A 57671-nucleotide genomic window follows, 5' to 3' on the forward strand; every position below is an offset into this window, starting at 1 on the left:
ATACTGTTGCCACTTTTTTTCAATATCTTGGGCTACATACTTTTCGTTCATGTAGGGGCCTCCTCATATGGTCAACCTCATAGGTTGCCATTTTATAATTAATATTTTTATTTTACTACGTACTGTAAAAGCAGTCAAACACTAGCGTTTTACGACTTGAATAGTTTTTATTAAATCATTTTTAGGGCTTGTATTTTGATCAGAACTATGACTAGTATATAAATCATTTTGCTCTTTAACAGTTTGTTTATTGTGTTCTTTTCTAGCTTTAGCCTCTTCTTCTAAGCGTTTTTTCTCAGCTTTTACTTTTTCAACTTCTTCTTTTGCTTTGCGTTTAGCAGCTTCTTTCTCTTCTTTAGCTTTCCGTTTTGCTTCCGCTTTAGCTGCTTTTTCTTTTTCTTTTTCTTCTAAGCGTAATTTGTATTGTTCAAGCTTTGTTAATGGTTTAGCTTCTTGAACTACAGGTTCAGGAACAACTGCTGTAGGAGATTTAGGAATACCACGTCCTAAGTCTTTTTCTTGAATCATAGTAATCGTAGAAATATCTTCAAACCCTTTACGCCATGCTGCAAACCCACCAAGGTGTAATTCTTTTACCAGATCAAGTTTTAAGCCTAACGATGTATTATCTTCAAACCAAATACGATCTGAACCAGAAGCTGTTGGAATAGATAAATAGTATAACTTTAATCGATCGTCCCAAGTCATTTTATCTCTGTAATTAGCAAAGTAATTACTTGTATTCTTCATAGCCAATGTCTCGCTTTTTGCATAACCATTCGTTTCATGCCATAAGCGCATATAGAATGGTACGCCTAATATTAACTTTTGAGAAGGAACTTCAGATAGCATTCTTTCTGTATGGCTACGGACCCAAGGATAACTTGCAACAGGACCTGCAGTAGTACTCTTAGCCCAAGTTTCGTCATACGCCATAAGAACTACATAATCTACTGTATCTGCCAAAGCTTTACGGTTATACACTAATGACCATTCTGGACTATCAGAATAGCCAGTCACATCGATAGAAGTTTTAATATTATACTGATGTAAATGATTAGACAAATATGCTACAAATGTTGTTAAACGATCACGATCAGCATAATTAATGTTTTCAAAGTCAAAGTTATAACCATCAAACCCATATATATAGGCATATTGAACAAGGTTATGAGCAAATTTCTTCCATACCGATTGATCCGACAAAATACCACTTGTAAAATTAGAGTCAAACCGATTAGTAATTAACGGCCAAATATGATAGCCTTTATCCTTATACGCTTTCACATAATCAATATTTACATTTGAACTTGCTTCTAAACCTAAGCTATGCAATTTAAACCAACTTGGAGAAATAATATTATCACCACTCGTATTGAGTTTTGCCTGATACGGAATTCCCTCTGTTGTCCATGGATCAAAAGCCCAAGCCAATGGTGTTTGCAATGTATAAGGTGCTTTCACCGTAGATGCTTCTGGTGCAGGTCCTAAAATAAGTTGACCATTATTTTTTGTATAACTAACACCCAGCATAGCTGGCTCAGACTCAATATCTACATAGGATATACCATCTTTTTTGGTAATGGGCAATTTAACAGGTTCACCTACGGCTGCAGGATTTAAAATAACCGTATCACCTTGTAATTCACTTTGTGGAATATATACTGTATATGCTGTTTTATATTGATTTGCTTCGTAATGACGTGTAGTAGTGGCTAAAAATTGATCTAATGGTACCAATACCTCTGCTTGTACGATTGTACTAGATAATGCAGACATTACTAAAGCTGTTAATGATTTTATAATAGTAGATTTACGAATCATGTACTCTCCTAATTCTAGGTCCCATACTGGGATACAATACCAATCTCTATATTATACCATATTATATATAGTTCATCTCTTTTCTTGCATGAAGGATATATGTAATTTATAATTTAATTTATGTACTAATAAAAAATTATCACATAAGGAGTTTTGTATGCATCAATATTTATTTTTCATAGGGGACTTCCCTATTAGAGCCTATGGTACCATGTTAGCTTTGGCTATCATTTGTGGTGCCTCTGTTGCCTATGTACTTTTGAAAAAGGATGGCCGCGGTTGGCATGAACACATCATCGACTTTTCCATTACTGTAGCCGTAGCTGGTCTCATCGGTGCTCGTCTATGGGACGTATTCTTCTTTGATTGGGATTATTACGGTAATCATTTATTAGAAATTCCCTTTGTTTGGCAAGGAGGTATGGCCATTCAAGGTGGCGTGGTACTAGGCACAATTGCTGGCTATTGGTATCTTCGTAAAAACAAAATTGACTTTTGGGCTTTTGCCGATTTATTTGCCCCTGCATTGATTTTAGCTCAATCGGTAGGCCGTATGGCAAACCTTTTAAACGGTGATGCTTTCGGTCATCCTACGGGTGGTAATTATGGTATTATCTATCCTGAAAGTACCCTTGCCTATCGCACCTACGGTAATCAGCCGCTTTGGCCTGCCGAAGTATGGGAAGGTCAAATTGATATTCTCATCTTTGTAGCCCTTCTATTATTTGGATCTTTCAAACATGCTAAGGGCCAAGTGTTCGTACTATATGCCATTCTCTATTCTACGGCTCGCTTCTTCTTAGAGTTCTTACGTGGCGATTACGTAAACTTAACGCTAGGTTTAAAATCTGCTCAAATGACGAGTTTAATAGCCATCATTGTAGGTATCTGTGTATTCATTTATCTAGGCTATCTTGAAAAGAAAAATCAAGCTGTTATAGTAGCTACAGAATCAACAACAAAAACTAAAAAACGTAAATAATAAATACAAAAATACTTAACAAAAAAGTCCTACACTCATGGGTTTTACCTATGAATGTAGGACTTTTACTATTTTTTGAAATAAAACTATTTCTTAAAAGGCTATTTCTTATAAATTTTCTTTAGCTTTTAGAGCATCCAGTTCTTCTAAAGCACGATTTGCAATCAGTGCATTTTTTTCTTTTTTCTTGCGTACTTTTTGAGGCCATGGATCCATGATACCAAAGTTGACGTTCATTGGTTGGAAATTTGAACCTTCGTAGTTAGAAATATAGTGACTAAGGGAACCGATAGCCGTCGTCTTAGGAAATTCAATAAATGGTTGTTCCTCTAAGTAACGGTCTACTTGTAGGCCTACCATTAGCCCACTAGCAGCAGATTCTAAATAACCTTCAACTCCAGTCATTTGACCAGCAAAAAATAAACGCGGTTCCTTTTTAAGCTGGAATGCATGATTCAATAACTCAGGAGAATTGATATACGTATTGCGATGCATAACACCATAACGAATGAAATCGGCATTTTCAAGGCCTGGAATCATACCGAATACACGCTTTTGCTCGCCCCATTTTAAATGAGTTTGAAAGCCTACCAAATTAAACATGGTACCTTCTTTATTCTCCTTACGCAATTGCACAACTGCATAAGATTCCTCATTGGTGCGTTTATCCACTAAGCCCACAGGCTTTAAGGGACCATAACGCAATGTATCTTCCCCACGGCTCGCCATAATTTCTACGGGCATACAGCCTTCAAAGTAGATTTCCTTTTCAAAATCTTTTGGTTGTACGGCTTCAGCCGTTGTAAGCTCATGCCAGAACGCTTTATATTCCTCTTCTGTCATAGGACAGTTAAGATAATCCGCATCGCCCTTATCATAACGTGAGGCAGCAAAAACTTTATCATAGTTTAAGGATTCAGCCGTTACAATAGGTGCAGCAGCATCGTAGAAGTAAAAGCCTGTTTCACCAGTTAAGGCCTTAATCTTATCTCCTAATGCTTCAGATGTAAGCGGACCAGATGCAAAAATAACAGTTGCTTCTGTAGGAAGTTCAGTGACCTCTTCTAGATGAACTGTAATATTAGGATGACCTTTTACTTTTTTCGTCACCATTTCACTAAATAAATGACGATCAACGGCTAAAGCACCACCTGCAGGAACAGCAGTTGCATCAGCACATTCCATAATGATGGAACCGAGACGACGCATTTCTTCTTTCAAAAGACCTACCGCATTTTCAATATTACCAGCGCGCAACGAGTTACTACATACGAGCTCTGCAAATTGATCTGTTTGGTGCGCAGGAGAACTCTTAACAGGACGCATTTCATATAAGTCTACATGAATGCCTCGGTTAGCAAGCTGCCAAGCTGCTTCGGATCCTGCAAGGCCTGCACCAATAACGATAACATTTTTATGATTCAATTGTAGTTTCCTCTTTTTTAGCTTTGCTAGACTTTTTAGATTCTTTTACAGTTTCTTCACTAGCTTCGCTTTTTTTCTTTCTTGTTTTCTTTGGTGGCCTAGTAGGACAAGTTTCATTGGAACAGAACTTTTTAACTGTACCATTTTTATATGTCTTTTCAACCATTATAGAACCACATGTTTCACAGAAATCATGAGTTGGCTTATCCCATAATGTAAAGTCGCATTGTGGGTATCGATTACAGCCATAGAAAATACGCCCACGACGAGACTTGCGTTCTACGATTTCCCCTTCTTTACATTTAGGACATGTTACACCAGTTCCTACTGTAATAGGTTTAGTATTTTTACATTCCGGGAAGTTAGAACATGCTAAGAACTTACCGTAGCGACCAAATTTATATACCATTGGGCTATTGCAAAGTTCACAGATTTCATCACTTTCCATAGATGCAATTTCAATGCGGTCTACGTCACTTGCATCTTCTAGCTCTTGCGCAAAGACCTCGTAGAAATCAGATAATACTTTTACATACGTATCCTTGCCAGACGCAATAGCATCTAGTTCTTCTTCTAGATCACGGGTAAAGCCAGTATTGATGATTTTTTCAAAGTATGCAATCAAGAAATCTACCACCACAAAGCCTAGCTCTGTAGGCACGAATTGTTTATTCGTATTTTCCACATAGTTACGGCTTACGATAGTATCTAGAATTGGTGCGTATGTACTAGGGCGACCAATGCCGAGTTCTTCTAATGTCTTGATAAGACTCGCCTCAGAGTAACGTGGAGGTGGTTGTGTGAAATGTTGTTCAGGCAATACCTCTACCGTATGGGCAGCATCATTCTTTTTTAAAACAGGTAATTGAGGTACATCCTCTTTTTTTGCATCTTCATAAACGGTACTGAAACCTGGGAAGATAACACGAGAGCCAGTCGCTTTAAATGTATAGTCATCTTTTACATTCAACTCTATCGTTGTGGATTCATTTAGTTGCGGCGCCATTTGGCTAGCCATAAAACGATTCCAAATCAACGTATATAGCTTAAGTTCATCACGACTCAAGAATGGTTCCACCATTTTAGGTGTTAACTCGAGAGATGTAGGACGAATAGCCTCATGCGCATCTTGTGCAGAACCCTTAGAGCCGTACACATTTGGTTTAGACGGATAATAGTCTTCCCCATAATTGCGAAGAATAAAGTCCTTAGCCATAGCTTGCATCTCTTTAGAGATACGCGTAGAGTCTGTACGCATATATGTAATCAAACCTACGTGGCCATAGGAGCCAATTTCTAAACCTTCATATAAATGTTGAGCAATCATCATCGTACGCTTAGCACCAAAGTTCAATTTACGCACACCATCTTGTTGCAAGGTAGATGTTGTAAATGGAGGTGCCGCTTTACGAGAACGCTTGCGCTTTTCAATATTAGTCACTACTGCATCTTCATTGCCAATAGCATCAACTATGGCTTGTGCATCACTTTCAGTAGTAATATCGATTTTTTCACCTTTAATATGGGTTAATTCCGCTGTGAAAGCCTCTTTTTTAGGCGTTTCAAAATTGCCTTCAATAGTCCAATATTCTTGTGGCACGAAAGCTTGAATTTCTCGCTCTCTTTCACAGATAAGTCGAACTGCAACGGATTGCACACGACCTGCACTGAGGCCTTTACAAACCTTTTTCCATAATAAAGGACTCAATTTATAGCCTACGATACGGTCTAATACACGGCGTGCTTGTTGAGCATCTACCATGTTCATATCGATAGTACGTGGAGAACCTAATGCTTCTGCTACCGCATTTTTAGTAATCTCATTGAACGTAATACGGCATGTAGATGTAGGATCTACATTTAGAATGTACGCTAAATGCCAAGAAATAGCTTCCCCTTCACGGTCAGGGTCAGTTGCGAGCAATACGGCACTGCTTTCATCAGCATAAGAAACTAGTTCATCAATAACCTTTTTACGTGTTACCAAATTACTATAGCGCGGCGTGAAATCATGCTCTATATCGATGCCCATTTGAGATTTAGGCAAATCTCGTAAATGGCCCATACTCGCTTTTACAACGTAGTTGGGACCTAAGAATTTTTCAATTGTTTTAGATTTAGCAGGAGACTCTACGATTACTAATACTTTGCCATCAGGATTATATACGCGAGGTTCGCGTTGCTCCGGTGGCACTGAAGTTTGTAGTACAGATTTATCCCGTACAATCCCCATTGGAGTAAGGGCTTCCTTAGCTACCTTACGCTTTATCGTAGTACTTTCTTTCTTAGTATTTTTCTTTTTTGTGTCATTACTAGTACTAGCTGCTTTCGGCTCGCCAATAACGATAGATCGTTTAATGGACAAGTATATCACTCCTAGTCATATTAATATAGCCTCTCGGCGGATGATTCTCTATAGCCCCTTCCATTTCTAACTCTAGTAATAAGGGCTGTAGTTGTTGTAATGGAATACGAGTAGCTTTCAAAATATCACTAACCGTAATACATCGATCATGAGGTATTTCACTCAATATTACACTCCTATCCACATTAAAGCTTAACATAGAGCACCCTTTTCTATCAACACTTTGACTATGATTCCCTATTTGAACGCTATCTTTTACACCTTTATTTTCATTATTCCTTGTTGGTAAAAATTTTTGTTCACTAGAAAAATATTCCCGCAATGTTAAATGATATTGTTCAACTATATCCTCATACCCAGTAAGTACATATGCACCATTTCTCATTAGAAATTTATTTCCATCAGCCGTATGGTCTAATAGATTACATGGTACCACAAATACATCTCGACCTTCACTAACCGCCATATCTGCCGTAATCAAAGAACCACTACTGGACTTGACCTCCACTACGATAACACCTCTGCATAATCCACTAATAATACGATTCCGTGCTGGGAAATGTTTTGCGGACGGCGGTGTACCCGGCGGGTATTCGGATAGAAGTAACCCATTATTTTGTAACATACGATCAAATAATTTTGCATTTTCTCGAGGATAGGTAATATCTAAACCACATCCCATAACAACGATTCCGTACCCCTGACTAGTTAAAAGGCCTTCATGACCATGTGAGTCTATACCACGAGCCCCACCGCTGACAATAATGGTGCTATATTTACCCAATTCCTTGCCGAGCATTCTTGCCACATTCCGACCATATAAGGAGCAACTCCGTGCCCCAACTATACCAATACGATTTAATCGTTCATCTAAAAGTGCTCGATTACCTCTCATAAACAAAATAGCTGGCGGATTATATATATGATTTAAAATAGACGGAAAGTCTTTGTCTAAAAAGGTAGTAAAATCCATCTGGTATTCGTCTACTTTATGGATAATATACTCTAATTTTTCATCTTTAGCCGATGCTGAAATGGCACGTTTATCAGATGCAGAAATATATGTATAAGATTTTAAGTTTTCTACATTCTTAATAGCTTGCCACGCATCATAAGGGGATCCAAAATCCTCTATAAAACGCCTTACATATGTGGCTCCAACATTGTATAAGCTTTGTAATCCTGCAATATAAATATTGTCATCGTATCTAATCATATAAACACCTAGTAATTCTTTCTAAGTATATAATCATTAATTTTATATAGAATCAAACAACTACTTTTGGCAAATAAACAACTACTAAATTTATGAGATAATTACTTTATTTGCCAGTTCTAAATAACATTGCTTCAGAAATATGATGTGGTTCTACTTTTGGATTTTCTTCTAAATCAGCAATTGTACGAGCCACCTTTAATATGCGATCAAAAGCTCGCCCACTTAAATGAAAATGGTCAAATATATTGCCTAAAACACTCCAAGCCTTATCTGTAATATTGCATAGTTCACTAATTGCCTTATGGGGAACTGCTCCATTCGAATTAAAGTCAAAACCTTCATATCGTTTCTGTTGCATAGCAGTGCCCATGATAACTTGTTGTCTCATACTTTCACTCGTCATATTTGAAGATGATGTATCTAACAGCTGTTCAAGGGTCGGTCTCTCAACGGGAATATGCAAATCAATACGATCCATAATCGGCCCTGATAACCGTTGCTGATAGTTTTTAACCATCGTTTCTGTACAGACACATTCCTTATAAGGATCATGGTAATACCCACAAGGACAAGGATTGGCCGCAAGAATACAAATAAAATTAGCTGGATATATATAATTTCCTTGAGACCGATTTATAGTAATCGTTCTAGACTCTAAAGGCTGTCGTAATGCATCGATTACTTGGCGTTGAAACTCAGGCGCTTCATCCATAAATAATACGCCTCCATGAGCTAATGTTACCTCTCCAGGACGTCCCTGTATCCCTCCACCGACCATACTAGCCAAAGTTGCCGTATGATGAGGATGTCTAAAAGGTCTAGATTTCACTAGCCCATTATCACCTAGTAAACCTATTACATCTTGTATACGACTCACTTCAACAATTTCATTCCAAGTCATAGGAGGCAATATGGTCGGCAATCGTTCGGCCATCATCGTTTTACCCCCACCTGGAGGCCCTATCATAATACAATGATGATGACCTGCAGCACTGATGAGCATGGCTCGTTTGCCTAACTCTTGACCTTGTACATCGCCAAAATCAACTGTATATGGTTGATTAGTCTTTATAGTTATACTTTCATCCGTAACAGACGTATCAACACAATTATTACTAATCATAGTTACTTGTGGTTTACTGATTGTATCTAGATTTTCATTGCTTCCGGTTAATGGCATAGACTCTAAAGGCCCTAGAATTGATTTATTGGCATTGTGTTTATCTACTTTTCCTTTTTTGATACTTATTTGTTTATTTTTATCAACTACCTTTGGCTTAATTTGTTCCTCTAAAATAGTAATAATTCCTTGTAGTGATGATCCACCATATATAGTTAAATTAGGAATAGACTGTAGCACTTTACCATTTTCAATACTTGTATAAATTTTTGAATAATTAGCATCTAATCCTGCTAGCGACATAGCTAGAGTCCCAAAGGTCGGTAATAACGAACCATCTAACGCTAACTCTCCCATAAACAAACTCTTATCAAATAAAGCCGAAATTTTAGCTTTACGCCCATTTATCTGTCCTGATGCAAGCAGAACCCCTAAAGCGATTGCTAAATCGAGCCCAGCGCTACTTTTACGAATTGTAGCCGGGGCTAAATTGACTACGATGCGTCTCATTGGAAATTCGTATCCACTATTTTTAATGGCCGCTCGTACCCGTTCACGAGCCTCTTTAACAGATTGATTAGGTAGTCCAACGATATCAAAGACCGGCAAACCTTGTGATATATCAACCTCTACAGTAATGATACATCCATCAATGCCGTGTAAGGTGGCTCCATTTAATTTTGCGTACATAAACTGACCTCACTAAAAGCACTGTGGTAAATAATGAATAGAACTTTGAAAGTCCTCGTGCAAATACACCTCTATTACATCAAAGGATATTTCCTTCCAACGGCGCTTTTTTTGATTTAAATCATATAGAAACAACATAGCAGCTCGTTTAATATGCTTTTGTTTTTTCTTGGTAACTGCCTCACGTGCTAGTCCATGTTGCATACCTCGGCGAGCTTTAATCTCTATAAAATGATAGACTAAATCACGTTTAGCAATGATGTCTATTTCGCCTAAACGGGTTCGATAATTTGTATCTACTACCGTAAGTCCCATTTTTTCAATATAATTGGTAGCTACTCGTTCCCCCCATTTGCCCAGTTCTTTTGAATCGAGTTCATTAAATGCTTTACCAGTACTAATCGTTTTCATATATACCTCCTAATAAGGTGTATCTGCAACAACAACTCATAGAATTTAATATCTATACTATATTAATCTTTCAACAGGTAATACTTACTTGTAGCGTAAATTATGGAGGTAACAAAAGTAAATACAAAAGAGGTTCCTAATAGTCACATAGGTGACCAATAGGAACCTCTTTACGGATATAAACTATATGCAATTTATAATGATATAACGAATAAAACTAATACGACTATAGGACTTAACTTAATAGTCGAATCATAAAGTAAATCTATTACCCATATATAAATAACTAAGATTTACTCAGGTTTAACCCAACGTACAATAGATTTAATAGGCTCAAAGCTCTTACGATGAAGCGGTGTTACCCCTTGTTGCTCGATAGCTTTTTTATGTAATTCCGTATAGTAACCTTTATGAATACCAAAGCCATAACCAGGGAACTCAACATCAAGGCTCTTCATATATCGATCTCGCGTAACCTTTGCAATGATGGATGCAGCAGCAATATTAGCGCTTTTACTATCGCCCTTAATAATGGATTCAACAGGAATCGTTAAATCAGGCAATTTCATAGCATCAGCCACTACTGCTTCAGCTGGTACGCTGAGCGTACGAATAGCCTCATACATCGCTTGTCGCGTTGCTTCATAAATATTGAGTTCATCAATCTTTTCTGGGCCGTAGGAAATACAGCTAACAGCAACGGCTTCGTCCATGATGATATCATAGAGCGCTTCACGCTTTTCTTCGGTTAGTTTTTTAGAGTCATTAAGGCCTGGAATTAATGTCATAGGTGGCAAGATAACAGCAGCTACCGTGACAGGCCCCGCAATAGGACCACGCCCCACTTCATCAACACCAGCCACATGATAGATACCTTGATCATAGAACATGCCTTCATAGTCATACATACCTATGAGGCGTTGCTGTTCTTTTAACTCTTTTTCTTGACGCTTAATATAAGAAGCAGCCAATTTCTGTACAGAACTACGAGTATCCTCTTGAGCAAAAGACAAAATCTCTAAGGCTTGTTCAGTTTCAAAGAGAGCTTTAATATCTGCTACTTTTAACTTAGAAAATACATCCTTATCCATTATGACTCTCCTCACCATCTGCAGGGTAGTACGGTTCTTCATCAACTTGATCGAGAGTAATTGTACCTAACTTAGTATTGCGGTAGTCTTGCAAGATAATACGGCGAGCCTTGTCAAAATCTACAATGCCACCGCTTACAAGACAACCTCGACGACGTCCGATGCTTTCAAGAATCGTATCAACATCGGTCATCTCTTCTTCTTTTAATTTATAACGCTCTACCAAAATATTTGGCGTGTTCGTCAATAAGTAATTTAATAGCTGTTTTATAACATGCTCTAAATCATAAACATCATCGGAAATGGCACCTGTCATAGCGAGGCGAGCCGCGGCACGTTGGTCCTCTAATTTTGGCCATAATACACCTGGTGTATCAAGCAATTCAAGATTTTTACCGATTTTAACCCACTGTTGACCACGTGTATGACCTGCCTTATTAGCTGTACGCGTTGCAGCAGAACCAGCTAAAGAGTTAATCAATGTAGATTTACCAACGTTAGGAATCCCTAAGATGATAGTACGTACAGAACGGCTACGAATACCTTTTGCAACCCAACGGTCGATGATAGGTTTACTCAAACGCTCTACAGTGGATATTAACTTCTTATTACCCTTGCCAGACTTAGAATCGATAGCCAATACGATGATGCCTTGTTTTGTAAAGAACTCAGTCCATTCCTTTGTAGCTTTAGGATCTGCTAAATCTACTTTATTTAACAGTACGATATGAGGTTTCTGACCAACGAGTTCTGTGATGACTGGGTTCGCACTAGAACGAGGAATACGCGCATCTAGTAACTCAATAACTACGTCTACCTTTTTGATATACTCCGTAATCATACGTGTGGCTTTCGCCATATGACCAGGGAACCAATGTACGATAGGTGAATCTGCCATAGTATTTCCTTTCTACATACTCATATACATCTCTTAGAGATACTTAAACTCTTAGAAATACTTAGTATATTTTATATTTATATTTATATGTATGTTTTATATTTTTATCTATCTTTTATAGCTCTATATTTCTCTATTATAATAATTTAATTCAGATAATAATGAAATAGAACTATTCATATCTAATTTTAGCAAAAATAAAAGGCTGCCAACGGCAGCCTTTTATGAACATTAGCGTTTTTCGCGAATACGAGCAGCTTTACCAGTAAGGTTACGTAAGTAGTACAATTTAGCACGACGAACAACACCACGGCGCATAACTTCGATTTTAGCTAAGCGTGGGCTGTGAAGTGGGAATGTACGTTCTACACCTACACCGGATGCAATACGACGAACTGTAAAAGTTTCACGTACGCCACCGTTTTGACGTTTAATTACCAAACCTTCGAACACTTGGATACGTTCACGAGTACCTTCCACTACTTTTACGTGTACACGAACTGTGTCACCAGCGCGGAATGTAGGGATGTCTGTACGAAGTTGTTCTTGTTCAAGTACGTTAATAATGTTCATTGTTTCCTCCTGTTTGCAGACATTCAATACCTACACCTTATAGGCAGCGGACTGTCTCAAATTAACAGCAATATAGTATCATAAATCACGTACTGTTAGCAAGTATTTTCTATATTATTTTAAAATCCAAATATTTACGTATTATTTACGTATAATTGGTCGTTTTAACTTATCTAATAAGCGGTATAAATTCTCCTGTTCTTCATCTGATAAATCAGAGAACATTACACTAAGAAATTCGTTATATGTATGTAAAAGAGTTTTGCCTAACCGTTTCCCCTCATCTGTTAAAGTAACTACAGATATACGTTTGTCCATATAATCAATATGTTTTGTAACATATCCCAATTCAATGAGAATATCTGTCTGCTCCGACACAGTAGCGGGACGCATATTTAGAGAATCTACTAACTGCTTCTGTGATGCTCCTTGAGAACGCATATATAATTCAATAATAATTCTATCACGAGACTTTTCTTTGCCGCTTGGCACCTTACATAAGGCTTTATATAATTCATCATGATTCATAATCATCTATCTCCTCATACAACTTTGTATATTATAAAGTATTCGCCATAGTCTCTAAAAATCCTGCATAAAGTTTGCATATTCTTCATAAAAGCAAAAAAGAGGTACGCACGGTACCTCTTCTCCTGTATATCATTGTAAAAAATTTAACTTTTACTAAAATATGTTATTTTAACGCACTAATATCGCCAATAATAGCCATTACACTGTATGCTAAACGAACGAGTTGTAAACGGTTAGCTTTAATAGCTTCATCTTTATCCATAACCATTACATCTTCAAAGAATTTGTTGATGGTTGGAACTAAAGTAGCTGGAACTGCCACGACTGCATCATAATCGCCAGCTTCCCAAGCAGCACTACTTATTTCAGATGCTTTAGAAGCAGCTTCAAACAATGCTTTTTCAGCATCTTCTTTCAACAAATCGTTATTAACACCAGTATATTCCACATCTTTTACAAGATTGTACATACGAGTATAAGCTTGAACAAGTTCAACGTTTTCATCGATGCGGTTAACTAACAATGCATTTACAAGACCTTCAGCATCAGCAACGGACAATTCATTGTTGGACAACAACAAGTCGATGACATGATGAGGAACTTCGCGATCAAGGAAGATATTTTTCAAACGTAGTGTGAAAAACTCTTCAACTTTGTTAAGCAATTCCTCTTGTTTATCAGCAGCTACATTCAATAACTCCATAGATGCTTTGAAGATTGGACGCAAGCTGATATTCCATTCGCTACCAAGCAAGATGTTCAAGATACCAATTGTTTGACGACGCAATGCATATGGATCTTGAGAACCTGTAGGGATTAAACCACGGCTGAAAGTAGCAACGATGTTATCTACTTTATCGATGAGAGACAATACTTTACCTGCTTCAGTTTGAGGCAATACATCGCCTGCAAAACGTGGTAAATATTGTTCGAAAATAGCTTCTGCTACCTCTTCGGACTCACCATCAAGTAAAGCGTATTCTTTACCCATTACACCTTGTAATTCAGTGAACTCTGTAACCATACCTGTTGTAAGATCAGTTTTAGCAAGCTCTGTAGCGCGTTCTAACACAACAGCTGCATCTTCATGCAAGCCACATTCTTCACCAAATACACGGCCCAATTTAAGCAAACGTTCAGTTTTATCTGCTAAGTTACCAAGACCTTCTTGGAATACGATTTTAGTCAAACCATCTTGACGGTCGATAAGAGGTTTCTTACGGTCTTCGTTGAAGAAGAATTTAGCATCATCAAGACGTGCGCGCAATACACGTTCATTACCAGCTTGAACTACTTCGATGGAATGGTCGGATCCGTTACGAACTGTTAAGAACATTGGCAACAATTTGCCCTCTTGGTCAACCAATGGGAAGTAACGTTGATGGTCTTTCATAGGTGTGATGATAGCTGCATCTGGAAGTGCCAAATAGGACTCTTCAAAACCACCACACAATGCTGAAGGCCATTCAACAAGATAGTTAATTTCTTCTAACAAATCATCATCCCAAACGATGGATGCATTTTTAGAAGCTGCAATATCATGTAATTGTTTAGAGATCAATTTACGACGTGCGTCTTGATCAACCATAACAAAGTTTTCTTTTAATGTGTCCACATAAGATGCTGCATTTTTGATATTGATTTCATCAGCACCTAAGAATCGATGACCACGTGTTACATTACCAGATTGAACAGTAGCAAATTCTACAGGAATTACGTCTTCATCAAGTAATGCTACAAGCCAACGTACTGGACGTACAAACTTAGCATCTAAATTCCCCCAATGCATAGATTTAGGGAAGTTAAGGCCTGTAATCAATTGAGGCAACATTTCTGTAACGATATCTTTTGCCGGAACCCCTGCAGTTTTAGTTTCTGCGTAAATATAACCATCTTCTACAACGAGATCTGCTACATCAAGACCTTTACCACGAGCAAAGCCGATAGCCGCTTTAGTAGCATTACCGTCAGCATCATAAGCGATGGACGCAGATGGACCTTTATGACGTTCACTGATTTCGGCAGATGTATCAGCAAGACCTTTAACGATAAGAGCCAAACGACGTGGTGTGCCGTATGTTGCGATGCTTTCAAAAGGAAGATGGGCATCATTTAATTTTGTTTCAGCCAATTGTTTCAATTGACCTAAGATATTTGGCATAAAGCCGGCAGGAATTTCTTCTGCACCGATTTCAAATAATAAATCCTTTGCCATCTTATTTATCTCCTTTCAAAAGTGGGAAACCTAATTCTTCACGTTTAGCAAGGTATTGTTGTGCACAAATACGAGCTAATGCACGTACGCGACCGATGAAAGCTGTACGTTCGCTGATAGAAATAGCGCCACGGGAATCAAGCAAGTTGAATGTGTGGGAGCATTTCAATACATAGTCGTAAGCTGGTAATACATAACCTGCACCGCAAACGCGTTTTGCTTCTGCTTCGTACATATCAAACAATTTGAAAAGCATATCTGTATCAGCTAATTCAAAGTTATATACGGATTGTTCAACTTCGTTAGCATGCCAAACGTCACCATATGTAACATTTTCATTCCATTTAAGGTCATATACATTTTCTACGCCTTGAATGTACATAGCCAAACGTTCTAGACCGTATGTAATTTCTACGGAAACTGGTTTACAGTCGATGGAGCCAACTTGTTGGAAATATGTAAACTGAGTTACCTCCATACCGTCGAGCCATACTTCCCAGCCAAGGCCCCAAGCGCCCAATGTTGGAGATTCCCAGTTATCCTCAACAAAGCGGATATCGTGGTCTTCTGCGTGAATGCCTAATGCAGCCAAAGATTGTAAGTACAATTCTTGGATATTATCTGGAGATGGTTTCACGATAACTTGGAATTGATGATGTTGGAACAAACGGTTAGGATTATCACCATAACGACCGTCTGCTGGACGACGAGAAGGCTCTACATAACATACAGACCATGGTTCAGGACCAATAGCGTGCAAAAATGTAGCAGGGTTCATTGTACCTGCACCCTTTTCGATGTCATATGGATTTTGAACGATACAACCTTGATCGCTCCAGAATTTTTGTAGATTTAAAATAATCTCTTGAAATGTCATTGCTGCCTCCACTTTACACAACCGACATAAAATCAACCATTTCGTTACAAACAAAAAAGTCCCTGTAACGAAAAACGTTACAGGGACGAGTATACCCGCGGTTCCACCCTATTTGGCTTGCGCCCTCTTTTTTCTATGTTGGCCTTTACTAACAGATTTCTGCGTTCCTGCCAATGCTCTACAGCGCCTTCAACCAAATGTGAGCTTACACCATCCTCACTCGCTAGAGAGGTTTACTACTCTGCTTCATCGCATATATTATACACAATATTGTAGCAATACAGAGGGATTAATGTCAAATCCATTAAACAAAATAATTATTATAAAATTTCTAATTTATTTTCATTGAGCATTTTTATTTAAATAGATTTATAAAGCCAATCATTTTTATCAAATCTCTTAGGTTGTTTATTTGTTATTTCATCTATAATTAATTGTTCATCTTCTGTAAAATCATCAATAGAGGAATAAATATATAGTCTATCACCATATACTTTTTGGAGGCTATATATACTGCTATCATCAATACTATAAGCACCATCTATATGGGTAAAACCTTTATAATTCGGTAAAATCTTAATACTACCGTTAGGTAGAGTATTAATAATTAAAATTCCATAATCTCCATATGTATAAACATAAGGGTATTCAGCGGCAAAACCTTTAATATCTCGATTTAATCCTATTTTATATTTTTGATCAACAATAGAGTTTATAAACCACTGATATCTAAAAGAATAACCTAAGATATATAAGATTAATATTACTATTATAGAAATAAATATATAATATAAATATTTTTTTTTCATTTTATAATCTTTCTCTAACAGCTCTTCCACTAACTGAAAACGGAATGTCATGAACCTCATTATTATACGGTTTACGCAAATTAGTCACCTGAATAACATAAGCATTATGAATAGGATTATTATATTCACCAAAACTTATTATGCCTAATTTAGCCAATTTACCACCATTATCCCATCTATCTGCAACTATCATTGTTCCATAATATACATCATTATATTCATCATAAAAAACACGTGGACTAATAAGATATGTTCCAACAGTTAAATACTGATTAACACTTTGTACTCCAAGATGACTATTAATAGTGCTTTGACCAGTATTATCTATATTTATACCTTTTTCTTTTAAGATAGTCATAAATGCAACGATAGCATCTAATTTCATGCGTTCTGAGGGAACCATTGTTTGTCCTAATACACTATCTTTATCTATGACAACAGTTTGAATATCATTAGTAGAACCCTTGACATCAACTATACCATACTTACCAATTAAATCGCTCTTATCCCCGGCATATAAAAATATTTCTGTAGCTTCCGCAGCTCCATTATATTGCTTTCTAATTTTAGGAATTTGATTATACAACGATTCAAGAGCTTTTTCTCCATCTTGAACAGTATAACTTTCATTATTACTCTCAATCTTACTATTTTCATTAATTTTATGTAATCTTTGAGTTACTAATAATTGTTGCTTTTCTTTAGAAAGTTGTATTTTCACCTCATTACTAGGATTAGGGTTATACCAAGGTCTTCCATTCTCATCCAAAGTATAATAAGTTTGTCCATCGTCACCTAAAACTGTAGGATATCCCTCAAGCTCAAGTTGCTTACCTCTAAAACGTCCATTTAGTACAGTACCACCATTTATAAGTTTATTATAATATTGTCCATCATCTTCTTGCCATCCAGCATCATAAGTGCGAACATTATAGCCCTTATCTTGAATATATTTTTCTTCACTAACAAATTTATTATAATAATACTCTTTTAAATGCGTATAATAATTGATATTATTAGGGTCACTACCTACTACATACGCAAATAAATTATTAAGTAATGCTGAGTAAGATTCATCTGTATAATAAGGTTCTCCTATATGGCCTCCGTCCGTTGTATGTACTAAATTATCAGAATCATAATAATCATGATAGTCACGTTCATATTCCATTAAAGCATAATAATAAGCAACCTTCTCTCTTAATTTACTCCACCGTGTATCTTCATCATAGCCATAAGCATTAGTAAATAACAGTTGGGAAATATCATAATTTAAATCTTGACGATTCTGATGCTCTAACCAATTATAAGTAGTCGCCTTTTCTGCTAAAGCACCGCCAGTATCTCCACTGACAACTTTACCAATGACTAAACTTATAATTTTTCTAAATTCCGGATTAGTGGATTTATTAATAAAACTTTGTAAACTTTCATTCACGGCAGAAGCTTTAACACCAGAAATAATATTACTTCCTGAATAATTAGATAAAAAACCTCCTAAGCTAGCATGTAAGCTTATTTTATATATACCATTATCCCCCCATTTTTTCGACTCTTGATAATACTTATCCGCTTTAGCATTTTCGCCTTTCATTTTTGCCTTCACTGCTTTATCAAGTAATCTCGTTTGTTGATGTACACTTACGTCTCCAATTAACTTATATCCATGTTCAGAAAGCTTATTTAATAGAATTTGTTTTTCTTCTACTGTTTTCTTATCAAAAATTGGTGCTAATTTATTAAGTGCTTGTTCTGTATCATGATTAATCTTTTCTAAAGATTCTTTCTCAGCAACTTCGATGATACCTTTACTGATAGCAGAATGAGTAGTTGATTTAGAATTACCTTTTACAGGAATCCCCATTTTAGGGCTACCAGTAATACCTATTGGATTATTTTTAGAGCGTTTAGTAGTTGATAAACTATACCCAGATGTCTTCGCTGAATAGGATGCTTCATTATGAATATCATTCATTGATAAAGAGTTAGAGGATAATTTATTCTTAGATATATCAGTACTACCTTTAATTATACCACCTGTAAGTGTAGTTGCATTATTTACCTGTACATTATATCCACCATCACCTGCATATATGCCAGCCTGGTTTGTAACACTTGCATAGTGACTGTCTGTCGTGCCTCTCGAATTATCAAATCCAACTCTCGCAGGACCACTCATTCCATAGGATACAGATATACCTTTATTTTTACTTACTTTATGGTAGTCATTCGTATCTTGTAAACTTTCAATTTTTAAATCATGTCCAACTTTTGTAGACACACTGTCACCGATGATCTTAGAACCAATAATATCTGTATCATTTCCAGAGATAGTATTGACTTGGTTACCACGAATAACAGTTCCAGTATGTGTCTTGGTTGTCTCTAATGCATTTTCTTTACCTTTATACACATTAGCTTCTAAACCAATAACACCATTACCATGAGGACTAACTGTAGCACCAACAGACCACCCAGAACTTGTATATGTATCATGTTGTACCGAAGAGTTTGTTCCTGCATCTAAACTTAGGTTATTTGTTGCATTTAAATTAACCTCTGGAGCCTCTATAACACTACCTGTAATCTGAATATTGCCTTTATCGCTATTGTCACTATTCGCAGTAATACTTACTTTATTTTTGCTACCTATAGAACTACCTATATAATTCTCTTGCTTAAGTTCACTAAGCTGTTTGAATTTGCTCGAACCAATACCAACTTGTACATTGAGTAAACGATCTTTTTTAGCTCTATTATTTATATTATTGATCGCAGTTTTAACATCTGGATGCATAGCATTTTTCTCTTCAGGATGTTCTGCCTGATATGCTTTATTAAGTTCATCAGCCTTAGCAAGTATATCTTTTTCTTTTTCTAAAAGCTTTTCTATTTTAGCATTTTTATAAGAAGTCCCATCATTATAAGCATGTTTTAAAGTATTTGCAGCCTCAAGATACTCTAATGTTGATAAGTTGCTATTTTTTCTAGAGTTAGCACGCTTGCCAAGTTGCTGAACATTATTTAATTCATTAACAATCTGACCACCAACACTTACAGTAAGACCAGAACGCTTCTCCTCGTGACTTTGAACTATATGTACAGTATTATGCTTCCCATCAACAGTTACATTTTGAGCAGAAAGGTCTGCAGGTTGATTACTAAAATAGTTTGTCGTAGTACTATGAATTGCATTACCAGCCTTAACATTAATCTCTCCATCTGAGGAGGCAATGTTACTTGCAACTTGATTTATATACCTTCCATCTGTTGTATCAGTCACTTTTTTACTACCTATAGTAAATCCTATACCAGCACCCATTAATCCAGATTTTTTACTATATTGATATACATCATCACGTTGTGTTTCTTCACCTGAATCTGTACGCACATCATTCCCCGCAGATACTAATACATCGTTTGTTCCTAAAATATTAGAACCTGTTACCGAAACATTACGATTAGCTTTCACATTAATCGTATCGCCACCAATAGTTGAAGATAGCACACCTGTGTGTTCGTGATCTGTACGTATGATATTAGTTGTACGAGATAGTAAACTTTTTTCTTTATACTTTAGACCATATTCATCACGGCTATAGCTTTTCCCATTAGTGATAGTAACATCATTTCCCGCTTCAACTGATGTTAAGCCATGTTCACTATTAACAATACCATTACGGATATTTACATCATTTCCCGCTCGTAAAGTAACATTGCTATCACTTAAAATAGCTGTACCTAATTCTGTACGGCGGTCAGTACGATTATAATTATCACTATTAACCGTCATATCCTTTTTAGCAGATAATGCCTCTGTTGTTACATTAATATTCTGACCAGCATCAATACTTACTTTGGAATTATCTCCAGTATGAACAATAGCTCCTTTAAGGTTAATATCTCGTTTAGCAGATAAAACTAAATCACCTTTTTCTCCTACACCTATAGTACCTTGACGACCAACAACATCTTGATGTTGTAATCTATCTACCTGAGTACCTACATTAATATCACGGCCAGCATTAATATAAACTTGTTTATTACCATGAATATTACCAGTATTTATTACATCTTGAGATGCTTTAATAGTAACTGTACGTCCATCTATACGCCCTGTATTTTCTACATCAAGAGCCCCTAATACAATTGTATCTGCAGTCATAATGCCTTGATTTAGAATATCTGTATTAGCATTGCTAACGATAGCTTTGCCACTTATAATTCCCCCCATTGTATCCATAGATTTAGCAGACTGTTTGGCTAAATACACTTTAGGATACAAAACTTGTTGCGCTTTTCCATCTACTATAACGGTTTTAGTTTCCAACCAAACCATATCTGTTGTTATAGCGTCCATTTGTTCTTTAGATAAAGCAATTCCAGGTGTTAATTTAAAAGCTTTACCAAAAGCTACACCAGCCTCTAATAAAGCTTTATATTCAGCTTCATTATCTGTATAACCTTCTAAATATTGTTTACCTGTAGCTGATACAATTTGCTCATTAATAAGTTGCTGTTCATAGAATCCATCACCTAAGCGTTTGGATCTTCTTTCAGGATTATTTGCCAAGGCATCAATCATAAATTGAGATGATAAAAAATTCTTTCGATTAGTAAAAGCAGGATCAGTCTCTATCAAAGCATTAGCCGTAATATCAGGATGAATTTGATATAGTGCCTCTGTTGGTAGCGATAAACCATCTATGGTTTGACTTGCTTTACCTTTGCCACCACCCAGACCATAGGGATCTAAACTATCATTAACCTTTTTAATAGTTGCGTTAGATACTCTATCTTCAGCATGCTCTTTAATAGTACCAATTGGTTTTACATTTTCTTCAGTAATCGATGGTGTCATAAAGACTTCAGGGCCCCAAACACGTATACGTTTACTTCTATAACCGTGACGTTTCCTTTTCTTTTCTGTTCTACTTTCTTGAGTAGTGCCAGTAATAAAAGTCTTATCACTAATCATATCTGATATGTTTTGTATCGAGCCATTTGTCTTAAAAGTTCCTCCTGAAATCACTCTGCTATTATCATTATAAAGTATACCACTAGTTATTAAATCACCACCACTACTAATGATACCTGGATCATCATTAGTAACCTTTTTGTGAGTTTGTTCGGCTTCACTTCTAATGATTGTAAACTGATTTATTCGGTTCTCATTCTTATTCATTTCCTTATTATAGGCTTCATCTTCAGGCGTTTTAACTGGTTTGATATGTGCTACACCATAACCACTTGAATCATCAGCATATGGGAACTCAGACTTATCAAATACCTGTCCTTCTAATTTATGATGTGGATGAGTAACTTTAATTTTATCTGGATTTTTAGTAATGCCATCTGAAACACGCTTTACACCTAATGCAACATTTTTATTATTTACTACGGGTGTATCTAATTCAATAGATTTAACGGATTTAATAGTCGCTCCCGTATTATTTATACCTTGTTTAGCTTTAAGGTCCATAGTTCCACCACTATAAATGAGACCTTTACCAGTATTATCTATTGTATCTGAAGTTATATTAACGTGATTACGACCCGCAATTACACCAGACTTATGAGAATCTAGTTCTACCTTAATAGCAGTAACCTTCTCTTGTACATCATCATACGCTTTTGTTAAATCTTTAATCCGTTGACGATGTTCCTCTAGCTCAGGCTTGGTCTTATATTTAGATATATCAGCATTCCATTCGGCATCAAGTTCATTCTTTGCCTTTTCTAGCTCTTTACCAGCTTTATGATAGCGTTGTTCTATTTCACTATTAGTATGATTTGTAACTATATTAGCTTTAATAGCTACTGTATCACCATAAATACGTCCACCTTCATGATTATCTATAGATTTAGCATTTATAGTTGTAGTATTTCCAGAGTTTACAAGACCACTATTGTTTACCTTTTCTTGACTATATACAGTTGTAGAAGAATCTCCTTGTACTACAGCATTTGAATGAATTGCTATACTTTGGCCATCTAAAATAGTATTGCCATTACTTGTAACACCACCATCAACTACAATTTGACCATCACTAGTAATACTAGAGGCCTGTGAAGAACTCACTACACCTTTAACATTTACCCCAAGACCAGTATTGGTTCCTTTCAGAGTAATAGAGTTTGCATACATTCCCCCAATTGCAGATACATCTAAGCCAATATTGTTAGAATTACCAAGTTTTTGCGTGTCTAATGTATTAGCATCTATTTTGTTCTTACCCGTGCGAGCTTCAATCGAATTTGCCCAAACTCCAGCATTTACACTTGCTGCTTCTGTTAAAACTTGTAGCGAGTTAGCATCTTTGGCATTTAGACCGTTTCTATTAATAGCAACAGTTCCTCGCTCTACACGATATGAGTTTAGATTTCCTGCTGAATCATATTCAGGTTTACCTGTAGTTAATACTGCTCGATCTGTATTGATAAATCCACCACCATCTACAGTAATACCATTAGGATTTGCTATAACTACGGAAGCTTTGTGACCTGCTACCTCAATAAACCCGTTCATATTAGTTGCATTGTGTGAAGTAACCTCGTTAACAATGACATTGGCAGAGCCACGCATCATATTAGCATTACCAGGTACATAACCACCAAGCTTAGTATTAGACATTTGGTAAGAGTTATTAAGAATTACACCATTTTGTGGTACGTTAAAGTTAGTATAATCATTTCTAGATACTCCACCAGCACTAGGGCCAACGACATTTACTAATGTGACACCGTTAGCAGCTTGTCCGATCATGGCTTGTCTTTCATGTGGCGCATTTCGATCTACCTCTATAGGATTTTCTGCATATACAAACGGTACGACTAAAGGATCAACGATCATTAAACCCATAGTAAGCCATACTGCTATTTTATATTGTAATCGTTTTTGTTTCATATTTACTCTCTCAATTAATACGTATACTATATTAGAACCGCACACCTGCTTGGAAACCTGCTGTTACAGAATCAGTTTTGTAACCACTTGGTTTATATAAAGGAGCCCCAACAAATACATCATAGAATAATCCAGATTTAAATTGTCCTCTCATCCCAAGACTAGTGCCAGCAATAAATTTTCCTGTTAATACCTCCGTACTTGGACCATATACGGCGCCAAAGTCAATATTAGCATAAACACTTGATTTCCATTTAGGGATGTAACTAGCAACCTCATTACGCATATACCAGCCACTTTCAGCCATTAGTGTATTTTCACCATCAAACCCTTGTACTGTATATCGATTACCAAGGCTAATCATATCTCTAGAGAATAAACGTTTATCCCCTAATGTCCATTGTCCATGGAAAGATGACGTAATACTTGCTGGTCTATGTCCCCATATACGTGGAATTTGATAATCCACATCTACTAAAAGTTGTGTAAATCGAGTGCTAGGTGCTCCATTACCATATTCAGGTTGTGAACCAAACCAACCAACCCCTTGTTTAATAGCCACTCTAGAATATAACGTGTTTTGCTTAATATATCTTCGTTCTGATATACCTACTTCTAAAGAAGCTGTATTAGCACGTTGTACAGCAACTTCTACATCATTAATATAATTTTTAGCATTACGCTTACTGATAATAATATCCCAACTACGTTTAGTCGTTCGATCTCGATGAAATACATGATTCCACGAACCTCTTACAGTCTTGGCATGACTAGAACTAATAAATGGAGTAGCCATAGAATTAATCGTTTGATGATATTTCATATCACTATAGGAAATACTAAAGGTATCCTTTCCTCTAGGTATTGAATAAGAAATAGTATGGTTTCGACTACCTTTTCGTTCACCATCTTGAGCAGCATCTCGATTAATACTTAAATTTAATGAATCATTAGCATTAAATACCCTATCAACTCCAATTGCAGCCGTCCACTGTAGTTTACCAGTATCTTTTAGTCCAGAATCATCTATGGATATCATTCCATGAATTGCTGGTTTTTTAGTAGTTTCAAGTACAATATTCGTAGCTAACGGTTTTGTTCCTGGCTCAAGCTCAACAGACACATTTTGAGAGCCAATTCGCTTCATTTGCTCTATACCCTGTTCTATATTTCGAATATTAAGGATATCCCCTTCACGAATAGGAAATGCATTTTGCCATGGCAATGGTTGTGCATACGTTTTATATAAGACAGACTCTACGCGACCGAGTTGTAAATTGAATTGTAGATTACCTGAAGCTAATGATTGGGATGGAATACCAATCCGAGACGTGACGTATCCATGTTCTATAAGTGCAGTATTTAAGTTAGTAGATAATCTATTTACATCTTCAACTGTAAGTTTACGATTTACAAATGGTTTAATTGTTTTACGTAGAAACGTAAACTCGTTAGGCACATTTAATTGTATCTTCTTTTTTTGTGCTTCATAATATAATGGACCTTTAATTAATCGTACACTTGCTGCAGAACTATTATCCACAAATGTTGTCTGATCCATAGTAGTATTTATCATATTACTATATGTTAATTCTGCAGACTGACTAATAGGTTCTTAAACAACACGGATATGAGATACCAAAAAAGATGGCTCTACATGTGCTGGCTGTTGTGCCGGTACTGTATAACCATCTTGTGATGTTAAAGAACCAGATGAAAAATCTATTCCACCTGTTTGTACTGTAATTCGTCCCTCTCCAAGCCGCGCCTCTCTCGCTAGTTGTTGTTCTCTCGCTCTATCTAGTTGTTCTTGAGTATCAATAGGTTTAGCACCCAAAATATGTATTGGTACCATACACACTAAACTTAGACAGAATAATAATTCTCTCTTTTTCATATTTCTCCTTTTGTAATAAAATGTAAACCTGCTTTATATTTTATTATGTTTTTATTTTGATAGTCAATAGAGAGTTTAAACTGTAAAACCACCTACCAAAGATAATCAATTCATCTTTGATAGGTGGTTTATTTTATTCACCCTTAGCAATACGATCTAAGAGTTCAATATAGCTTTGTTTGTTTAATGCTGGTGTAAAGTTATCTAATACGTCTTTAGCACCTACAGCATCATCGTACAGTAAGTCTACGATTGTCATAGCCAATGCTTGTGCTGTTTTGATGTATGCTACATCAGGTACAGAGATTTCATATTCCGCACTGTGTAGTACACCACTTATACAACCAACCCATGGATGGATGACCGGCATCAAGTGAGATACGTCCCCCATGTCTGTACTAGCTGTAATATGTGGGCCTTGGTAAACATTGGCTTCACCAAAGATAGGATTTGAATTTTCTCGCAATAGAGCATTCATACGTTCATCATTACGCATCGGCAAATAACCAGGTAAGTCCTTGATAACACATGTGGCCCCTACTGCATCGCCACCGGCTTTTAATGCTCTGTTCACACGATGGTTACCATCTACAATAGCTTCAATATTAGAGGCACGTACGTAACTTTCAACTTGGACATAATCAGGCACACAATTTACCAATGTGCCACCTTGATTAATGATTGGGTGGAATCTGAAATAATCGCTTTCTTTGAAAGTTTCACGAATGGAGTTAACCCCCATAACCCCCATCAAAGCAGCATTAAGAGCATTGATGCCTTCATGGGGTGCTTGAGCCGCATGAGCTACCTTACCGTGATATTCAATCAGTTTAGATACAAAACCATTAGAGGTACTACCAAGCCCCATTTCACCAGCTGGTGTTTTGGCTGTCTCCACATGCATTTGCATAGCCATATCAATATCGTCGAAAGCTCCTTCATAGATGAGCTGTTGCTTACCACCCATATACTTAAGCTTACCTTGCTCACGCAATTTATTGCGGTAATCAATTTCAATCATTTCCTCTGCTGGGACAGCAAATAATACGACATCCCCAGCGAGTTGATCCATCACAGCTTGTAGGCCCATAGCGACAGCAAACATATTTGTAATTTGTACATTATGACCACAGCAATGAGCGGCGCCTGTTAAATCATCGGCACGAGGATGGCGAGGACAGAGAATGGCATCTAATTCCCCCACCATTGCAACCGTATATTTGCTATCACGGCCTTTCATTCTACCTTTTACACCTGTCAGTGCATGACCAGTAGTATAAGAAATGCCAAGTTCATCAAACATATCTTGAACCTTTTTAGAGGTTTTTACCTCTTTAAAACCCAACTCAGGTTCAGCCATAATAGATTCAGCCAATTCTCGTAAACATGGTTGTGCATTAACAATAGCTTCACATACGCGTTGTTTTACTTCTTCCTTTGTCATACGGCTCATAATATCTCCTTTATAAAATCGACCGTATAAAATACGGTCGATCATGATATATAGATATCTTCTAAAATATAAATCTATATGTATATCTTAACATAGTTTAGACATCTAACATTATGATTTAGTATTAAATTAAACCTTCTAAATGAAGTACTAATTGGGCTAATGCTGTTGCACAGATGAAAGTACCTGCTGTTACAGCTAATGCAACAGGAATAATGCGCCAAGACAATCGACGGAAAGCGCCTAGGTCTTTACCCAAGGATAAACCTGCATACGCAAGTACTGGTGTTGTTGTAGCAAGGAATGTAACTTGGCTAGTTTTAGCTATAATCCATTCTTGGCCAGGCATACCTGGTAATGATGCAATAACACCAACTAAAGATACCCAGAATACCATAGGTAATTTATTAGTATATGGCAAGTTAGAGATTAAAGCACCAATTGTAGCAAGAACTGCCAAGATAGCTACGCCAACTAAACTATCGCTAAATAGATGTTTACCATCCATTACGTTACCTACTGCAGTGATGATAGCAGCGATACAAATAACGATGACAAATTGTGTTAATTTTTCACTTTTACTCATGATTTGCTGCCTCCTCTGCTAAGTCTTGTTCACGGGTACGGCCTGTAAAGAAGTTGTATGTTTTCTCCATAACTGGTAACGAAACAAATAGGCCAAAGTATACGCCTAGAACGGTAGTCAACAAGTTTGCAGCCCCAGCAAGAGCCATAATTTGTTGTTCATAATCTGGATATACTGCAATGATTGGAGCTGTAGCTGCCGCCATCATACTAGCACTACCTACGCCAGCGCCCATAGCTAATGCCAATGGATGAAACCAACCAGATTGTGCCAACATGCCAGCCAATACGGAGGACCACATAGCACCGATAAGAACGCCACAGATGTACATGCCCATAACGCCACGACCCTCAGGAGAGCTAAAGCCAAATTTGTCGATAATAATTGCTACGTTCGGCTCACGGTCTACAGAGTAACAAGCACCTACTGCTTCTCGACGCATACCTACTAACAAAGCTATAGGTAAACCGAATACAATCGTACCAAAGAAATGACCAAACTCTTGTAATAACAATGCCCAGCCAGCACTTGTAAGAATACCAAGATTTGGACCAATACCAAGTCCTACTTTTACCATTAAGATCATAACGGCAATACCGATATAATCGGCAGATTTTTCCATCTGTTTAATCGTAAGAATTTTAAACTTAGGAATAGAAATTAATAAACCTAGAATCAATGTGTACAATAATGGCAACAATACAACAGGACCTAGTTTTTTTATGCCTATAAATTCAGCGACTACAGTTAGTACGAGCGCTAGAAAATGTATTTTGAGATTTCCCAAAAGCTGCATAATGACCTCCTATAAAAACATATAATATAACATTGTTATATTATAAATAATTGTTATTAAAAGTGTCAACTACAGATGTACATATGTCTATTAGTATTATATTTTTTCATATGTAACCATAAATATAGAAAAAGCACCAATACTATGATTGATGCTTTTCACATTAAATTATAGAGTTTAAAAACTTAACGCTTTGTAATGGCTTACCTATTTCTTGCTCACAATAAGAGAATAAAAGCTTCTCAAATTCCTTCCATATTGTTTTCGGAAGTTCTAAAGGCGTATCTTCACCCCACTGGTAAGCGAGAATCTGAGGTAATGCGGCTTTCACAGAACGAGAAATACTAAGATTCGTCGTTTCTCGTACCTGCAACCAAAATGGATCGATTCCATCTTGCTGTGTAAAAGCATTAGCACTTGGCACAATTCCTGCGAGGGATAATAATTGCCATCCAAGCATAATCGTTCCCAATTGTACATTGCGACGACGAATTTGCTTTGAGTAATTTACTACCGTATCAAAGACCTTACGGTCTACGTCATACATGGCAAATAACTCTTGAATGAGCTCACTCGCTACCGCTGCATAAGCAATATTATCGAGGTTTACATCTAAGGATTCCACCACATAGGATCCATCAATTTGCGTCACATTTACATACTCCCCATCAGGCACGACTGTAATATACATAGCACTGAATGGACGTAAATAGGAACTGTTACGCATGGTCATCATACGCTTATGTGGAATCGATGCTTTAATAAGTCCCAAGCTAGGCGTAATAAATGTAAATACGGAATACAACTTATACTTTTTTCGACTAATAACGATGGCTGGCGTATTAAAACCACCATTAAGCTTCTTCATTTTCTTCTTCCGTTGGTTCCTCTACTGGTATAGGTGTTACTTTAATGCGAGAGATACGATATCCTTGCATTTGCGTAACTTCAAAGGTATAACCATGAGCATCCACCGTATCACCTACGATTGGTGTACGTTCTAATAAACCAAAGACATAGCCACCAATTGTATCAGAATCAGAATTATCAATTTCAATATTCATAATCTCTTCTACTTCGTCTACAAGGACCTTGCCATCAAACTCGAAGGAACCATCTGCATAGGACATCGTAGCTGGTAAATGCGGCTCATGCTCGTCTTGGATATCTCCAACCAACTCTTCTATAATATCTTCTAAGCCTACAAGACCTACCATGCCACCATATTCATCTACTACTACAGCTAGATAAATACGGCGCGTTCTCATATATTGCAACAAGGTAGATAATTTCATTACCTCTGGAACAGTAAGAATATCTCGTTTAATATTGCGCAAATCCTTACGGGCTTGATTAGGGCGTTCCATTAAATCTTTAATATGAACGAGGCCAATAATGTGATCCTTATCCTCTACACAGAGTGGATAACGTGTATGTACTTTAGAGCGGATAACCTTCATAGCTTCATCGTAACCATCTTCTACGAATACGCAGTCTACGTCTTGACGAGGCACCATAACCTCTTTTGCCATGCGATCTACAAAGTTAAAGACATTATCGATTAACTCAGACTCTACTTGGTCCAATTGCCCTTCCTCGTGGCTTCGAGAAATCATCATGCGAATTTCTTCCTCTGAGTACACAAGGTCAAGCTCTGTTAAATATTTTGTTTTGTAAAAGCCTAAAATAACATTGGAGATTTTACTAGCAATCCAAATAAATGGATACACCAATTTACCTGCAGCCACTACGATACGGCTATAGGTATTTACATATTTTGTAGGGAAGGATAAGCCCAATGCTTTAGGTACAATTTCACCGAAAATTAGGACAATTAAGCTAATTAATAGTAATAGAATAATATCTAACACTAAATGCATCCAAGTACTATGAATGTTAAGAACCGCCACTATACGATCAACAATATTATCGAATACAAAAGTACCTGTGCCTGCAAGGGCCAAAATAAAGAATAGAATCAAAAACTGTGTAGTATTTAAAAAATACTCAGGATTTTGATAAAGCTTTAATAAAAATTCTCTATCCTTCTCCAAGAGGATGTCCATATCCTCTACATGTTCTTTACGAAGGCGTGCAAAAGAGAACTTTGCAACCACAAAAAAGTTAATTAAAAAAATACATAACAGACCAAACCCTATGGGTAACAGGCCATCTACACTATCCATCTTTATTCCTTTCATATGAATATGGAAACACTTATTTCTTTTTATTATATCAAATTATTTTCTATAACCAAGTTCAGATAACATACCAGATTTATTTCGCCAATCTTTTTTTACTTTAACCCAAAGGTCCAAGTACACCTTTGTAGCTAATAGCTTTTGAATGTCTGCGCGCGCTTCAGCGCCAAGTTGTTTTAACAAAGCACCTTTTTTACCGATGATAATACCCTTTTGCGAGTCTCTTTCACAGTAGATTGTAGCGCGGATATAGGTAGTACCATCATCACGTGTTTTCATTTCATCTACGTCTACAGCGATAGCATGAGGAATCTCATCTCGTGTAGCTAACAAGATTTTTTCACGAACGATATCGGAAATAATAAGGCGTTCCGGTTGATCCGTAATCATATCTTCTGGGAAATATTGCGGACCTTCCGGCAATGTTTCTTCTAGAACCTTAAGAATTTCAGATAAGTTTTCTTTATCTTTTGCAGAAATAGGAATTACACCTGCAAAAGGATATGCATCTTGATAAGAAACGATTGCTTCTAAAAGTTCTTCTTTTTTGAGTGTATCAATTTTGTTGACTACCAAAAATACAGGAACCTTTACACGTTTCAATTGTTCAATAATAAAATTATCCCCAGGACCACGTTTTTCATTGCCTGCTACGACAAATAAAACGGCTTCCGTTTCTTTTAAGGACTCAATAGCAGCATCTACCATGAATTCGCCTAACTTGTGCTTAGGTTTATGCACACCAGGTGTATCCATAAATACGATTTGTTTGGATTCATCCGTATATACACAAATGATACGGTTACGCGTTGTTTGAGCCTTATCGGATACGATAGCAATCTTATCGCCAATAAGAGCGTTGATTAAGGTAGATTTACCCACATTAGGGCGGCCTACAACGGCAACAAAGCCTGATTTAAAATGTTCGTTCTTATTCATTATATGGTGCATCCTCCCGCACATAACCCAAATTACCTAGGATAAATTCTTCCTCTGTGCGCATCTCTTTTTTATCTTCGTCGTTCATATGGTCATAACCTAAAATATGTAAGCAACTGTGAGTCGTTAAATATGCTAATTCCCGTTCAAAACTATGTCCATATTCAATAGCTTGTTCACGAGTACGCTCTAAGGAAATAATCATATCACCAAGTAAGTGATGTTCCTCTTCACTACCTTCGTAATCATCCCCTTCATTGAGGGCAAAGGACAATACATCCGTTGGTCTATCGATGCCTCGATATTCCTTATTAAGCTCATGAATTTTAGCATTATTGCAGAGTAAAATACTCATTTCATCTTCATCGAGGCCATATACGCGACTCACTTCATCGCAGACCTTGCGTATAACAGCCTCAATATTGGAATCCTCTTGAATTCCTTCATCATAGCTAATGTGTATATACATGCTTATCCTTTCGCTACATTCTCTTTGGATACTGCGTTAGATTCTGTAGTCTCACCAGCTAACTTACGTTCGTGATATGCATCGTAAGCTTTTACAATGCGACCTACTAAATCGTGACGAACAACGTCTTGATCGCTAAAGTAAACCATATTAATACCATGCACATGACGCAATACCTTTTCAGCCTCGCCGAGGCCAGACACAACACGTGGAGGTAAGTCAATTTGTGTCTTATCACCGTTGACTACCATTTTAGAGTTGTTACCTAGACGAGTTAGGAACATTTTCATCTGCTCTGCCGTCGTATTTTGAGCCTCATCGAGAATGACGAAGGCATTTTCCAATGTGCGGCCACGCATATACGCTAGTGGTGCTACCTCGATAGTACCACGTTCCATAAAGCGTTGTACTTGCTCGATACCAAACATTTCATGTAATGCATCATAAAGAGGTCTTAAATAAGGATCAACCTTGTCTTGTAATTCACCAGGTAGGAAGCCTAACCGTTCACCTGCCTCTACAGCAGGGCGTGTCAAAATAATTTTATCTACATTTCGGTTTTTTAAATAGAATGCAGCTAAAGCTACTGCTAGGAATGTTTTACCTGTACCAGCAGGACCAATACCAAAAGTAATGGTATTTTTTCGAATACTATCTACATAGTATTTTTGACCTTCCGTTTTAGGCGTAATATTTTTACCGCGCATATTAACGGATAAAGTATCCTCAAACATAGTATGTACGGCATCAGCTTTACCATTAGCCACGAGTTTAGCCGCAATACGCACTTGAGACTCAGTTATGGTACTACCTTCACGGTAAAGGAATACTAATTCTTCAAGGGTACGATAGAGAGCTTCTACTTGGTCCTCATCACCCTTAATAACTACCGTATCACCACGTGCCACTACATCTGCAGAAATGACCTCAAGCATCATATGCAGATATCGATTATGTTGACCTAGTATGGATTGTGCTAGGTCATATGTAGGAAATGTAAATACTTGTTCGCTCATACAACCTCCTAATCTATAAATTTACGAACTGCTTTACCATTTAGGTAATCACAGAGATCACCTTGATGAGCATCTAGTTCGTCTATTTTATCATCAATTAAATCTTGTACGCGCCACCAACCCATGGACCAGTTTGTAAAAAGCGTATTATCTTCAGGCGCTCTACCTACAAGACGCTGTAAAACAATGTCAGGGTGTAAATGACGTACAAAATTAACAACCCGATCAGCATATTCTTCCGCACTAATTAGGGTAAACTGCCCCTCTTGATACCACTTGGCCATCAATGTATTTTTAACAATATATAACGCATGTAATTTAACTTGATCTACACCAAGGGCTGACAAAATGCGAGCCCCTTCAATAGTATCCTTCATGGTATCCCATGGTAAATTAACTATCATATGAGTAGTTATGTTAAATCCATATCGCTTAATCCGTAATACGGCATCAATAAACTGGGCTAAATCATGACCACGATTAATTTTCTCTAATGTATCATAGTTAACCGTTTGAAGACCTAGCTCAATATAGATATCCTTATGAAAGCGATCCCCAATATCAGCTAATATTTCAAGATATTCATCAGCAATACAATCGGGTCTTGTTGCAATAGCAATGCCCACGGCTTCATCGATACAACCTTGTTCAATATAGCTTTTAAAATCATCAAGATTCAAGTAGGTATTACTAAAGTTTTGGTAATAAGGGATGAACTTCTTTGCTTTATATTTAGGGCCTATGTGAGCAATATTTTCCTCTAATTGCATGCGTACCGTCATCCACGCTGGACGATTTTCATAGCCTGCACCAATTTCACCGCAGAATGTACATCCCCCTACGCCTGCCGAACCATCACGGTTAGGACAGGTCAAGGGTAGTGCTACAGGTAATTTATAAACCTTTTCCCCATATGTTTCTTTATAATATTTAGATACCATGCGGTATCGTTTTGGTCTCGTTGTATCGGTCATAACACTCCTATTAAACTAACCAATCATCGCTTATTATGTAATATTTCAACTATCATAAATTCTCTAATCTTTTGATTATATAAAATTAGATAAACTATTTTTATATTACTAACAAGCCTCTATTTCAGGACGTATAAAAGGTTTTACCTCTTTATTTACGTCGATTACAACTGTAAAAGGTACATTTGGTACATTCTCTATACCTAACACTTTAGCCGTGTCCTTAGACATAGGCATTTCTACATATTGTTGGCGAATTTTGCGCCACTCTTTAAATGTATAGTTTGGAATATATTGAGATGCAATTTCTTCATTGCGCCAGAATGCTTCCCCTTCTTGTAAAAGTTCCTTTGTCTGCTTCGGTAAACCAACAGCTTCACTGCGAACCTTACCGCGATAGCTAACGAGTGTATCATATTGTAATAATTCGGCAGCCACTGTATCGCCTTTAGCTAAGAAGAAATTATACAAGAACTCAATTTGGTCAATATCTTTTAAATTAATCTTATGATTACCCGCATCGAGCCAAGCCTGTGTCATATCACAGAAATAGGAAAAGGCATCTTTTTTTATCTCCACTTTAGATGGATCGTACTTTTTCATAGGTGGTACATGATTAGTTTCTGTATTTTCCCCAGTTATAGATGTATCAGTATGTTCTTTTATAAGCTTACTACCAATATAGCCAAACACAGTTCTAAATCGTTCACTATTATAAAAGCGTTCAAAGACATCTTCAAAGTGTTTTAAGAAGCGTATATCTCTATAAGGAAGCACGTGAGTACTTAATACCTCATATGGCGCTAAGGGATCACTAATGTATTGATACTCTTCCATACGGCGTACACCAGAACCCTTTAACAGTTTTAAAAAACCAATTTGTAACGCATGTGGCTGTAAACTAAAAAGATCATTAAAGGATAATCCAAATCGTTGTTTATTCTCGTAAGGCAGGCCTACAATTAAATCCATGTGCACATGAGTTCGGCCTGCTTCAATAATAGGACGAATAGCCTTTTGAATATACGGCCAATCATTATATCGATTAATAGCATCCAAGGTTTTCTTATGTGTACTTTGAACCCCTACCTCAATTTGAATACGGCCTGGTGGTGTTTCACAGAGAATATTTGTCTCCCATTTCGTCATTAGCTCTGGTTCCATTTCTAGATGGAAATTCGTCTCCGTATCAGCATCACGCATGAATTCCATCATAGGTCGATGATGATGTGGCGCACAGTTAAAAGTTCTATCAACAAATTTAACTTGTTTTACCTTATGATCGATAAACCACTGTAGTTCTTTAAAAGTTCTTTCCTGCGGGAAAAAGCGAACTGTATTTTTATTGCCAGATAAACAGTACTGACAAGAGAATGGGCACCCTCGAGAGGATTCATAGTAGATGATTTTATGTTCTAAATCTATCATATCCTCTTCTACGTAAGGGAATGGTATGGTACTAAGATCTTTTACCTCCACCGTATCAGTAGAGCCCAGGAGTCGGCCAGAAATGTGGCGACCACGTACGCCAGGAATCTGCTCTTCTAAGCCATCCTTGCCAGCGATTAGTGCACTAATAAGTTGATAAAAAGCTTCTTCCCCCTCACCTTGTACGACATAGTCCACCGCAGCACAACGATTTAAGATTTCATCGGCTGTGAAAGACACCTCCGGCCCACCTAAAATAATTTTAATATCTGGTCGCACAGCTTTCACCATGTCTACTACATGTAAAGTCATCTCGATATTCCAGATATAGCAAGCAAAGCCCAATACATCAATATTGCGCTCTGTAATATCACTAAGAATATGTAAAACAGGCATATTAATAGTATATTCTACTATATCGTATGCCTGTCCGTGAGCCTGCCCATAAGCTTTGAGATAACGCAAAGCCAGAGAAGAATGTATAAATTTTGAATTTAATGTGGATAAAACTACGTTCATAGGTCCCCTTTAAATCATCGAATGGCTCAGCCACCGTCTAGTCATAATATATGTATTATACCATTAAAAGAGACTAAAGATAATAGAAATAATAGCACCCACTAAAATAACAACAGTTACTACCGTAAGAATGACACTACCAAAGAATACGACAGCTGCCAAAATAATCGCTAAAACAATAAACAAGACAATTCGACTAAGCCAGCTTGTACTAGTAAAGCTATACACCTTAACTTTCGGTTCATATTGATTGTTTTCATCGTAATATTGTTGCTCGTCATTGATATTGGTTGGCGTTGAATCTACATGGACGGAATCGCCTACCTCTTCAATAGTTACACCATCAAATTCTCGTCTCTCATCATCGGATAATACGCGTGTATTAGGTTCACCAGAATAAGTACTGCGACTATAAGTATCATCTGATTGACCATTTCTATATGTATATTGATTATTGTTTATATTGTGTTGATCATTCATATGTATTTCCTTTATATGAACAAATAATAATAAATTTTATACAATTTATTATACCATATTTTACCATCATAATGGCAAATAGAAATCCCTTCAGATATAAACTCATATATCTGAAGGGATTGTATTTTTTAATATTGATTAATGCTAATATATATTAACACTCATATCAGTCATTTAAGAATTTTTTAAGTAATTCATTTACCATTCCAGGATTAGCTCGGCCTTTGGATTCCTTCATAACTTGACCAACTAAGAAGCCTATAGCCTTACCATTACCACTCTTGAAGTCTGCTACTGGTTGTGGATTATTAGCAATAACTTGCTTAACAATTTCTTCAATAGCACCAGTATCTGTGATTTGAACTAGACCTTCCTCTTTTACAATAGTATCAGCATCCTTGCCGGATTCCCACATGGATACGATAACTTTTTTCGCAATTTTACCCGAAATTGTACCTTTGTCGATTAGGGCAATCATACCAGCCAAGTTTTCAGGACTTACCTTGGATTCAGCAAATGTTAAACCGCTTTCATTAATCATCTTGGACAAGTCACCAAGCATCCAGTTAGCAACAGTCTTAGGATCTGCACCTGCTTTTACAGTAGCATCTAAGAAGTCCGCTGTTTTACGGGATACAGTAAGAATAGTTGCATCTTCACGAGACAAGCCATATTCAGATACAAAACGTTCAATCTTAGCATCTTGTAATTCTGGCAGTGCACGACGTACTTCTTCGATTTTTTCATCTGTAATTACGATTGGTACCAAATCTGGTTCTGGGAAGTAACGGTAATCGTTTTCTTCGTCTTTTTTACGCATACCAAGAGTGATACCTTGTGCATCATCCCAAGTACGTGTTTCTTGATCTACAGTACCGCCAGCTTCGATTAACTTAGCTTGGCGCAATGCTTCATATTCAACAACTTTTTGGATTGCAGTTAAAGAATTAACATTTTTAGTTTCTGTACGTGTACCAAATTCTGTAGTGCCACGTAAACGTACGGATACGTTACAGTCACCACGCAAAGAACCCTCTTCCATACGACCGTCAGATACTTCTAAATATTGCAAAATAGAACGTAATTTTTCAACGTATGCTCTCGCTTCTGCACCGGAACGAATATCTGGTTCAGATACGATTTCAAGAAGAGGTACACCCGTACGATTGTAGTCAACATTAGAAGATTTAGAGTCGGAAATAGTGTTGCCACTATGGACGAGTTTACCTGCATCCTCTTCCATATGAATACGGGTAATACCGATGCGTTTAGTTTCACCATTAACCTCAATATCTAAATGACCATTTAAGCAAATTGGCAAATCATATTGAGATGTTTGATAGTTTTTAGGCAAATCAGGATAGTAGTAGTTTTTGCGGTCAAATTTATTAAAGTTTAGAATTTCACAATTCAATGCTAAACCAACTTTGATGGCAAATTCTACTACTTGTTTATTTAACACAGGCATAGCACCAGGCAAGCCAAGGCATACTGGGCATACGTGTGTATTTTGATCGCCGCCGAATTCAGTGGTACAACCACAGAAGATTTTAGACTTAGTCTTAAGCTCTGTATGAACCTCTAAACCAACGACTGTTTCGTATTTACTACTCATAGAGAAACCTCCCCAGTTGGTGCTACTAATTGACAGTCCGGACGTGCTTGTTCAAATGTGAAAGCAGCACGTAATAATGTTTCTTCACCCATAGCAGGGCCAAGTAATTGTAATCCAATTGGCAAATTATTGCTACTCATACCTGCTGGGATGCTAATACCTGGAATACCTGCAAGATTTGCTGGTACTGTACAGATATCTTCTAAGTACATTGCTAATGGATCATTAGCTTTTTCACCAAATTTGTAGGATGTATTAGGTGCAGTTGGTGTCAAAATCAAATCCACCTTGGAGAATGCTTCGTCAAATTCGTTTTTAATAAGGCGACGAACTTTCAAGGCTTTCAAATAATAAGCATCATAGTAACCAGCACTCAATACATAGGTACCTAACAAGATACGGCGTTGCACTTCAGGACCAAAGCCTTCTGTGCGAGTTTTAGTAGACATATCTACTAAGTTATCTGCAGGTACCCGCATACCATAACTTACACCGTCATAACGAGCCAAATTGGAGCTAGCTTCTGCCAATGCAATGATATAGTAAGCAGACAATGCATATTTAGAATTAGGCAAGGAAACCTCAACGATTTCAGCACCTAATTTTTTGTATGTTTCGATAGCTTCTTCAATAGCTTTACGAACTTCGCTATTGAGACCTTCACCAAAGAATTCTTTTGGTACACCAATTTTTAGATTTTTTACATCATTTACAAGTGCTGTAGTGTAGTCTACACGAGTGCCTGGAATGGACGTTGAATCTTTAGCATCGTGACCAGAGATGGCATTTAATACTAAAGCAGCATCTGTTACATCACGAGTAATAGGTCCAATTTGGTCCAAAGAGGATGCGAAGGCGATTAAACCATAACGAGATACATTACCGTATGTTGGTTTTAAGCCTACAACGCCACAGAAGGACGCTGGTTGACGAATAGACCCACCAGTATCGGAGCCAAGAGCCCAAATAGCAGACCCGCTGGATACAGCTGCTGCACTACCGCCAGAAGAACCACCTGGTACGCAATCAGCATTCCAAGGATTAGATGTTTTAGCTAATGCAGAGTTCTCTGTAGAGCCACCCATAGCAAATTCATCCATATTAAGTTTACCAAGGCTAATATAATGATTGTTTTGTAAACGTTCAATAACTGACGCATTGTATGGAGGCACAAAGTTTTCCAACATTTTAGATGCACATGTTGCAGGTTCATCTTTAATACAAATATTATCTTTAATTGCACCAGGAATACCTGCCAATGGGGAAATAGCATCACCTTTAGCAATTGCTTCATCTACAAGCTTAGCTGTAGCCAAAGCACGATCATGAGAATCGGATAAGTACGCATGTACAGTCGGTTCCACTTTCGCTTTATGTGCAATAACAGCATTCGTCAATTCAACAGCGCTGATTTCTTTATTCACTAGTTTCTTGTGTAATTCATGAATTGTTGCCACAGCGAAACCTCCTATTCTTGTACAACGCGAGGTACTTTAAAGTACCCATCCTCTGCTTCTGGAGCATTGGATAAAGCTAAATCATGATCAAGGGATGGTTTTGTTTCATCCTCTCTAAATACATTGTGCAATGGTACTGCATGAGCCATAGGCTCCACACCATCAAGTTCTAATGCATCTAGTTCAGCAACATAAGTCAAGATGTCGGACAACTCTTTTTCTACATGTGCCATATGTTCTTCCTTAACTTCCAAGCGTGAAAGTAAGGCGATTTTTTTAATTTCCTCTTGGCTGATTTTCATCGAGACACATCCTTTCATAATTATTTATTATAAAGCAAATAATATATATTTTCAAAATATTGTAGAATGTATGATTATTGGATTTCTCCCAGTTCGCGTAGGAGTTCTACAAACTCTTCTTCATTCATAACACGAATACCCAATTCATTTGCTTTAGTAAGTTTACTACCACTGTCTTCGCCAGCAATAACAAGGGTTGTTTTCTTAGAAACAGAACCTGTAACCTTAGCCCCATGAGCTTCAAGAATCTTACCAGCTTCACTGCGACCCATAATTTCAAGTTTACCTGTGAGAACGACGATTTCGCCTTCCATTTGGTTGCCTGCTGCTTCAACAACATCTACAGTCATCTTAAGTCCAGCTTCTGTTAAGCCTTCAATGATTTCTACATGAGCAGGATCTTGACGGTATTCAACAATACTATCTGCCATTGTAGGACCAATCTCTTCTACTGCAACGAGTTCTTCCTTAGTAATAGTCATGAATCGTTCCATAGATTTTACAACACTTGCAATTGTTCCGGCTGCCTTAGATCCAATTAGTCGAATACCAAGACCATATAGTACACGATCTAATCCGCGAGATTTAGAATCTGCGATAGCTTTTACCAAATTCTCAGCAGACTTCTTACCCATTCGGTCCATGGTAACTAGTTGTTCGACCGTTAAATGATATAAATCAACAACATTGGTGATTAATTTGTTATTGATTAGGTTTTCTACAATACTAGGCCCGAGACCATCAATATTCATAGCATCGCGAGATGCAAAATGGATAATTTGTTCCTTTTCAATGGCAGGACAATGTTTATTGGTACAACGAACAGCGGCTTCACCTTCACGTCGGACTGCAGGAAATTCGCATACAGGACATGTATTAGGAATTGTAAAAGGCACTTCAGAACCAGTTCGTTTTTCAGGAACTACGCGAATAACCTCTGGAATGATCTCGGCTGCCTTGTGAATGATGACATGGTCACCAATGCGAATATCTTTTTCATTGATGAAGTCTTGATTATGTAATGTAACACGACTTACACTTGTACCGGATACGAATACAGATTCCAATTCACCAGTTGGAGTAAGAACACCTGTACGTCCTACATTGATAGTAATATCCTTAAGAACGGTTTCTACCTCTTCTGGTGGATATTTGTAAGCTGTAGCCCACTTAGGATCCTTCGCAGTACTGCCAAGTACCTCTTGGTCATCGAAACTATTAACCTTAATTACCATACCGTCTGTATCGTATGGCAACTCATGGCGCTTTTCACCCCAATAATTAATAGCCTCTATGACTTCGTCAATTGTTTTGCATACGCGGTAATGAGGATTTACAGAAAACTTGAACGTTTCTAGACTTTGGAGCAATTCCTCTTGGCTATGAATATTAGCTCCCACTTCAGAACCGATTGCATAGGCAAAGAATGCTAAATTACGACTAGCCGTAATGGCAGGATCTTGTTGACGCAAAGAACCAGCTGCTGCATTACGAGGATTTACGAAGGTAGGTAAGCCCTCTTCATCACGTTCTTCATTTATACGTTTAAATTCACTATGAGGCATATATGCTTCACCGCGAACCTCGATAAATTCTGGCGCATCCTCTAGATATAAAGGAATGGATTTAATAGTACGCACATTAGCAGTTACGTCTTCACCAACGCGACCATCACCACGTGTTACGGCACGTACAAACATGCCGTTCTCATAGTGCAAATTAACAGCTAAACCATCGATTTTAAGTTCTACCACATAAGCAGAAGGCTTATGACCTAATTCCTTCTCTACACGACTAGCAAATGCACGTACTTCATCAGCACTAAATACATTAGATAAGCTCAACATAGGGCGGCCATGGACGACCTTTTCAAAGGAACCTTCTACCTTCATGCCTACCCGTTGTGTTGGCGATGATGGCACAATATATTCAGGATGAGCTGTTTCCAAATCAACAAGCTCACGATATTTTTTATCATATTCAAAGTCACTCATTGTAGGAGCATCTTTTACGTAGTATAAATACTGCGCATGAGTTAGCTCTTGTTGTAACTCTTTAATTCTATCTTTCGGATTCATATTACATCCCTTTTACAGTGCAGTAACACTCTATACGTTCCTTACAAGTAAGGTAAAGAGGTTAACTGCCATACACAAATTTTATCCCTTCTTAACAGGTGCAAATTTTGCCATTACTACACGTACACCTTGTGTGGGGAATTCAATAGTTAGCTTCATACCAGCCCCTTCACCGGCAACGTTGATAACCTTACCATTGCCCCATTTACTATGAATGGCTGTATCACCTACTTTCCAATCAGCAATCACTTCATTGCGAACAATTGGTTTTGTTACAGGGCGACTGGTAACACTCATATGTTGCGGTACATGGCGCTTAATATCATCAGGTACTTTACGCTTAGCACGCAAACCATCTACTAACTCTTCTGGAATTTCATCGATAAAACGAGATGGTAAATAGCTACTAGTGCGTCCAAATACGGTACGCGTAGTGGCATTAGAAATATATAATTCCTTTTCAGCACGAGTAATACCTACATAAGCAAGGCGGCGTTCCTCTTCAATTTCCTCAGGGTTCATCAAGGTGCGGCTATGTGGGAATAAGCCTTCCTCCAAGCCTCCTAAGAATACGATTGGGAACTCCAGACCTTTCGCAGCATGTAATGTCATCAATGTAACTTTAGACTCTTCTTGCTCGAAAGAATCAACATCATTTACGAGTGCTACTTGTTCCAAGAAGTCTTCCACTGTACCATTTGGATTTGTATCTTGGAAGTCTTTAGCTACAGATAAAAGTTCACCGATATTCTCAGCGCGAGCCTGATCTTGTGGATCTGTACTCTCTTCTAATTGTGCCAAGTATCCGGTTCTATCAAGAATAGATTCTAAGATATCAAGTACAGTTTTATCTTCCATTTCAGCTACGAGAGTAAAGATAAGGATACCAAATTCCTCTAACTTTTCCTTTGTCTTACCTTTAATCGTATCTACTAGATGCAGCTGTGTTAATGTCATAAACAAGGACGTGCCATTTGCACGAGCATAATCTTGTAGTTTTGCCACTGTAGTAGCACCAATACTACGCTTAGGTACATTGATGATACGTAATAAGCTCAAATCATCGAATGGATTATATAACACGCGTAAGTAAGCTAAAACGTCCTTAATTTCTTTACGATCATAGAACTTCGTGCCCCCTACCATCGTATATGGCAGAGCCCGTTTAATCAGTGCTTCTTCAAGTACACGAGATTGAGCATTTGTACGGTACAAAATAGCCATATCACCATAAGGCACACCATGAATATCGTGCTTTTTAGCAATTGTATCGCCAATAAAAGCAGCTTCTTCATGTTCAGACTGAGCCGTAAAATGCTGAATTTTAGCCCCTTCTGTCTTATCGGTCCATAAATTTTTCTTAGGACGACCTTCATTATTTTCAATTACCGCATTCGCTGCATCAAGAATAATCTTTGTAGAACGATAGTTTTGTTCCAACTTGATGGATGTACAGTTCGGATAATCCTTTTCAAAGTCCAAAATATTTTGAATATCTGCGCCACGCCATGCGTAAATACTTTGATCAGCATCACCTACAACGGCAATATTTTTCCAATGAGAGGCTAATAATTTAGCCAATAAATATTGAGCATGGTTCGTATCTTGATATTCGTCGATCATAACATAACGAAAACGCTTGCTATATTTATCTAACACAGCCTCATTGGACTGCAATAATTTAACAGCTACCAATAAAAGATCATCAAAATCTAGAGCATTATTCTTACGCAATTCCCGTTCATAATACTCATATACATCAGCAACCTTTTGTTGGTAAAAGTCTCTCGCTTGCTTTCTAAAATCTGAGGCAAATAACAATTTATTTTTTGCATCGGATATGGCACCAATCATAGCACCTACAGGATAGTATTTATCGTCAAGGTTTAATGCTTTTAAAGCAGCCTTAATAACAGCTTGCGAGTCAGATGTATCGTAGATTGTAAAATTACTGTTATAACCTAAGAAGTTATCTAATTCAAAACGCAAGAATTTCGCACAGAAGCTATGAAATGTGCTGAGCCAAATTCGAGTAGCTACATCACCTACTAAACCTTCTACACGACTTTTCATTTCTTTTGCCGCTTTATTGGTAAACGTAATAGCTAAGATTTCATAAGGATTAACACCTTGAGCCAATAAATGTGCAATGCGAACGGTTAACACCTTTGTTTTACCAGATCCAGCACCGGCTAAAATCAATAAAGGGCCTTCCGTATGTTGAACGGCTTGTTGTTGCTCTTTATTTAAACCTGTTAATAATGAATTCATCGGAACACCCCTATCGCCCTTACATATACTATAGTTTCATAATCATATAAATAGAGAAGAAGAACGTTGCAAGCAACGTTCTTTTCCCTTTGTATACTACTATACTATTTCATAGCACCAAGAATTGGTGGTACGATTTGTTTTTTACGAGACATAGTATTTGGCAAGAATACGCCATTATCTTTAACTTCTTTTTCGAATGCTTTTGTTACTACAGCTTCTACATCACCGCTGAATAACAATGTAGTACTTTCATCAAGAATATTTGTAACCATGATGTAAGATGCATCATAGTTATTAGCGCTGCGAAGAGCCTCTAATGCAGCTACAAGTTCAGCTTGTTTAGCCAATACATCTGTTGTATCCATAACAGAAATTTGACCGATAGAAATTGTTTTACCTGCTTCGGAGAATTCTTTCATATCTGTACGAACGATGTCGTCGTTAGTCAAATCAGAAATATCTGCACCAGCTTTTAACATATCAAGGCCATAGGACTCGATATCTACACCAGCGATTTCCGCCAATTTATGTGCCATTTCTTTATCTGTTTCTGTGCATGTTGGAGAGCGGAATAAAACAGTATCAGAAATGATAGCGGACAACATCAAACCAGCAATAGTTTTAGGAATTTCTTGATTGTTTTCCATGTACAATTTAGTAATGATTGTATTAGAGCAACCTACTGGTTCTAAACGCATAAATACAGGACCATCAGTTTCGAAATCACCAATGCGGTGATGATCCACAACGCCGCACATATTCATAGACTTGTAACCGTCAATGATTTGTTTAGATTCATTGTGGTCTGTTAAATATAAGTTACCACCTTCTGGAGCAAATTCTTCCCAATTCTTAACGATTTGAGGGTGTTCAAAACCAAAATGATTCAATACGTATGTTGTTTCCTTATTTGCTTCACCTGCACATACTGGAGTAGCTGGTGTACCCATTTGTGTTAAGAAATTAGCAAAGGAAATAGCAGAACAAATAGAATCTGTATCAGGGCTTTTATGACCTGCTACATATGTTTTTACATCACTCATAATATACCTCTTTTATATAAATTTCACACTTAATATCGACTTACGTCAATCCGATTTTTAACTCTATTATTATATCATAAATTATATAAAAAAACACGCCACTACTAAGTAGTGACGTGTTTTTATCATTCTAAAAAATTATCTAATGTAAATGATTAGTCGTGATTTTTTTTGCGGTTTGTAAACAAACCAGGTCCAAGTGTTTCAATGATGATGAACAGCATTGGAATGATAAAGATACCAAACAATGTTGCTGTTGTCATCCCTGCTACTACAGTAATACCCATGGATGTACGAGCACCAGAACCAGCACCAGTAGATACTGCCAATGGCAATACACCAAGGATAAACGCAAAGGATGTCATCAAAATTGGACGTAAACGAATTTTTGCAGCTTCGATAGCGGCATCAACAACGTTCATACCACGTTCGTCAACACGGATCTTAGCGTACTCAATAATCAAAATCGCATTTTTTGCAGCCAAACCAACAAGGGTTAAGAGACCAATCTGCATGTAAATATCATTAGCTAAGGAATATCTGCCTGTAAAGTTCAACAAGAATGGAACTAAAGAAGCACCAATCATACCAGATGGTACGGAGAACAATACGGCAAATGGTACCTTCCAAGATTCATACAAGGCAGCCAAAATTAAGAATACAAATACTAGACCTAAACCAAGAATCATGATGGTTTGAGAACCAGCTTTCAACTCTTCACGAGATTGACCTGCCCAGTCATATGTATAACCGGCTGGTAATGTTTTAGCTGCCGCCTCTTTCAATGCATTAATCGCATCACCAGAGGAGTAACCATTCGCTTGAGAACCACCGATTTGTACAGCCATCGCATTATCAAAACGAGTAATACTAGACGGTGTACCTGTTTGTTCCTTTGTAATATAGTTAGAAACAGGTACCATTTGGCCATTACTATTTCTAACCGCTAACATATTAAGCTGTTCCGCATTTTGACGATATGCGTCTTCCGCTTGGACTACAACCTTATAGTTTTTACCATAAGTAGTAAAGTCGTTAACTTGAATACTACCGTAGAACCCTTGCAAAGTGGTAAAGATATCAGCTAATGCTACACCATCTTGAGCCGCTTTTTCACGATTTACATCAAATTGTAATGTCGGCGTAGATGTATCAAAAGTAGTATAAATGGATCGAATTGCCGGGCTCTTACGAGCTTCCGCAATAAATTCATTAGTACGATCAGCCATAACTTGTGGACTATCGCCAGCTTTGTTGATGATGTACATACTAAAACCACCAGTTGTACCCAAACCAGGAATGGATGGTGGATTCATAGCAATTACAGTTGCTTCTGGTACACCTTGAGCGGCAAAACCAAAGGTTTGACCAACCATTGCATTAATAGAAGTTGCAGCAGTAGTACGATATTTCCAGTCAGACATAGTAGCAAAAATTACACCAGCACTAGACTTTTGACCACCACCTAAAAGGTCAAAACCAGCGACAGTAAATACTTCTTGGAATAATTGTTCATCCTTAGGTTTTTCAGGATCATTTTTTTCTTCCAAGAAAGATGCAATTTTTTCAAGTGTAGCCATAGTCCGTTCGGATGTAGCACCTGGCGGCTCATTAATAGCAATCATGTAGTAACCACTATCTTCAGCTGGTACGAAAGAAGTTGGTAAGAAGTGGAATACTAAGGCTGTACCACCTGCAAATACTAGCAATGTAATAACAGTTAAACTCAAACGATGGCTTAAACGCGCTAATTGGATGCCATACCAATTACTGAATCGTTCTAGAGCAGCATTAAACTTATTTAATTGGCGATGTAACCAATCTTCACGATTTTTAGATATATGTGGTTTCAACATTGTAGAACATAATGCTGGTGTCAACACAAGTGCAATAATAGCTGAAATTACAACGGAAACAGCAATCGTTAATGCGAACTGTTTGTAAAGGATGCCTGTCATACCACCCATGAAAGCGACTGGTACAAATACAGCAGTCAATACAAAGGCAATACCAATTACTGGTCCTTGCACATTTTCCATTGCTTTAATAGCCGCCTCTTTTGGAGGTAAACCATTATATTTTAACTCATATTCAACAGCCTCTACCACTACGATAGCATCATCAACAACAAGGCCGATAGCCAAAACCATGGCAAAAAGCGTCAAAGTGTTAATAGAGAAATCTAATAAAACAAAAGCACCAAATGTGCCAAGCAAAGATACTGGCACAGCAATCATAGGAATAATTGTAGATCGCCAGGATTGTAAGAATACATATACTACAAAAAGAACGAGTAGTAATGCTTCTACAAAGGTATGCTCTACCTCATTGATAGATGCACTTACGAATTTAGTATTATCTACAACTACGTTATATTGCATATCTGGTGGGAAGGATTTAGATTGCTCATCTAGAACCTTCTTAACATTAGCAATTGTTTCTAATGCATTAGCATCATTTTGTAGGGAAATAGCAAAACCGGCAACCTCTTTATGAGCAGATTTTGCGATGAAGTCATACCCTTCAGCCCCAATTTGAATACGGGAGACATCTTTTAGATGTAATACCTTACCATTAGTACTTTTAATAGCAATATTGCCAAATTGTTCAGGTGTTACGAGACGTCCATCAATTTTGATAGGATATTGAAAGGCTTGTTCACCATTTGTAGGATTTTTCCCTACTGTACCTGCTGCAGCTTGTAAGTTTTGACCTTTTATAGCCGCCGTAACTTCAGAGATAGTAACACCAAGTTTTTGCATCTTCGCAGGATCCAACCAAATGCGCATAGAATAATCAGATCCGAACTCCTGTACAGAACCAACACCCTTAATGGATTTGATTGTATCCATCATATAATTGGTACCATAGTTCTTTAAGAATGTTGCATCATATGTGCCATTTGGTGAACTCAAAGAAAATATAAGTGCCATATCACCAGAAGATTTAGTAGTTGTAACACCTACAGCTTGTACCTCTGAAGGCAATTGTGCAAGTGCTGCTTGAACACGGTTTTGGGTATTAACCGCATCCATATCAGCATCTGTACCTTGATTGAACTGAACAGTCAACGAATAGCTACCGTTACTGGAACTATTAGATGTCATATAGTCCATATCTTGTACGCCTACAATCTGCGTTTCAATAATACTGGCTACTGTATCATTAACAACTTGAGCAGTTGCACCAGTATAAGCAGTATTAACTTGAACTGTAGGTGGAGAAATTTGTGGATATCGAGCTACCGGAAGGTTCATCATAGAGATAAGCCCTACCAACGTGATAACAATGGCTATTACGATGGCAAAGATAGGTCGATTAATAAAGAATTTCGACACGATCTATCCTCCTTTTATTTTGTAGCTTTCAACTGTTCTTTAGTTAGTAGTTTGCCATTTACTTTTACGCCATTTTTCACCTTAGTTAAGCCGTCAACGATGATTGTGTCTCCAGGTGCTAAACCGGCTTTAATAATTGTATCGCTACCACTTGTACCGCCAACTTCAACACTTTTTTGTTCTACTACACCATCAGCATTTACAACATAGATAAAGTTTTTATCCATAATTTGAAGAATGGCACGACTAGGAACAAGAATAGCATCTTTGAGTTTTTGACCAGGAGAAATCACTGTAGCAAACATATTTGGCAACAACAAATGATCAGGATTTGGGAAAGATGCTTTCAACACAAGCTTACCTGTTGATTGATCAAGACTTTTTGCTGCTTGAACAATAGAACCCGGTTGATTATACGTTTCGCCATCAGCAAGTTTTAACTGAATATTTGGGCCATTGGAATCATCGCCAGTTGGGTTTTTCATGAAGTCAAGATATTCTTGCTCTGTCATACTAAATTCAACAAAGATTGGATCGATAGAATCAATGGTTACTAATGTTGTAGAACCTGCTTGTACAAATGTACCCATATCGATATCATCCATACGTAATGTACCAGAATATGGTGCATATACCATTGTATCGCCATAGTTATCTTGAGCAATTTTTACGGATGCTTCGTATGCTTCATAAGCTGCCTTAGCTTGTTCTACAGTACTTCGTTGTGTATCTACACGTTGTTGCGCAATAGCATCTTGTTGAGCTAATGTTTCATAACGATTAAGGTCTACTTCAGCATTTTTATAGTTTGCATTAGCTTGAGCAGCTTGTGCTTCTGCATTAGCAAGAGTAGCTTCGTATTGACGAGAATCGATACGATATAATGGCTGGCCAGCAACAACTTGCTCCCCGCCTTTAACATATTTTTCAACTACGTAACCGGTTACACGAGCATGTACAGCTACAGAGTTTTCTGCAACTACTGTACCAGCATAGGTTTGGTTTACCTGTGCATCACTTGCAGTAATTTTGTATGCATTGACACTCACGTCGCCTGCTTGCTGTTGATTACTGCCACAACCAGCAACCATTACAGCGGATACAACGAGAGCCGCTAACATACGGGAATAACGGAACTTCATTATCTGTACTCCTTTACACGAAACTAATCATCTATGTGTCATAATTACATAAATATTTATATATATTTTACAGGATTCTATAGACAAAGTCAATTTTTTCGATACTCCTCCACCTTTATAGAACATAGATAAAATCTGATTAACCCCACATATATTGTATACAACAAAAATGTTAAAAACTATTGACATTTTATATTCAATATGAACTTAAATAGTTTTAGAATTATAAAACTATATATTACTAGTTTACTTTTTTTCAGTTAATACCGTATAACCATGATCCTCAACTAAGATTACTTCATTATTGTTTATCGGCACTAATGGTATCTTATTTTGATAAGTATCTAATGTTTTCTGAGCAGTCTCTTCAAATGGATACTCTCCTAAATGAGGCACAACATAATGATTAAATACATTTACACCCATATAATCATCTAATTCAGATGCTATACTTTTATCATCCATTATCTGATTATATTCAATATTTTCAGACATAATAATTGCGCCAGCAGATTCACCAATATATAATAAGCCTTCTTTGATTCTTTCATAAAGTAGGCCTATAAGATTTTTCTTTTTCAGCTCTTGTAATAGATAAAATGTGTTACCACCAGATATACAGATACATTCAGTCTTTGAAAGTTTATTCTTTAAATAATCTTCATCATATTTAGAAATATCAATAATTTCCAATTCATATCCTAAAGACTTTAACATCTCAACACCTTCATCAATATATCCAGTATATGGTTCAACATTTCCAGCAGTAGGAATAAAAACTATTTTATTCGAAATCATTTTTGAAAGATACTTTTTTGTTATATTTTTTGTTCCTGCTAAATATGACATAAGTAAAATTTCCATGCTTTATCACCTCAAAGACTCTTTATTTAAATTAATTTGAAAATTTTATTATTAATATACAAAAAACCGCCTAAGAATCTACCTAGACGGTTTTAAAACCACTTAATCTGCTTTCCTTTATCTATTATAGCCGAATAATCACAAATTTATCTGTAAGCGCAAACTTATTTCTTAAAATGTACGCTTCTTATTTGGTGGAGATGAGGGGAGTCGAACCCCTGTCCAAGAGTGTTGCCATATAGACTTCTCCGAGCACAGTCTATGATTGAGATCTCGGGTTGCTATCGCTCACAGACAAGCTACACAACCCCAGTTCATATTGTCTCGCCTAATTCATATGAACAACTAAATTAGACCAGCCTACTGTTTGACGTCCATTCACACTTGGTAGGCACAAGTATGAGGGACGTAGCTTATGCAGCTAATGCAAAATTTTCTTCTGCGTTTAAATGTTTTCCCACCGTTTAACGGCCTCATGGAACGCCGACTCGCTATCTATACCACACGCACCCCTGTCGAAACCTTTACATCCCCGTGCGTCGGTCTCATAATTATAAGCCCATTTAATACAGCTGTCAATTATATAGAGCCTTTATAATTCAGTTAAATCTATAACTTCTAGATTACTTTATCCACTACTACAAATGAAGCTATTATATAGAATCATAAAATTAATTCAATTCTTTGATAGCTTTATCCAATGTCCGGCACACATAATCAATTTGTTCTTTATTATGAGCAGCTGTAACGGTTAAACGAATTCTACTTTCACCAACAGGAACTGTAGGCGGACGTATCGCTGTACCTATAATTCCAGCATTGTATAGATAATCAGATACTGCTAGTGTATCTTCATTACTTCCGATTAATATTGGGAAAATTGGAGTTTCATTGGTCGCTTCAATTCCCATGGCAATCAATTGAAGAGCCATATAGTTTACGTTCTCTTGTAAACGTCCTAATACAGATGTATCAGACTCAAGAATATGCAACGCAGCCAGGGCTGCCCCTATGTCAGCAGGAGATAATGCAGTGGAGAATATAAAGCTACGACTCATATTCACAAGATAATCAATGATGGTGCTATTAGCAGCTACATAGCCGCCAACAGAACCTAACGATTTGCTCAATGTACCTAGCTGAATATCCACTTCTTTCTCGAGACCATAATAAGCAGCCGTTCCATGACCGCTACCAATGGTCCCCGTCGCATGAGCATCGTCTACCATAAGTAAAGCATTATACTCACGGCTAACCTCGTAAAGCTTATCTAATGGGGCTATATCGCCATCCATGCTAAAGACCCCATCTGTGACAATGAGCTTACGTGCATTACGATCTACTTGTTTAAGTAAAAACTTTAACTCCTCTACATCACAGTGACTATAGGCTTTTACAGTAGCCTTACTCAATCTACAACCATCAATAATACTAGCATGGTTTAATTCATCGCTAAAAATGGTCATATTTTTATCTGCTATGGCAGAAATAGTACCTACATTTGCCATGTAACCCGTATTAAAGACGAGAGCTTTTTCTGTATTCTTAAATTTTGCTAGTTCTCTTTCAAGATCTGTAAACAAGGGAAATGTACCGGATACCAGACGCGATCCACCTGATCCAGTACCATATTGTTGAGCTCCCTTAATGGCCCCCTCTATTACACGTTCATCAAAAGTAAGACCTAAATAATTATTTGACGCCATCATCAAATATTCTTTATCATTTCTTTTAACACGTACTGCGTCTATAGGGCAATATTCCGTTAATGTACGCAAATTTAGGTTATTGATTTTATTATTTAATTGCTCTTGGAAGAATTTATACATACAATCACCGCTGAACAAGTACTGGTGCTTTTTCCAAATACTTGATTACACAGTCCACATCAGTATTTGGTTTAACAAAAAATACACGCCCTCCTAGATTAGATCCAAATTCTTTCATGCTAGGAATTCGATGGTAAATATCATTGCAAGCAACATAGCCTACTGTGTAATCAGGATCATCAGACCAACATAATTCACCTACAATCCCCTCTGCAGATTGCACTTTAGAAGCCAATACTAAGGCCTCTCTCATATGTTCATTTTCCCCTAGTTTTTCAGAGTCAAAGGAGTCCATATGACTCACGCGAACACCACGGTTACCAGAATCTATGCGCTCACCAGAAATTGCATCAACCAACATAGCACCTCGCATAGATGAATCTAAACCTTCTAATAGAAAAATAGCATGTTTAACAGCAGTTTCACTAATATCAGCGCCCTGTAAAAGTTCAACAGCTAATTGATGTGCCTCGGCAACAGTATTCGCCAAATGTTCATTTACCTTTAAACATTCTATATATGTAATTGTTTCTGCAGGAATTAAGTCCACTGTAATATTAATAAAATCAGCAGTCCCCTTACTATGATGCAGCGCTCGTTCGGCTAAAGACTGGGCAATAGATCCAACTTGATTTAAGGTCACAATGCGTTCTGCGCCAGAAATATGGTGGCCCCCGTTTTCATGGGGACCACCTTGAGCCGCGCGCATACGCACACTATATAATTCGTCCATTATGATACCTTACCTTTAACTACATTACTTTGAGGTACTTGGTTGTGAATTTTATAGAATACTTTCACAAATACTGGTGCCATAATTACTGTAAAGATCATACCTGGAACTGCGAGAGCTATCATCGGTAATGCAGCCTTACCAACGTATAAAGACAAAGATAATCGCGCTAAAGCAGATGCAATTGGACCAGAAACCATAATACCTATCATGTGATTATGGCAGATCCAAAGGATTAGTCCCACAATGAGCCGGAATTGCATAGCAATCATAACATTTAAAATAGTTTGAGTACCTAATGCTAAGCCTATTAGACTAGATAAACAACCACTTATAATATACTTTTTAAATCCGAATACGGCACATATCGCTACCGCCAACGGGGCTGATAATTGAAACTCTATACCTGGAATGACATTAGGTATTTTAATAGCCCCTAATACAGTAATCATGGCAGTTAAAATAGCAACCTCTGTAATGTACCGAATGTTCTGATTCATAATGTATCTCCTCTACTTAGAAAATGTCAACTACAAACATCTCTTATTGTTTACATTATAAATTCTCACTGTATTTTTATCAACCACTAAAAATAACATAGTTAACAAATATACAAAAAGAACCAAGCCATATCGACTTGATTCCTTATAATTCTTAATATTTTTGTTGCTCTTTAATTCGCTTAGCAATATCGCGCTTGGCATCACGTTCCGCCATATCTTGACGCTTGTCATAAAGTTTCTTACCAGTTACTAGACCCACAGTAACCTTTACATAACCGTGACTAAAATGAAAGTTTAGCGGCACTAAAGAAAATCCTTTTTCCTTAACTTGAGCATGTAACTTATTGATTTCAGATTTATGCATCAATAACTTGCGTGTCCGCTCCGGTTCATGGTTAAAACGATTACCTTGTTCATACGGACTGATATGTACACCATACAATAAAATTTCCCCTTTATCTATACGACAAAAGCTGTCCTTAAGATTAAGCTTACCTTGACGAATAGACTTTATTTCAGTTCCTGTTAAAGCAATACCAGCTTCATAGGTTTCATGAATATGAAAATCATGACGCGCCTTACGATTGTCAGCAATAAGCGATGGGCTAGATTTCTTTGCCATATTCTCCTCTATCGTTTACGTTTACTTTTAGATTTTTTAGATTGACTACGTTTTGTAGCTTTATTTGACTTCTTGCGACTCGATTTACCTTTTTTAGATTTTTTACTGAAAGCATCATATCTAGAACGCCCAGCTTTTGAATCATCTCGTTTAGAAGTTTTTCTACCGTTTTTTCGGGATGACTTTCGCCCCTTTAGATTTCCAAAACCATCACGACTAGTAGCATAGTCAGAGCCACTACTCAATTGTTCTTGGATAGCCATCAGATTATCTACTTCACCAAGAACAAAATCGATTTGTTTCTTTTCTACATCGGCTTTTACAAGTGTAACAGTAACCTTTTCACCTAAGTGATAGGTTTTACCTGTCCGCTTACCAACAAGAACAAAATGTTCTTCGTCAAAGAAATAATAATCGTCGTTCATCATGCTAATATGCACGAGACCGTCGATACCATTCTCTAACTCTACGAACATGCCAAAGGAGGTTATGCTCGCAATAGTGCCTTCAAAAACTTCGCCTACAAATGGAACCATGTATTGAGTCTTCTTTAGATCAGTAGTTTCTCGTTCTGCCTCGGTTGCCACTTGTTCTTGTATGGAAGAATGTTCCACAGCACCAGCTAAGAAAGCTTCATCTACATCTCGTTTAGAGTATCCACCCTTCCAGTGCATATCCGCTTTTAAAAGTCGATGTACCATCAAATCCGGATAACGTCTAATGGGAGATGTAAAATGCGTATAGCAAGTGGATGCTAACCCAAAATGGCCGACGTTTTCAATGCTATATTTCGCTTGCTGCATAGAACGTAAGGTCATAATTTGAGCCACTTGCTCAATATCTTGTCCCTTCACTACATCAAGGATTTTTTGGAAATCTCGTGGTGTTACACCATCAGCACTAAGGACAAGAGTTTGACCTAAATAATGTAATACCTTTTGGAATAAATCCAATTTTTCTTCACTAGGATGTTCATGAATACGATATACCGATGTACGTTGAGTATCCTTTAAATGCGTAGCTACCGTCTCATTAGCAATGAGCATACATTCTTCGATAAGCCGCTCTGCCATAGTTCGATCGCGTTTTACGATACGCAACGGTGTACCATCGAGATCAAGTAATACCTTATATTCCGGAAAATCAAAGTCTAATGCCCCTCTACGACGACGCATACGATTTAAAATCTTAGAAATTTCTGCTAAGTCACGAAGCATAGGAATAAAATCTACTAAATCGTCAGGAACAATGTTTTCCTCTAACGCTTTATAAACTTCTTTATAGCTGCAACGACGTCCTACATGGATAATAGACGGACGAATACGATAATTAACAACTGTACCTGAATCATCAATTTCCATCATACACGTCATAGCATAGCGATCTTCGTGGGCATTTAAACTACAAATACCATTCGATAATACCTCTGGTAACATTGGTACTACGCGGTCCACTAAGTAAACTGAAGTCCCCCGCTTGTATGCTTCATTGTCAATAGGCTGGCCTGAAGTAACATAATGACTAACATCCGCAATGTGTACGCCTAGCTCATAATTACCATTTGGTAATTTACGACCACTTACAGCATCGTCAAGATCTTTTGCATCTTCTCCATCGATAGTTACCATTTGTAAGGCTCTAAGATCCCACCGCTTCGGATCTTCATGAACAATAGTATCTATCTTCTCACTTGCCTCAATTACCTCTTTAGGGAATGCAAAAGGAATCTTATGATTAGCCATAATACAGTTGATGTCTAGGCCTACATCCCCCTTATAACCTAAAATTTCTGTTATAATTCCTTCAGGTTTTTTATTGCCTTCAGGCCATTTTGTAATTTTTACTAGTACCTTAGCTCCACTCCGAGCATCTAAAGTATCTTTTAAATCTACAAAAATATCTGTTCCAATACGTTCATCATCTGGTACAACAAAGCCGAAGTGTTGTTGTCTGTCGTAAGTACCAACTATGGTTTCATTAGCACGCTCAATAACATCAACGATGATGCCTTCACGTTTATGTTTTGTATAATCTGATGGTACAATACGAACACGTACCTTATCATTATGCATAGCAGTTCCTTTATTTTGTTCTGCTACATAAATATCTTCATCATCCAGCATAATAACAAATCCATAAGATTTACGATATCCTTTGTAGATACCTTCATATTCTTCATGCTGTTGATCTTCATATCGGTATACATCTGGTCGAGATGAAGTTAATACGCCTTCACGGGCGAGCATTTTCGCAGATCGAATAAACATTTCAAGATCTTTGCCACCTCGAATACGATTATCCATTGCTGCATCCTCAATATGGTATGCATGTGGTTGTATAGATTTATAAAAGTCCAATACCTTCTTCTTCAAGTCTGCACCCCCTTATTAGGATGAAAAAAGAAAAAGCCTGCAAAGCAGGCTTTCATCATTAGAATTGATTAATCATTGCCCCTAACACTAAGCTCAACACAGCAAAGATAATCCCCAATATAATCGTACATTTAGATAAGAAAGCATCTAAACCGCGTTGCTTACCACCAAAAGAAGAGTCTGCCGCACCAGAAACAGCACCGCCCATGCCTGCATTTTTGCTATTTTGTGCAACAACTACTACAATTAATAAAATAGATACGATTACTTCTACAATCATTAAGAAATTTGTCACGACTGTCATCCTTCCTGTGATGCTCGATGCGAGCCCAATACACGATGTTCTAAATACTTCTCTAATTTACGTTTTACCCTTTGTAGCGCATTATCAATAGATTTAACACTACGATCTGTGACCTCAGCCATTTCTTGATAGGAACGTCCATCAAGGTATCCTTCCAAGACTTCCCATTCGAGATCACTTAAAATATGACCAATATTGTGCTCAATATCATCTAGTTCCTCTTGACTGATAATGAGGTCTTCAGGATTTGTAATCTTTGTTGAAGATAGCATTTCAATCAATGTACGCTCAGAGTCCTCTGTATACACCGGTTTATTTAAGGATATATAGGAGTTCAAAGGCGCATGTTTTTGTCTTGTAGCCGATTTAATAGCTGTAATAATTTGTCTAGTTATACAAAGTTCTGCAAAAGCTCTAAAAGACGCTAATTTATCATGTTTAAAATCTCGCGTCGCCTTATAGAGTCCAATCATCCCTTCTTGGATGATATCCTCTCGGTC

General features: G+C 37.3%; 45 protein-coding genes and 1 other RNA gene (2 of these 46 only partly in view). 1 reads left to right on the forward strand and 45 read right to left on the reverse strand.

The window, feature by feature from the left end; genetic code table 11:
* Together leuS and DW000_RS02015 are read right to left on the reverse strand one after the other, a co-directional pair.
* Positions 1-51: the 5' end (the start) of a leucine--tRNA ligase gene (leuS, locus tag DW000_RS02010; RefSeq protein ID WP_120054806.1), read on the reverse strand. It extends 2418 nt beyond the left edge of the window; only the first 51 of its 2469 coding nucleotides appear in the window; its start codon is at positions 49-51; its stop codon lies beyond the left edge, outside the window.
* A gap of 90 nt (positions 52-141) precedes the next feature.
* On the reverse strand, positions 142-1824 hold the full coding sequence (locus tag DW000_RS02015; RefSeq protein WP_060919823.1) for a glycosyl hydrolase family 18 protein: 1683 nt from the start codon (positions 1822-1824) through the stop codon (positions 142-144).
* Between the two features lie 157 nt (positions 1825-1981).
* Between DW000_RS02015 and lgt the strand changes: the two genes are divergently transcribed.
* The gene (lgt, locus tag DW000_RS02020; RefSeq protein WP_008713970.1) at positions 1982-2806 is read left to right on the forward strand and encodes a prolipoprotein diacylglyceryl transferase; all 825 of its coding nucleotides are present in this window, start codon (positions 1982-1984) and stop codon (positions 2804-2806) included.
* A 108-nt stretch (positions 2807-2914) separates the two neighbouring features.
* On the opposite strand, the gene trmFO is transcribed toward lgt, so the two are convergent.
* The 43 genes from trmFO to sigH form a co-directional block, all read right to left on the reverse strand.
* A complete protein-coding gene (gene trmFO / locus DW000_RS02025; protein ID WP_120054807.1) occupies positions 2915-4231 on the reverse strand; it encodes a methylenetetrahydrofolate--tRNA-(uracil(54)-C(5))-methyltransferase (FADH(2)-oxidizing) TrmFO in 1317 nt (438 codons plus the stop codon).
* Positions 4221-6596 carry a type I DNA topoisomerase gene (gene topA / locus DW000_RS02030; protein ID WP_038125361.1) on the reverse strand — a complete coding sequence of 792 codons (2376 nt, stop codon included), beginning with the start codon at positions 6594-6596 and terminating at the stop codon, positions 4221-4223. Before topA ends, trmFO begins: the two co-directional genes overlap by 11 nt.
* On the reverse strand, positions 6586-7812 hold the full coding sequence (gene dprA, locus DW000_RS02035) for a DNA-processing protein DprA (protein ID WP_120054808.1): 1227 nt from the start codon (positions 7810-7812) through the stop codon (positions 6586-6588). The genes topA and dprA overlap by 11 nt, the downstream gene beginning before the upstream one ends.
* Positions 7813-7918: 106 nt before the next feature.
* Positions 7919-9625 (reverse strand): YifB family Mg chelatase-like AAA ATPase, encoded by a 1707-nt coding sequence (locus DW000_RS02040; RefSeq protein WP_120054809.1) that lies wholly within the window; start codon positions 9623-9625, stop codon positions 7919-7921.
* Positions 9626-9637: 12 nt separating this feature from the next.
* Complete coding sequence (locus DW000_RS02045) at positions 9638-10036, reverse strand: YraN family protein (protein WP_004696986.1); 399 nt, start codon at positions 10034-10036, stop codon at positions 9638-9640.
* 293 nt (positions 10037-10329) lie between these two features.
* Positions 10330-11127, reverse strand: a complete 798-nt coding sequence (locus tag DW000_RS02050; RefSeq protein WP_120054810.1) for a ribonuclease HII — start codon at positions 11125-11127, stop codon at positions 10330-10332.
* Complete coding sequence (gene ylqF / locus DW000_RS02055) at positions 11120-12025, reverse strand: ribosome biogenesis GTPase YlqF (protein ID WP_120054811.1); 906 nt, start codon at positions 12023-12025, stop codon at positions 11120-11122. Before ylqF ends, DW000_RS02050 begins: the two co-directional genes overlap by 8 nt.
* A 231-nt stretch (positions 12026-12256) precedes the next feature.
* Complete coding sequence (gene rplS, locus DW000_RS02060) at positions 12257-12598, reverse strand: 50S ribosomal protein L19 (protein WP_004695921.1); 342 nt, start codon at positions 12596-12598, stop codon at positions 12257-12259.
* 141 nt (positions 12599-12739) lie between these two features.
* Positions 12740-13126 (reverse strand): MarR family transcriptional regulator, encoded by a 387-nt coding sequence (locus DW000_RS02065; RefSeq protein WP_120054861.1) that lies wholly within the window; start codon positions 13124-13126, stop codon positions 12740-12742.
* 166 nt (positions 13127-13292) lie between these two features.
* Positions 13293-15344: a glycine--tRNA ligase subunit beta gene (gene glyS / locus DW000_RS02070; RefSeq protein WP_120054812.1), complete on the reverse strand. Its 2052-nt coding sequence runs from the start codon at positions 15342-15344 to the stop codon at positions 13293-13295.
* 1 nt (position 15345) lies between these two features.
* The gene (glyQ, locus tag DW000_RS02075; protein ID WP_012864405.1) at positions 15346-16221 is read right to left on the reverse strand and encodes a glycine--tRNA ligase subunit alpha; all 876 of its coding nucleotides are present in this window, start codon (positions 16219-16221) and stop codon (positions 15346-15348) included.
* A gap of 359 nt (positions 16222-16580) precedes the next feature.
* Complete coding sequence (locus DW000_RS02080; RefSeq protein ID WP_231968110.1) at positions 16581-17081, reverse strand: hypothetical protein; 501 nt, start codon at positions 17079-17081, stop codon at positions 16581-16583.
* On the reverse strand, positions 17032-23937 hold the full coding sequence (locus DW000_RS02085) for a hemagglutinin repeat-containing protein (RefSeq protein WP_120054813.1): 6906 nt from the start codon (positions 23935-23937) through the stop codon (positions 17032-17034). Before DW000_RS02085 ends, DW000_RS02080 begins: the two co-directional genes overlap by 50 nt.
* Before the next feature lie 31 nt (positions 23938-23968).
* Positions 23969-25498, reverse strand: coding sequence for a ShlB/FhaC/HecB family hemolysin secretion/activation protein (locus tag DW000_RS02090; RefSeq protein WP_243624512.1), 1530 nt, complete (start codon positions 25496-25498; stop codon positions 23969-23971).
* A gap of 54 nt (positions 25499-25552) precedes the next feature.
* Complete coding sequence (locus DW000_RS02095) at positions 25553-25834, reverse strand: hypothetical protein (RefSeq protein ID WP_120054815.1); 282 nt, start codon at positions 25832-25834, stop codon at positions 25553-25555.
* A gap of 133 nt (positions 25835-25967) precedes the next feature.
* Positions 25968-27287: an amidohydrolase gene (locus DW000_RS02100; protein WP_120054816.1), complete on the reverse strand. Its 1320-nt coding sequence runs from the start codon at positions 27285-27287 to the stop codon at positions 25968-25970.
* Between the two features lie 124 nt (positions 27288-27411).
* Complete coding sequence (locus DW000_RS02105) at positions 27412-27873, reverse strand: hypothetical protein (RefSeq protein WP_038125372.1); 462 nt, start codon at positions 27871-27873, stop codon at positions 27412-27414.
* Complete coding sequence (locus tag DW000_RS02110) at positions 27866-28669, reverse strand: DUF3100 domain-containing protein (RefSeq protein ID WP_039964965.1); 804 nt, start codon at positions 28667-28669, stop codon at positions 27866-27868. Before DW000_RS02110 ends, DW000_RS02105 begins: the two co-directional genes overlap by 8 nt.
* Positions 28670-28832: 163 nt before the next feature.
* Positions 28833-29537, reverse strand: a complete 705-nt coding sequence (locus DW000_RS02115) for a DNA repair protein RecO C-terminal domain-containing protein (protein ID WP_008713997.1) — start codon at positions 29535-29537, stop codon at positions 28833-28835.
* Positions 29524-30855, reverse strand: a complete 1332-nt coding sequence (locus tag DW000_RS02120) for a hemolysin family protein (protein WP_004695947.1) — start codon at positions 30853-30855, stop codon at positions 29524-29526. Before DW000_RS02120 ends, DW000_RS02115 begins: the two co-directional genes overlap by 14 nt.
* Positions 30856-30909: 54 nt before the next feature.
* Positions 30910-31809 carry a GTPase Era gene (gene era / locus DW000_RS02125; RefSeq protein ID WP_004695950.1) on the reverse strand — a complete coding sequence of 300 codons (900 nt, stop codon included), beginning with the start codon at positions 31807-31809 and terminating at the stop codon, positions 30910-30912.
* The gene (gene ybeY / locus DW000_RS02130; protein ID WP_008714003.1) at positions 31802-32278 is read right to left on the reverse strand and encodes an rRNA maturation RNase YbeY; all 477 of its coding nucleotides are present in this window, start codon (positions 32276-32278) and stop codon (positions 31802-31804) included. Before ybeY ends, era begins: the two co-directional genes overlap by 8 nt.
* Before the next feature lie 2 nt (positions 32279-32280).
* The gene (locus tag DW000_RS02135; RefSeq protein ID WP_120054817.1) at positions 32281-33294 is read right to left on the reverse strand and encodes a PhoH family protein; all 1014 of its coding nucleotides are present in this window, start codon (positions 33292-33294) and stop codon (positions 32281-32283) included.
* A gap of 8 nt (positions 33295-33302) precedes the next feature.
* Positions 33303-34268 (reverse strand): TIGR01212 family radical SAM protein, encoded by a 966-nt coding sequence (locus tag DW000_RS02140; protein ID WP_120054818.1) that lies wholly within the window; start codon positions 34266-34268, stop codon positions 33303-33305.
* Between the two features lie 108 nt (positions 34269-34376).
* Positions 34377-36215 (reverse strand): B12-binding domain-containing radical SAM protein, encoded by a 1839-nt coding sequence (locus tag DW000_RS02145; protein ID WP_012864421.1) that lies wholly within the window; start codon positions 36213-36215, stop codon positions 34377-34379.
* Positions 36216-36278: 63 nt separating this feature from the next.
* Positions 36279-36695: a hypothetical protein gene (locus DW000_RS02150; RefSeq protein ID WP_012864422.1), complete on the reverse strand. Its 417-nt coding sequence runs from the start codon at positions 36693-36695 to the stop codon at positions 36279-36281.
* A 166-nt stretch (positions 36696-36861) separates the two neighbouring features.
* Positions 36862-38310 carry an Asp-tRNA(Asn)/Glu-tRNA(Gln) amidotransferase subunit GatB gene (gene gatB, locus DW000_RS02155; protein WP_101928315.1) on the reverse strand — a complete coding sequence of 483 codons (1449 nt, stop codon included), beginning with the start codon at positions 38308-38310 and terminating at the stop codon, positions 36862-36864.
* On the reverse strand, positions 38307-39767 hold the full coding sequence (gene gatA / locus DW000_RS02160) for an Asp-tRNA(Asn)/Glu-tRNA(Gln) amidotransferase subunit GatA (RefSeq protein WP_120054819.1): 1461 nt from the start codon (positions 39765-39767) through the stop codon (positions 38307-38309). Before gatA ends, gatB begins: the two co-directional genes overlap by 4 nt.
* Before the next feature lie 11 nt (positions 39768-39778).
* Positions 39779-40069, reverse strand: a complete 291-nt coding sequence (gene gatC / locus DW000_RS02165; protein ID WP_004696952.1) for an Asp-tRNA(Asn)/Glu-tRNA(Gln) amidotransferase subunit GatC — start codon at positions 40067-40069, stop codon at positions 39779-39781.
* Positions 40070-40143: 74 nt separating this feature from the next.
* Positions 40144-42147: an NAD-dependent DNA ligase LigA gene (ligA, locus tag DW000_RS02170; RefSeq protein WP_120054820.1), complete on the reverse strand. Its 2004-nt coding sequence runs from the start codon at positions 42145-42147 to the stop codon at positions 40144-40146.
* An 81-nt stretch (positions 42148-42228) separates the two neighbouring features.
* On the reverse strand, positions 42229-44418 hold the full coding sequence (gene pcrA / locus DW000_RS02175; RefSeq protein ID WP_008714018.1) for a DNA helicase PcrA: 2190 nt from the start codon (positions 44416-44418) through the stop codon (positions 42229-42231).
* A gap of 104 nt (positions 44419-44522) precedes the next feature.
* Positions 44523-45464, reverse strand: a complete 942-nt coding sequence (locus DW000_RS02180; RefSeq protein ID WP_008714019.1) for a manganese-dependent inorganic pyrophosphatase — start codon at positions 45462-45464, stop codon at positions 44523-44525.
* Positions 45465-45619: 155 nt separating this feature from the next.
* Positions 45620-48802, reverse strand: a complete 3183-nt coding sequence (locus tag DW000_RS02185; RefSeq protein ID WP_120054821.1) for a multidrug efflux RND transporter permease subunit — start codon at positions 48800-48802, stop codon at positions 45620-45622.
* Between the two features lie 14 nt (positions 48803-48816).
* Positions 48817-49944: an efflux RND transporter periplasmic adaptor subunit gene (locus tag DW000_RS02190; protein ID WP_120054822.1), complete on the reverse strand. Its 1128-nt coding sequence runs from the start codon at positions 49942-49944 to the stop codon at positions 48817-48819.
* A 246-nt stretch (positions 49945-50190) separates the two neighbouring features.
* Positions 50191-50808: a Type 1 glutamine amidotransferase-like domain-containing protein gene (locus DW000_RS02195; protein ID WP_008714022.1), complete on the reverse strand. Its 618-nt coding sequence runs from the start codon at positions 50806-50808 to the stop codon at positions 50191-50193.
* 192 nt (positions 50809-51000) lie between these two features.
* Positions 51001-51342: a transfer-messenger RNA gene (gene ssrA / locus DW000_RS02200) on the reverse strand.
* A 137-nt stretch (positions 51343-51479) separates the two neighbouring features.
* Positions 51480-52637: an 8-amino-7-oxononanoate synthase gene (gene bioF / locus DW000_RS02205; protein ID WP_004695982.1), complete on the reverse strand. Its 1158-nt coding sequence runs from the start codon at positions 52635-52637 to the stop codon at positions 51480-51482.
* A 4-nt stretch (positions 52638-52641) separates the two neighbouring features.
* Positions 52642-53370, reverse strand: a complete 729-nt coding sequence (locus DW000_RS02210) for a 6-carboxyhexanoate--CoA ligase (protein ID WP_004695984.1) — start codon at positions 53368-53370, stop codon at positions 52642-52644.
* Positions 53370-53870, reverse strand: a complete 501-nt coding sequence (locus tag DW000_RS02215) for a hypothetical protein (protein ID WP_004695986.1) — start codon at positions 53868-53870, stop codon at positions 53370-53372. Before DW000_RS02215 ends, DW000_RS02210 begins: the two co-directional genes overlap by 1 nt.
* 154 nt (positions 53871-54024) lie before the next feature.
* Positions 54025-54495 carry an SsrA-binding protein SmpB gene (smpB, locus tag DW000_RS02220; protein WP_004695987.1) on the reverse strand — a complete coding sequence of 157 codons (471 nt, stop codon included), beginning with the start codon at positions 54493-54495 and terminating at the stop codon, positions 54025-54027.
* An 8-nt stretch (positions 54496-54503) separates the two neighbouring features.
* Entirely contained in the window at positions 54504-56867 is a 2364-nt protein-coding gene (gene rnr, locus DW000_RS02225; protein WP_008714023.1) for a ribonuclease R, read from the reverse strand.
* A gap of 58 nt (positions 56868-56925) precedes the next feature.
* Positions 56926-57162 carry a preprotein translocase subunit SecG gene (gene secG, locus DW000_RS02230; protein ID WP_004695991.1) on the reverse strand — a complete coding sequence of 79 codons (237 nt, stop codon included), beginning with the start codon at positions 57160-57162 and terminating at the stop codon, positions 56926-56928.
* Between the two features lie 5 nt (positions 57163-57167).
* Positions 57168-57671, reverse strand: partial view of an RNA polymerase sporulation sigma factor SigH gene (gene sigH, locus DW000_RS02235; protein ID WP_004695993.1) — the 3' portion only. The gene runs 171 nt beyond the window's last position; 504 of the gene's 675 nt are visible here — the last part of the coding sequence; its start codon lies beyond the right edge, outside the window; the stop codon is at positions 57168-57170.

Origin of the sequence: Veillonella sp. AF36-20BH (genome assembly GCF_003602765.1) — a bacterium.
Classification (GTDB): domain Bacteria; phylum Bacillota; class Negativicutes; order Veillonellales; family Veillonellaceae; genus Veillonella; species Veillonella hominis.

Coding starts and splice junctions, on each gene's coding strand:
- DW000_RS02015 (WP_060919823.1), bottom strand. CDS start 1,824: ATGATTCGTAAATCTACTATTATAAAATCATTAACAGCTTTAGTAATG.
- lgt (WP_008713970.1), top strand. CDS start 1,982: ATGCATCAATATTTATTTTTCATAGGGGACTTCCCTATTAGAGCCTAT.
- dprA (WP_120054808.1), bottom strand. CDS start 7,812: ATGATTAGATACGATGACAATATTTATATTGCAGGATTACAAAGCTTA.
- DW000_RS02040 (WP_120054809.1), bottom strand. CDS start 9,625: ATGTACGCAAAATTAAATGGAGCCACCTTACACGGCATTGATGGATGT.
- DW000_RS02045 (WP_004696986.1), bottom strand. CDS start 10,036: ATGAAAACGATTAGTACTGGTAAAGCATTTAATGAACTCGATTCAAAA.
- DW000_RS02050 (WP_120054810.1), bottom strand. CDS start 11,127: ATGGATAAGGATGTATTTTCTAAGTTAAAAGTAGCAGATATTAAAGCT.
- ylqF (WP_120054811.1), bottom strand. CDS start 12,025: ATGGCAGATTCACCTATCGTACATTGGTTCCCTGGTCATATGGCGAAA.
- rplS (WP_004695921.1), bottom strand. CDS start 12,598: ATGAACATTATTAACGTACTTGAACAAGAACAACTTCGTACAGACATC.
- DW000_RS02065 (WP_120054861.1), bottom strand. CDS start 13,126: ATGAATCATGATGAATTATATAAAGCCTTATGTAAGGTGCCAAGCGGC.
- glyS (WP_120054812.1), bottom strand. CDS start 15,344: ATGGCAAAGGATTTATTATTTGAAATCGGTGCAGAAGAAATTCCTGCC.
- glyQ (WP_012864405.1), bottom strand. CDS start 16,221: ATGACATTTCAAGAGATTATTTTAAATCTACAAAAATTCTGGAGCGAT.
- DW000_RS02080 (WP_231968110.1), bottom strand. CDS start 17,081: ATGACATTCCGTTTTCAGTTAGTGGAAGAGCTGTTAGAGAAAGATTAT.
- DW000_RS02085 (WP_120054813.1), bottom strand. CDS start 23,937: ATGAAACAAAAACGATTACAATATAAAATAGCAGTATGGCTTACTATG.
- DW000_RS02090 (WP_243624512.1), bottom strand. CDS start 25,498: ATGGATCAGACAACATTTGTGGATAATAGTTCTGCAGCAAGTGTACGA.
- DW000_RS02095 (WP_120054815.1), bottom strand. CDS start 25,834: ATGAAAAAGAGAGAATTATTATTCTGTCTAAGTTTAGTGTGTATGGTA.
- DW000_RS02100 (WP_120054816.1), bottom strand. CDS start 27,287: ATGAGCCGTATGACAAAGGAAGAAGTAAAACAACGCGTATGTGAAGCT.
- DW000_RS02105 (WP_038125372.1), bottom strand. CDS start 27,873: ATGAGTAAAAGTGAAAAATTAACACAATTTGTCATCGTTATTTGTATC.
- DW000_RS02110 (WP_039964965.1), bottom strand. CDS start 28,669: ATGCAGCTTTTGGGAAATCTCAAAATACATTTTCTAGCGCTCGTACTA.
- DW000_RS02115 (WP_008713997.1), bottom strand. CDS start 29,537: ATGAAGAAGCTTAATGGTGGTTTTAATACGCCAGCCATCGTTATTAGT.
- DW000_RS02120 (WP_004695947.1), bottom strand. CDS start 30,855: ATGGATAGTGTAGATGGCCTGTTACCCATAGGGTTTGGTCTGTTATGT.
- era (WP_004695950.1), bottom strand. CDS start 31,809: ATGAATAAGAACGAACATTTTAAATCAGGCTTTGTTGCCGTTGTAGGC.
- ybeY (WP_008714003.1), bottom strand. CDS start 32,278: ATGTATATACACATTAGCTATGATGAAGGAATTCAAGAGGATTCCAAT.
- DW000_RS02135 (WP_120054817.1), bottom strand. CDS start 33,294: ATGAGCGAACAAGTATTTACATTTCCTACATATGACCTAGCACAATCC.
- DW000_RS02140 (WP_120054818.1), bottom strand. CDS start 34,268: ATGACCGATACAACGAGACCAAAACGATACCGCATGGTATCTAAATAT.
- DW000_RS02145 (WP_012864421.1), bottom strand. CDS start 36,215: ATGAACGTAGTTTTATCCACATTAAATTCAAAATTTATACATTCTTCT.
- DW000_RS02150 (WP_012864422.1), bottom strand. CDS start 36,695: ATGAATGATCAACACAATATAAACAATAATCAATATACATATAGAAAT.
- gatB (WP_101928315.1), bottom strand. CDS start 38,310: ATGAGTAGTAAATACGAAACAGTCGTTGGTTTAGAGGTTCATACAGAG.
- gatC (WP_004696952.1), bottom strand. CDS start 40,069: ATGAAAATCAGCCAAGAGGAAATTAAAAAAATCGCCTTACTTTCACGC.
- ligA (WP_120054820.1), bottom strand. CDS start 42,147: ATGAATCCGAAAGATAGAATTAAAGAGTTACAACAAGAGCTAACTCAT.
- pcrA (WP_008714018.1), bottom strand. CDS start 44,418: ATGAATTCATTATTAACAGGTTTAAATAAAGAGCAACAACAAGCCGTT.
- DW000_RS02180 (WP_008714019.1), bottom strand. CDS start 45,464: ATGAGTGATGTAAAAACATATGTAGCAGGTCATAAAAGCCCTGATACA.
- DW000_RS02190 (WP_120054822.1), bottom strand. CDS start 49,944: ATGAAGTTCCGTTATTCCCGTATGTTAGCGGCTCTCGTTGTATCCGCT.
- DW000_RS02195 (WP_008714022.1), bottom strand. CDS start 50,808: ATGGAAATTTTACTTATGTCATATTTAGCAGGAACAAAAAATATAACA.
- bioF (WP_004695982.1), bottom strand. CDS start 52,637: ATGTATAAATTCTTCCAAGAGCAATTAAATAATAAAATCAATAACCTA.
- DW000_RS02210 (WP_004695984.1), bottom strand. CDS start 53,370: ATGGACGAATTATATAGTGTGCGTATGCGCGCGGCTCAAGGTGGTCCC.
- DW000_RS02215 (WP_004695986.1), bottom strand. CDS start 53,870: ATGAATCAGAACATTCGGTACATTACAGAGGTTGCTATTTTAACTGCC.
- smpB (WP_004695987.1), bottom strand. CDS start 54,495: ATGGCAAAGAAATCTAGCCCATCGCTTATTGCTGACAATCGTAAGGCG.